Source organism: Microbispora bryophytorum (genome assembly GCF_043197435.1).
In the GTDB taxonomy this organism is placed as follows: Bacteria; Actinomycetota; Actinomycetes; order Streptosporangiales; family Streptosporangiaceae; genus Microbispora; species Microbispora bryophytorum.
Window position 1 is genome coordinate 1 of record NZ_JBICTF010000017.1, and the last position, 55,547, is coordinate 55,547.

A 55,547-nucleotide genomic window follows, 5' to 3' on the forward strand; every position below is an offset into this window, starting at 1 on the left:
TGCTGGTCGACACGCGGCGGTTGGCCGACAGTTTCCCCGCGGTGGACTACTTCGAGGAGGCGCGTCTGCCCTTCGTCGTCGGCGTCAACGGCTTCAACGGGGAGTACACCCACGGTGAGGGCGAACTGCGCGAGGCCCTGACGCTGTCGCCCCAGGTCCCGATCGTCCGCACCGACGCCCGCGACCGCGAGTCGGTCAAGAGCGCCCTGATCACCCTCGTCGAACACGCGCTGACCTCCCACGTGAGCGCGGTCCGGTGAGGACCGAACGGGCCGGACCGGCGATCTCGCCCCGTCGGCACGGGCGTGAAGGGCGTGCGGGCGGATAGTCTGGGGAGACTGATGGTTCACCGACCCGTCCACTCGCTTCGAGGCTGGCCAAACACGTGTTCGAGACGCTTTCCGACCGGCTGACTTCGGTCTTCTCCTCCCTTCGGTCCAAAGGCAGGCTTTCCGACGCCGACATCGACGCGACCTGCCGCGAGATCCGCATCGCGCTGCTTGAGGCGGATGTCGCGCTGCCGGTCGTGAAGGAATTCGTGGCCCGGGTCAAGGAGCGGGCCCGCGGCGTCGAGGTCTCCCAGGCGCTCAACCCCGCACAGCAGGTCGTGAAGATCGTCAACGACGAGCTCATCGAGGTGCTGGGCGGCGAGACGCGGCGACTGCGCTACGCCAAGACCCCGCCGACCGTGATCATGCTGGCCGGTCTCCAGGGCTCCGGTAAGACGACCCTGGCCGGCAAGCTCGCCAAGTGGCTGCGCGACCAGGGGCACGCTCCGCTGCTCGTCGCCTGCGACCTGCAGCGGCCCAACGCGGTGCAGCAGCTCGCCGTCATGGCCGAGCGGGCCGGGGTGGCGGTGTACGCCCCCGAGCCGGGCAACGGCGTGGGCGACCCCGTCGCGGTGGCCCGGCAGTCGCTGGACCACGCGCGCCGTCAGCAGCACGACGTGGTCGTCGTCGACACCGCCGGCCGCCTCGGCATCGACCAGGAGCTGATGAAGCAGGCCGCCGACATCCGCGACGCGGTCACGCCCGACGAGGTCCTGTTCGTGCTCGACGCCATGATCGGTCAGGACGCGGTGAGCACGGCTCGCGCGTTCATGGACGGCGTCGGCTTTGACGGCGTGGTGCTGACCAAGCTCGACGGCGACGCCCGAGGCGGCGCCGCCCTGTCGGTGCGGCACGTCACCGGCCGGCCGATCATGTTCGCCAGCACCGGTGAGAAGCTCGAGGACTTCGACGCCTTCCACCCCGACCGCATGGCGGGCCGGATCCTCGACATGGGTGACATCCTCACCCTGATCGAGCAGGCGCAGAAGACGTTCGACGAGCAGGAAGCCGCCAAGATGGCGGGCAAGCTCGTCTCCGGGGACGGCTTCACGCTGGAGGACTTCCTCGAGCAGATGATGATGGTCCGTCGCATGGGACCCATCAAGAACCTGCTCGGCATGATGCCGGGCATGGGGCAGATGCGCGATCAGCTCAACCAGGTCGACGACCGCGACCTGGACCGCATCGCGGCGATCATCCGCTCCATGACGCCCGGCGAGCGGCAGGAGCCGAAAATCATCAACGGCTCGCGCCGGGCCCGCATCGCCAAGGGCTCGGGCGTGACGGTCACCGAGGTGAACAACCTGGTGGTCCGCTTCTTCGAGGCGCAGAAGATGATGAAGCGGATGACCCAGGGCATGGGCATCCCGGGCATGCCCGGCGGGCGCAAGCAGAAGGCGCAGAAGCCCAAGAAGGGCCGCCGCGTCAGCGGCGACCCGCGCAAGGCCGCGCTCGGCAAGACCGGCGCGAACGCGTCGTCCTCGGACACTCCGAAGCCGCCCAAGGGCCTGCTCGGCAACCTCGGCGGCGGCCAGCTGCCTCCCGGCCTGGAGCTGCCGCCCGGCTTCGACCCGTCGAAGCTGAAGCTGCCCGGCCAGAACTGACGACCGGACCGCGCGCCCGCCGGTTGTCGGCGGGCGGCGCCGCGGTCGCGTCGTGTCCTGGGCCCCTCCGAGGCTGGCGTGGTGCCGTCAGAGGCTGGCGCCGTGCCCGTGGGCTCGCGCGGTGCCCGTCAGGGGCTCGCGCGGTGCCGTCAGAGGCTGGCGCCTGGGGCCATCGGCCTGGCGTCGATCCTGCCGTCGTCGCACACCGTCGCGGGGAACGGAACCTCCAGGTGCGCCACCTCGTCCGGCGGAATGATCATCAGCCGGGCCGAGGAGGGGCACCGGGTCTCGTGCCCGCTCGGCACCACGGTCCAGTGGAGCCGGGCATGGGCGCTCGCCCCGGGGCGCAGCGACACCCGATGCGGGGTGACGCTCTCGCGACGGGTGCGCGTGCGCAGCACGTCGCCCCGGCCGTCGATGAGGACGAGCCCGACGAAGCCGTACACCCAGCAGGTCTTGCCCGACGTGTTGGTAAGCACGAGCGGCGCGTAGCGGTTGCCCGCGCCCGGGTCCTGCCGTCCCACCCGGGCCCGCAGGCCCGTCGTACGGCACCGCTGGGAGGCGGCGCCCGTGCGTCGTGTGGCTGTGCTTTGTGTGGTCGTGCTTCCTGTGGCCGTGGTTCGCGCCGCGGCGCCGTACCGGGCGGACGCCGCGCTCGCGGCGGTGGCCCGTCCCGGGTCCGCGGCGGGCGGGGTCGCCGTGTGCGGGATCGTCGTGTGCGGGGTCGTCGTCCTGGCCGGGGGAGCGGCGGCCGCGGAGGGCGTGGTGCCCGTGCCGCAGCCGGCGGCCAGCAGGGCGAGGGCCGCCGCTGCGGCCGTGAGGGTACTGTTCGCAACTCGCATGACAAGTTTGACGGCCCGTACGCGCGATCAGTTCGCAGGCGCATTCCGGAGCCATGGGCGGATCCGTGCCGAAATCAGGGCGGGGTCGGGACCGTTCTTTGCGGAGCATGGGGAATCATCTGGCAGAATGTCAGGCTGGAACATCGTGACTACGCGGGTGCCCTCTCACCCCCGCCGGTCGCGCCTGTCCCTCGGGCGGGCTCCCATCGTGCCCCACTCGATGAGACACCGCTCACCCACGCTCTAATGCAGGAGAGACCACACCCGTGGCAGTCAAGATCAAGCTCAAGCGGCTCGGTATGATCCGCAACCCGCAGTACCGCATCGTCGTCGCCGACGCCCGGAACAAGCGGGACGGCCGCGCCATCGAGGAGATCGGCCTGTACCACCCGAAGGAGAACCCCTCGCGCATCGAGGTGAACTCCGAGCGGGTGCAGTACTGGCTGGGCGTCGGCGCGCAGCCGACCGACCCGGTCCTGAAGATCTTCAAGCTGACCGGCGACTGGCAGCAGTTCAAGGGCGAGCCCGCCCCCGCCACGCCGCTCCTGGTCGCCGAGCCCAAGCCGGACCGGCACGCGGCGTACGAGGCCGCGGCCAAGGAGTCGCTGTCGGGCGACGCCGCCGCCGCGGCCACCACGCCGAAGAAGGCCAAGAAGACCGTGAAGGCCGAAGAGACCACCGAGGCCCCGGCCGCGGAGGAGAAGTCGGAAGGCGAGGCCTGAGGTGCTCGAGGAGGTCCTCGAGCACTTGGTCAAGGGCATCGTCGAGCATCCGGATGACGTCCGGGTCCGCGCACGGCGCATTCGCACCGGGCGCGTTCTCGAGGTCCGGGTGCATCCCGACGACCTCGGCAAGGTCATCGGCCGCGGCGGCCGTACGGCGAAGGCGTTGCGCACCGTCGTGAACGCGTTGTCGAACGGCAAGTACGTGCGGATCGACCTGGTCGACCTGGAAGAGGCGCGCTGAGCCGAACGACGTGTCCGGGGGACCCCGCACCGGGGTCCCCCGGACGTGTTTTCCGGCTTCGAACCGACCTCTTCTGGGCGGTTCACGGTGAAAGACCGGTCTGGGCGGTGGCGTCCGGACCGTCGGGTAGAAGTCGCGGTGAAGCGGCAGCGGAGGTAGGCGACAAGTGCAGCTAGTCGTGGGCAGGATCGGCCGCCCGCACGGCGTGCGGGGCGAGGTCACGGTCGAGGTGCGCACCGACGAGCCCGATCTGCGCTTCGCTCCGGGGGTGACGCTGGTCACCGACCCGGCGCCGGCCGGTCCGCTGACGGTGGAGCGGGCCCGGTGGCACAAGGGCATCCTGCTGCTGACCCTGGCCGGTGTGGAGGGCAGGGAGGCGGCGGAGGCGCTGCGCGACACGCTGCTCGTCGTGGACTCCACGGACCTGCCGCCGATCGAGGACCCCGACGAGTTCCACGACCACGAACTGATCGGCCTGACGGTGGTCACCACCGAGGGCGAGCGCGTCGGCGAGGTCAGCGACGTCCTCCATCACGGACAGGACCTGCTCGTGGTGGCCCGTCCCTCCCGCGACGAGGCGTACGTCCCGTTCGTCAAGGCACTCGTGCCCGAGATCGACCTCGGCAAGGGAATCCTCGTCGTCGACGCACCGCCCGGCCTGCTCGACGCCGCAGAGGTGGAGTAGAGGCCGCAGATGCGCGTCGACATCATCTCGATCTTCCCGGAGTATTTCGCTCCGCTCGACGTCTCCCTCATGGGCAAGGCCCGCGAGCGCGGCATCCTCGACATCCACCTCCACCAGCTCCGCGACTGGACGCACGACGTCCATAACACCGTGGACGACACGCCGTACGGCGGGGGCCCCGGCATGGTGATGAAGCCGGAGGTCTGGGGTGAGGCCGTCGACGCGGTGATCGAGGACGGACGCGCCGCACGCGGGGAGGACGCGCTGCCCCGGCTGATCGTCCCCACGCCGAGCGGCCGGCCGTTCACCCAGGAAGTGGCGCTGGAGTACGCCGACGAGCCGTGGCTGCTGTTCGCCCCCGCTCGGTACGAGGGCATCGACTCCCGCGTCGTCGCCGAGTACGGCGAGCGTCTGCGCACCGACGAGGTCAGCATCGGCGACTACGTCTTAGCCGGGGGAGAGGCGGCCGTCCTGGTGATGGTCGAGGCCGTGGGGAGGCTGCTGCCGGGGGTCCTCGGCAACGCGCGTTCCGTCGCCGACGACTCCTTCGCGCCGGGGGCCATGGCCAACCTGCTGGAAGGCCCCGTCTACACCAAGCCCCCCGTCTGGCGTGGGCACGAGGTGCCGGAGGTCCTGCTGTCGGGTCATCACGGCAGGATCGCCCGGTGGCGGCGCGACGAGGCGTTGCGCCGCACGCTGGACCGGAGGCCGGAGCTGGTCGCCAGGCTGGACCGGGACGGCCTCGACAAGCACGACCGGCGCGTCATCGAGGAGTTCGAGGAACGTCTCGAGGAGCGCCGTTCCGCCGCCGAGTCTCACGCCGATTCTCACGCCGTGTTCCGCCCCGGGTTTCGCGCAGCGCCCGAAGATGTGGCAGACTGAATCGCTGCTGCCTACTTGGGTATGGCCGGGTGCGCCCGGCTGAATGTGGCAGACAAGACGTATCAAGCCAAGCACGCGTGTCCCCCTCGTCGCCGAGCCTCCAGGCCGGCCGGGTGGACCTCCGTGTGCCCATGTCAATGAGGAACCGCCGCCATGCACACGCAGATCCAGGAGATCGAGAAGGCTGCCCTTCGCAGCGACGTACCGGCCTTCCGCCCGGGTGACACGCTGGAGGTCCACGTCCGCGTCGTCGAGGGCAACCGGTCCCGCATCCAGGTGTTCAAGGGCTTCGTCCTGCGCCGCCAGGGCGGTGGCATCCGTGAGACGTTCACGGTCCGCAAGGTCAGCTACGGCGTCGGAGTCGAGCGCACCTTCCCGGTTCACAGCCCCGTAATCGAGAAGATCACCTTGGTGACCCGCGGCGACGTCCGCCGGGCCAAGCTGTACTACATGCGCGACCTGCGAGGAAAGGCCGCGCGCATTCGCGAGAAGCGCGAGGCGCAGCCGGCCGCCAAGTAAGGCTTTGGAGATCGTGGTCCGTGCCTCAGGCGCGGGCCACTTTCTTTTTGCCGGTGATGCGGTGTCCCCGGCGCTCGCCGTCACGGACATCATCTAGGCTCAGCAGCGATGACTAGCGAGGGACAGGGGCCGGGCACGCGTCGCCCTGCCGAGGACGGGGTGGACGTGGTCGCCGAAGACGTCAAGCAGAACGCCGAGGACGGAAAGAAGAAAGGCTCGTTCTGGCGGGAGTTGCCCGTCCTGATCGTGGTCGCCCTCGCTCTGGCCCTGCTGATCAAGTCCTTCGTGGTCCAGGCGTTCTACATCCCGTCCGAGTCGATGGAGGACACGCTTCTCATCAACGACCGGGTGCTGGTCAACAAGCTGGTCTACCACGTACGCGACATCGAGCGCGGCGACGTCGTCGTGTTCTCCGGCGTGGATTCCTGGGACCCCGAGGTGAAGCTCGAGGCGCCGTCCAACCCCATCGCGGCCGGGCTGCGCTGGCTCGGCACCGCGTTCGGGGTCGTGCCGGGGGAGAAGGACTACATCAAGCGGGTCATCGGCGTGCCGGGCGACAAGGTCAAATGCTGTGACGAGCAGGGCCGGGTCACGGTGAACGGCGTGCCGCTGAACGAGAAGTCGTACCTGTATCCCGGCGATGAGCCGTCCGGACGCGAGTTCGAGGTCACCGTCCCGCCGGACCGCCTGTGGGTGATGGGCGACCACCGCTCGGTTTCCTGGGATTCCCGCTTGCACATGGGCGACCCGGGCGGCGGCACCATTCCCGCCGACAAGGTGATCGGCCGCGCCTTCGTCATCGTCTGGCCGTTCAACCGGGCCAAGATCTTGCCGATTCCGGAGACGTTCGCGCAGCCGGCGCTCCAGGCGGCCCTGGGGACCGCTCCGTTCGTCGCGGGCTTCGCGGGGGCGCTGCCGCTGGTGGCCCTGCGCCGGCGCCTGGTGAGGCGACGGTAGGACGTGACAGAGCCGGAGGAGGCAGCCGTGGGAGAGTCCGACGAGAGTCGCTTAGGCACCGCCCGGCCGGTCGGCTCCGCCGGCGTTCCGGAGGAACCTGCTGAGCAGGTGGCCGTGAGTGAGGCGGGCGTGAGTGAGGCGGCCGCGGGCGGGGCAGGCGAGGGCGAGCGGGCCACCGCCGGGAAGAAGGCCCGGCCCGCGAAGAGGAAGGGCTCCGGCCTTCTTGAGACCCTCCTGTACGTGCTCGGCGGAGTCGTCGTCGCCCTGCTGGTTCACACCTTCCTGCTGCAGTCGTTCTACATCCCGTCGGAGTCGATGCAGAACACGCTGCTGGTCGACGACTACGTGGTGGTCAACAAGCTCGCGTACAAGCTCGGGCCGGTGGAGCGCGGCGACATCGTGGTCTTCAAGGGCTGGAACGGCGAGGACACGATCAAGCGAGTGATCGGGGTGGGCGGCGACCACGTGAAGTGCTGCGACGCCAAGCACCGCATCACCGTGAACGGGACCCCGCTGGATGAGGAGGGCAAGTACCTCTACCCCGGAGCCAAGCCCTCCGACCGAGAGTTCGACGTCAAGGTCCCCATGGGGCGGTTGTGGCTGATGGGCGACCACCGGAACAACTCGGCGGACTCGCGCTTCTACCCGGACGACGGGCACTACGGCACGATCTCCGAGGACGACGTCACCGGGCGGGCGTTCGTGCGCTACTGGCCGCTGAACCGGATCTCGTTGCTCTCCCGGCCCGACACTTTCTCCGCCGTACGCTGATCTCACCTGTGCCTTTGCCGTCGGCGGTGGTTCCGGCCGTATCGCTGGTCCCGAATGGGGCGTAATCTGCTTGTCGTCATGACAGCTGCCTATCGCCCGCGCCCGAGTGTCGTACGACGGGACTCCGGACTCTACGGCTACGAGCGGGCCCTGGCCCGGCGGGGGTTCACGCCGGTCGCCGGGGTGGACGAGGCCGGTCGCGGCGCCTGCGCCGGGCCGCTGGTCGTCGCCGCGGTCGTGCTGGGACGGGAGATCGACGGGCTGAACGACTCCAAGCTTCTGACCGAGGCCGTCCGCGAGCGCCTCTACGAGCGGATCACGGCGACGGCCCGGGCCGTGAGCGTGGTCGTGATTCCTCCCGAGGAGATCGACTCGCGCGGCCTGCACAAGTGCAACGTCGCGGGGATGCGGCGGGCCGTCGCCGGCCTGGGGCTCGTCCCCGGTTACGTCCTCGTGGACGGTTTCCCGGTGGCCGGGCTGCCCGCGCCGTCGCTGGCCGTGTGGAAGGGGGACCAGGTCGCCGCGTGCGTGGCGGCGGCCTCGATTGTGGCGAAGGTGTCGAGGGACCGGTTGATGCACGGGCTCGACGAGGTCTATCCGCAGTACGGCTTCGCCCTGCACAAGGGCTACGTCACCCTGGGCCATCGCAGGGCCCTGGCGCGGCATGGGCCGAGTCCCCACCATCGGTTCTCGTTCGTGACGGTGGCCAGGGTGACTCGTGGGACAAGGATCCCGGCGGGGAGCCTGTGGACGGGGCAGGATGAGGACATGCGCGAGAATGAGGTTGGGACCGGTGTCGTCTGAACGGGACGGCCTCGACAGTGGGATCCCGACGGGGAGCGGCAGAGGAGGACCGGGATGAGCGCGGAAGATCTCGAAAAGTATGAGACCGAGATGGAGCTGCAGCTCTACCGGGAGTACCGCGACGTGGTCGGCCTGTTCACCTACGTGGTCGAGACCGAGCGGCGCTTCTATCTCACCAACTCCGTCGATCTGGACGTCCGCACGGCCGAGAACGGCGATGTCTTCTTCGACGTCAAGATGCAGGACGCCTGGGTCTGGGACATGTATCGCCCGGCCCGCTTCGTGAAGAACGTGCGGGTTGTGACCTTCAAGGACGTCAACGTCGAGGAACTGGCCAAGCCCGACCTCGAGATGCCCAAGGAGGGCTTCTCGAGCTGATCGTGCGCGGCCTTGTCCCCAGAACGGCGTTCGGCCGCTCTGCGTGAGCCTCGGGGGCGCATCGTCGTGGCATGCGTCTCATTGCCTACGTGCTCGTACTGGTCCTGGTGACCATGGCTCTCGCCCGGTGGCCATCCGGCGCCGTCCGGCTCGTGGCCGCCACAGGCACCGTGGCACCGTACGCGGCCACGAGCACGAGGGCGCCCCGGGCTGTGCGGGTCTTGGCCCACCGGCCCACCGATCCGTTGCCGTCGGGCGCGTCCCGGCCCGCGAACGCATTGCCGGTCGCGGCGCCCCGAATCGCGGACGCATTGTCGGCGGGGGAGACCCGGTTCGAGGGCGCCAGGACGTTCGGATCGGCTCGGTCCATCGAACCGATAGACGGATCACCGGCCGGCCCGGACCTGGCTGAGGAGGCCGTTCCGTACCGGGTTGAGCAGGCCGTGCCGGTGGGAATGGCCCGCGCTCGCGGGAACGCGCAGCGGGTGGGGCCGGACGGGTCGACCGCGCCGGTCGCGCCGGACGGGTCGGATGGGTCGGTCGCGCCGGACATGACGGGGCCGCGTGGAGACGCGTCCGGCTGGCGGTGGCCGCTTGCCATGCCCGCACGTCCGATCAGGGGCTTCGATCCGCCCCCACAGCGGTGGCTCGCCGGCCACAGAGGCGTGGACCTGGCCGTGCGGCCCGGAGAGAAGGTCATGGCCACAGGACCGGGAGTCGTCGGCCTGGCGGAGCGGGTCGCAGGCCGGGGTGTCGTGACCATCTCCCACTCCGAAGGCCTGCGCACCACCTACCTGCCGGTCCGCGCCCTGGTCCGGCCGGGCGACGTCGTCGCGGCCGGTCAGGTCATCGGCATCGTCGAGGAGGACGCCGTCGCTCACTGCACCACTGTCTGCCTGCACTGGGGACTCTTGCGCGGACGTCTCTACCTTGACCCGCTCCTCCTGTTCGGCCGAGGGCAGGTCCGCCTTCTGCCCCGCTGGCGCGTCGGCGAGGCCCGCCGGCCGTCGTGACGACCGAGAGGCGTCACAGCAGGCTCCTGACAGCAGGGTCGTGACAGCAGGCCGTGACAGCAGGGTCGTCAGTGCTGAGGCGGCGTGACAGGCGGGCCCTCCTGGTCCGGGCGGGGCCTGATGATGGCGCCGCCTGGCTGTGTCGCTCACGTGTGGTGCTCAGCCGCTTGGACACGATGCTCAGGCGTCGCGCTCCACCGCTTAGGCACGGTGCTCAGGCGTTGCGCCCCGCTGCTAGGGCGCCGGGCTCAGGCGTGGCGGCGCTCCACCGCTCCGGCATGGTGCTTACCCGTCGCGTTCAGCCGCTTGGGCACCGTGCTCAGGCATGCCGCTCAGGCGCGGTGCTCGGAGGCGGTTCTCAGCCGTTTTCCGTCAGGCGCGGGGATGCGCCTGACGGTAGGCGGCCCGCAACCGCTCGATGGACACGTGCGTGTAGATCTGTGTGGTGGCCAGAGAGGCGTGCCCGAGCATCTCCTGCACAGATCGCAGGTCGGCCCCGCCTTCGAGCAGATGGGTGGCGGCGGTATGGCGCAGCCCGTGCGGGCCCATGTCGGGCGTCCCCTCGACATGGGCCAGACGGGCATGCACGACACGCCGGACAGTGCCCTGGTCGATCCGGCCTCCGCGAACGCCGAGGAAGAGCGCGGGGCCGCTTCCTTCGCGGATCCACAGGGGCCTGCCCCGCACGCACCAGGCGTCCAGGGCCTGAAGGGCGGGCAGTCCGAAGGGAACCGTCCGCTCCTTGCGTCCCTTGCCCAGCACGCGGACCGTCCGGCGGTCTCGGTCCACGTCGTCCACGTCGAGGCCGCACAACTCGCCCACCCGCATGCCGGTCGCGTACAGCAGCTCCAGCATCGCCCGATCACGCAGGTCCCTCGCGTCGCCCGGCCCCTGCGTGGACAGGACGGCCTCGGCCTCAGTCTGGTCCAGCACCTTCGGCAGCCGGCGTTCGGCCTTCGCCGTGCCGAGGAGCAGCCCGGGGTCACTCGTCAGCCATCCCCGTCGGTGGCAGAAGGCGGTGAAGACCCGGGCGCAGGCGGAACGGCGGGCCAGTGTCGCCCTCGATCGTCCGGCCTGGTGCTGGTCCCCCAGCCAGTCACGCAGGAGGGTGACGTCAAGAGCGGATACGTCGTCGTGCCCGGCGGCCTTCATGTGCGCGAACAGCGAGGAGATGTCTCCGAGATAGGCCCTCAGCGTGTGCGGCGACAGGTCCCGTTCGAGACGCAGATGTCGCTCGAACTGCTCGATGACGGTGTCGAACTCCCCGAGTCCCTGCCCTTCGCCCGCTGCCACGACGTCGTCCTTCCCTCTCGCCTCCGGCTCGATGCGGGCGGCGCCGACGTCGCCCGCGGGTGAGCCTGAGCCTGGTGGCTCTCGTTGTCGCGATCGCGCGACGACGAGGATCCTCCGTGCCCCGTTGGGCCGTGCCTTACCGCGCCCTGTCTTATCGCGCCTTGCCTGACTGCACCCTGCCTGATTGCACCCTGTCTTATCGCGTCCTGCCCTGATTGCACCCTGCCTGATTGCGCCGTGTCCCGCTGCGCGCTGGCTCATTGCGTGTCGTCCATGGCACCCTGTCCCACGCCATGATGACGCGCGCTGCCCTCAGCGGCGCGCGGCGGGCCGCAGCCGCCACCCTCGGTCCACGTTCTCGACGAACCCCGCTGCGGCCAGAGCGCCGAGGCAGGCGAGCGCCGTCCCGATGTCCACACCGGCGGCGACGGCGATCACGGCGGGACCTGTGGCGCCCCGTGCGGGGATCGCTTCGAGCACACGCCTGGTCTCGTCGTTGAGCCCGTCCCGAGGTTGCACGGGCCCGCGTTGCTCAGGCGCGAGGTCGTCACCGATGGAACCGACCAACTCGATGATCTCCTCGGCCGAGGTGACGCAGACGGCCTTGCCCTGACGGATCAGGACGTGGCAGCCCGCGGAGACCTCTGTGGTGATGGGACCGGGCACGGCCATCAGCTGCCGGTTCAGGCTCCAGGCATGAGTGGCCGTGTTGAGCGCACCGCTGCGGGCGGCGGCCTGCACGACGACGGTCCCTCGGGACAAAGCGGCGATCACCCGATTGCGGATGAGGAACCGCAGCCGGGTGGGGTGCGCGCCCGGCGGCCACTCACTGATCACCACGCCCTGCCGGCGCACGGCATGGAACAGGTCCTCGTGCGCGCTGGGGTAGCACACGTCCGTCCCGCAGGCGAGCACGACGACCGTCGGCGTTCCGGACGCCAGCGCGCCCCGGTGGGCGGCGCCGTCGATCCCGTAGGCGCCACCGCTGATCACCGTCCACCCGCGCCCGCCGAGACTCATGGCGAACTCGGCCGCCACGGTCGTGCCGTACGCGGTCGCGGCCCTGGCCCCGACCACGGAGACCGAGCGCAGGCAGGAGAAACGCAGGTTCGCCTGCCCGTCCGCCCACAGTCCGAAGGGCCTTCCGTCCCCGAGGTCGTCGAGCTGGGTGGGCCATTCGACGTCATTTGGAACAACGAGCCGCGCTCCTCGCCGCATGCCCTGCGCCAGGTCGCCTGCCGGGTCGGTGTAGCGGGCCGCCCAGGCGGCCGCATGGCGGCCGAGATCCAAGTGGCGCCTGGAAGCCTCGGCGCGGTCCTTCTCATCACGCGCGAAGCCCGGGTCGAGCACGCCGCGTCTCGCCTGCTCCATCGCGTCCACCGGACCATAGCGGGCGATCAACCGGCCCATCACCGCGTCGCCTGCCTCGGCCATTCGCATGATCGCCACGCGGGCCAGCCGGTCCGCCCTTCCGGGACCGGTCGCCTCATCGGCGTCCCCAGCCGGGCCGCAGGGGCCTGCCGTTTGCGAGATACCGGTCGGCGCGTCGCCGGTGGTGGAGAACTCAGTCGCTTCCATCAATCCACTCCGAGCCACAGTGCGAGGGCCGCCGACGTCTCGGCCTGGCCCGGACGGTCCTTGCAGGTGAGATCCGCGATCGTCCAAGAGATGCGGAGCACGCGATCCAGACCGCGTGCGCTGAGCGTGCCCACGTCGAGACCTCGATGGAGCGGGGCCATCGCGGCGTCGGGCAGGCGGAAATCACGGTGCAGCGCGGATGACGACACCTCCGCGTTGGTACGCCAGGGAGTGCCGGCCAACCGCCGGGCGGCCCGCTCGCGCGCAAGCCTCACCCGCTCGGCCACGGTCGCACTGGTCTCCACGAAGTGGCGGTCTGCGAGCAACTCGGCGCGGGTGGCCCGGCCGATCTTCACCTTCACGTCGACGCGGTCCAGCAGCGGCCCGGAGAGCCGGTCGAGATAGCGGCGCCGTCCCGCAGGGGTGCACTTGCAGGGGTGTCCAACCGTTCCCTGCAGGCCGCACGGACACGGATTGGCCGCCAGGACGAGCATGAACCGCGCGGGAAACGTGACCGCACCGACAGCTCGCGCGATGGTCACCGTGCCCGACTCGAGGGGTTGTCGCAGGGAGTCGAGCACGGTCGTCGCGAACTCCGGCGCCTCGTCGAGGAAGAGCACGCCCCGGTGCGCGAGCGACACCGTTCCGGGCCGTACGACGCCTCCGCTGCCACCGCCCACGACGGCCGCCATCGTGGCGCTGTGATGCGGTGCCATGAAAGGGGGCCGGGTGAGCAGCGGACGCCCCGGCGGCAGCGTTCCCACCACCGAATGGATGGCCGACACCTCCAGGGCCGACTTCTGGTCGAGCGGCGGCAGCAGGGTCGGCAGGCGCTCGGCGAGCATTGTCTTGCCGCTCCCCGGTGGTCCCAGCATCCAGAGGTTGTGCCCTCCGGCGGCGCACACCTCCAGCGCCTTCCGGCCCATCGGCTGCCCGGCCACGTCGCACAGGTCGGGCCCCGGCGTGGCCCGGCCGCCGCCGTGCGGTCCGAATGGACGCGACGCGTCTTCGACGCGCCGACCGTGCTCGCCGTGTCCGGCGTGCCCCGGGTGTCCGGGGCGCTCTCCGTGCTCGGCGTGTTCACCGTGCTCGGTGTGTTCAAAGTGCTCGGCTCGCTCGGTGTGGTCATCGTGCTCGGCGTGCTCGGCGTCCTGCGACAGCGAGGCGGCGTCCGCCACCACCGGAAGCCGATGCAGGTCGCCCGAGCGCAGCCATCCCACCAGTTCGGCGAGAGTGGCGACGGGAACCACGGTGAGGTCGGGTACGAGAGCGGCCTCGGCGGCGTTGAGCGCGGGAACCACGACTGTGCGCACCCCCGCCTCAGCGGCGGCGAGCGCGGCGGGCAGCACGCCTCTGATCGGCCGGACCCGCCCGTCGAGACCGAGCTCGCCGAGGAACGTCGGCGCCGCGATCCGCTGCGCGGGCACGGCGCCGGCCGCGCCGAGCACCGCGATCGCGATGGCCAAGTCGAAGATCGAGCCTCGCTTGGGCAAGGTGGCCGGGAACAGGCTCACGGTGACGCGTGCGTCGGGCCAGGCGAACCTGCTGTTGATCAGCGCGGACCTCACTCGTCCCCGGGCTTCGCTGATCGCGGTGTCGAGAAGCCCGATGAAGTGTGTTCCGGCGATGCCGGGGCCCACATCGGCTTCGACCTCCACGAGGCGTCCGGTGACGCCCACGAGGCCGACGCAATGGGTCCGGGCGACGGGCATCTCACACCACCCCGCGTTCGTGCCTGAGCGAGAAGTCGCCGGCGAATCGCTCGAGCGCGATCACGTCGATTCGTATGGTGTCGAAACGCTCCGCGTGCAGGGCCAGCCATCTGACGGCCAGCGTCCGCAGGCGCAGCAGTTTCTCGCCGGTCACCGCCTCGAACGCGGTGCCGTGGCTCCGCCCGGAGCGGGTCTTCACCTCCACGATCACCAGCGTGTTGCCGTCACGGGCGACGATGTCGATCTCGCCCTCCGCGCAGCGCCAGTTGCGGTCGAGTATGTGCATGCCCTTCGCCGTGAGAAAGGTCACTGCGAGTTGTTCGCCCTGCTTGCCCAGCCGATCCTTGGCCGCCATGGGACCACCTCCGCCGCAGACACTCGCCGAAGCGGCCCCCGGCCCGTGCCACCGAACCTGTTTCTGTGGAAAAGCCCGCCGCACGATTCGCCGGCTGTGGACGGGCGGGGGAAATCGCAGGTGGGCCCGGCGAGAAGGCTCTTGTCGTCCACAGCCGAGGCCGGGAGAGGAAGCGGGAGACCGGTCTGGGGGCAGACTGCGACCGGCATGGATACTTGCCCCGGTTCCCAGGAGGCGGCTGCGCCGTCATGGAGCACGCCGCCGGGCATCGGGCGCCGCAGGGCATCTGCAGTGAGGAGCCGGCAGTGACCGTGAAACTGATCAGACAATTGGGTGCGGGGGCCGGCGTCGCCCTGCCCGAGGTCCGGGTCATCGGCGAGGACCCCGTCCTGCCGTCCGTCTTCCCCCTCGGCACGATGGCCGCGGCCTCGGCAGGCGCCCTGGCCGCCGCCGTCGCGGCGTACGCCGCCCGTGCTGGGCAGGGCGGTGTGGAAGGGCCCGGCGGTGGGCCGCACACGCACGGCGATCTCGGCGCTCCGGATGTGACGATCGACGTCCGGCACGCCGCCGTGGCCTTCCAGAGCGAGAGGCATTTCCGCGCCGACGGGAAGGCCATGGACGTCTGGGCCGCGCTGTCGGGGGACTATCGCGCCTCGGACGGCTGGATCCGGCTCCACTGCAACTTCGATCATCACCGTGATGCCGCCGTGCGCGCGCTCGGACTGCCGCCCGGCTCGGGCAGGCAGGACGTCGGCAGGGCGTGCGCCGGTCGCAGGGCGGTGGAGATCGAGGAGGCGGTGATTCGCGAGGGCGGCTGCGCGGCGGCCATGCGGAGCAGGGCCGAATGGCTCGCACACCCCCAGGCGCGGGCGCTGGCCGGTGTTCCTCCCGTCGGCGTCTTCCGGCTGCCCGGCGGAGACGGCCGGGCGAGCGGGACCGGACGCGGCGGGACCGGGCGCGGCGAAACCCGCGGCGGGGCCGACAGCGGCGAGAACTGCCGCGGGGACGGCCGCGCGCGGGCAGGTCAGATGTTCGGCGGCCCCGGCGGCGGGCTTCCGGCAGGGGCGGAGCGGCCACTCGGCGGCGTGCGGGTGCTCGACCTGACCCGCGTGATCGCCGGGCCGGTGGCCGCACGGGCGCTCGCGGCGTACGGGGCGGACGTGCTGCGCGTGGGCGCCGCACATCTGCCCGAGGTGCCGGGGCTCGTGGTGGAGACGGCGTTCGGCAAGCGATCGTGCCACATCGACCTGCGTTCCGAGGCGGACAAGCTGCGGGAGCTGGTCCGTCAGGCCGACGTGGTCATCCAGGCGTACCGGCCCGGGGCCCTGCGGGCCAGGGGCTTCGGACCGGACGACCTCGCCGTCCTGCGGCCCGGCATCGTCTGCGTCGACATCTCCGCGTACGGCACCAGCGGGCCATGGGCCTCAAGGAGGGGATTCGACAGCCTCGTCCAGATGGCATGCGGGATCGCCCACGAGAACGGCGACGGCCTGCGGCCGAGCCCGTTGCCCGCGCAGGCTCTCGATCACGGCACCGGCTACCTGGCCGCGTTCGGCGCGGTCGCGGCGCTGCTCCGGCGGGCGGCCGAAGGCGGCTCGTGGCGCGTCGAGGTGTCGTTGGCGAGGACCGCGGCGTGGCTCGACGATCTCGGCAGGATCGACGGGGCGGGGGTGCGGCAGCCGCGGGTGGAGGATCTGCTGGCGACGATGGACAGCCCCTTCGGCACGCTCACCTATGTGACCCCGCCCGGTGCCATCGACGGGAGGCGGCCACACTGGACGAGCCCGCCGCCCCGCCAGGGGGAGCACCCCGCGGCATGGGCTCCGCCCTCCTGATGACAACGGTCCCCTTTGACACAACCGCCGCCCGCCGCCTGCCGGGTCCGGCCGTCGCGATGCCTGGAAGGCACGCGCGGTAGAGCACGGGGAGGTGGTGGGACGGTGGCCGGCGGGGTCGGCGGCGCGGTGGCCGGCGGGGTGACTGGCGGGGTCGGCGGCGCGGTGGTCGGCGGGGTCGGCGGCGGTGTGACGCGGCGGTGTGACGGCGTGCTGATCCGGCAAGGGTCAACTGAAGGGGCGGATCCGGGTAGACTGTTCGACGGCCTGCTAGGCGGGCCGAATTCGCACGCCCACTCACGAGCCGCTTCTCGGTCCGGACCGTGTCCGGTGAAAGCGGCCCGGGGCGTCAGGGCGCGGGCAAGACGCCCGCGTGACCAACCGAGACCGTGCCCGAGGGCACACGACCATGGAGGACCATGACCATGGCCCCAGTCGTCACGATGCGGCAGCTGCTGGAGAGCGGCGTCCACTTCGGCCACCAGACACGCCGGTGGAACCCGAAGATGAAGCGCTTCATCTTCACGGAGCGCAACGGCATCTACATCATCGACCTGCAGAAGTCGCTGTCGTTCATCGACCGTGCCTACGACTTCGTGAAGGAGACCGTCGCGCACGGCGGCACCATCATGTTCATCGGCACGAAGAAGCAGGCGCAGGAGTCGATCGTCGAGCAGGCGTCGCGCGTCGGCATGCCGTACGTGAACCAGCGCTGGCTGGGCGGCATGCTCACCAACTTCTCGACCGTGCACAAGAGGCTCCAGCGGCTGAAGGAGCTCGAGGAGCTCGACTTCGACAACGTGGCCGGCTCCGGGCTCACCAAGAAGGAGCTCCTGATGCGCCGCCGCGAGAAGGAGAAGCTGGAGCGCACCCTCGGCGGTATCCGTGACATGGCCCGTGTCCCGAGCGCGGTCTGGGTCGTGGACACCAAGAAGGAGCACATCGCGATCAACGAGGCCAAGAAGCTCGGCATCCCGGTCGTCGCGATCCTGGACACCAACTGTGACCCGGACGAGGTCGACTACCCGATCCCGGGTAACGACGACGCCATCCGCGCCGTCAGCCTCCTCACCCGCGTGATCGCCGACGCCGTCGCCGACGGCCTCATGACCCGTGCGGGCGCCGGTCGCGGTGACGAGAAGCCCGCGGGTGTCGCCGCCGCCGAGCCGCTGGCCGAGTGGGAGCGTGAGCTCCTGGAGGGTGGCGAGGCCGCTCCGGCCGCCGAGGCCCCCGCCGCCGAGGTCGCGGAGGCTCCGGCTGCTGAGGCTCCGGCCGCCGAGGTCGAGGAGGCTCCGGCCGCCGAGACCGCCGAGGCTCCGGCCACCGACGCTCCGGCTGCTGAGGCTCCGGCCGCCGAGCAGGGCGAGCAGGCCTGACGAACGGCCACGGATCCCCGCCGGGCGCGGCGCCTCAGGCCGGCCGCGACGGCGGGGAATCTCCCAGGCAGCGACCTGGTTCCGGTGCGGTAGGGCGACGCCCGCCGCGCTGAGGGCTTCACCGGGTGGGCACTCGGCACGGGTGCCCACCCCCCAGACGATTCGCATCCGGGTCCCGAAGAGGAATTGGACAATGGCTTCCGTAAACATGGCCGACGTCAAGCGGCTTCGCGAGCTGACCGCCGCCGGCATGATGGACTGCAAGAAGGCGCTCGAGGAGTCCGAGGGCGACTTGGACAAGGCCGTCGACATCCTGCGCCTGAAGGGCGCCAAGGACGTCGGCAAGCGCGAGGCCCGCACCGCGTCGAACGGCCTGGTCGCCGTCAAGCACGAGGGCGACTCCCTCGCGGCGCTGCTTGAGCTCAACTGCGAGACCGACTTCGTCGCCAAGAACGAGCGGTTCCAGGAGCTCGCCGCCGACATCGTCGGGCACATCGTCGCGACCAAGCCCGCGGACGTGCCGACCCTGCTCGAGTCCGAGCTGAACGGCAAGAGCGTCAAGGAGCTGCTCGACATGGCCAACGCGGCGCTCGGCGAGAAGGTCGAGATCCGCCGGTTCGCGCTGCTGGAGGGTGGCTTCATCACCTCCTACATGCACAAGACCGACCCGCAGCTCCCGCCGGCCGTGGGCGTGCTCGTGCAGCTCGACACGCCGAACGCCGAGGTCGCCAAGGACATCGCCCAGCACGCCGCCGCGATGGCGCCCAAGTACCTCAGCCCCGCCGAGGTGCCCGCCGAGGTCATCGAGAAGGAGCGGTCGCTGTTCGAGCAGATGACCCGCGAGGAGGGCAAGCCCGAGGCCGCCATCCCGAAGATCGTCGACGGTCGGGTCAACGGCTGGTACAAGGACTTCACCCTGCTGGAGCAGGCGTTCGTGAAGGACAACAAGAAGACGATCGCGAAGGTCGCGGACGAGGCCGGCGTCAAGGTCCTGGCCTTCACCCGCTACAAGGTCGGCCAGGCTTAGGCTTACAGCCAGGAGCTTTTCGACCAGCGCTACATCGAGGAGGCCGCCGCCGTGCAGGAGAACACCAGACCCGCCACGCCGGCGGCTTCGTCGTACGACGGGCCGCTGCGCTGGAAGCGGGTGATGCTGAAGCTGTCGGGGGAGGCGTTCGCGGGCGGCGAGTCCCTCGGGATCGACCCGCGTGTCGTCGCCCAGCTGGCGGACTCGGTCGCCGAAGCGGTCCGTGAGGGCGTGCAGGTGGCGGTCGTCGTCGGCGGCGGCAACATGTTCCGCGGCGCCGCCCTGTCGCAGGGCGGCATGGACCGCGCCCGGGCCGACTACATGGGCATGCTCGGCACCGTCATCAACTGTCTCGCCCTGCAGGACTTCCTGGAGAAGCGCGGCATCGACACACGTGTGCAGACCGCGATCACGATGCAGCAGGTGGCCGAGCCGTTCCTGCCGCGCCGCGCGATCCGCCACCTGGAGAAGGGCCGCGTGGTCATCTTCGGCGCCGGGCTCGGCTCGCCGTTCTTCTCGACCGACACCTGCGCCGCGCAGCGCGCGCTGGAGATCGGCGCCGAGGCGTTGCTCAAGGGCACCCAGGTCGACGGCGTGTACGACTCGGACCCGCGCAAGAACCCCGACGCGGTCCGATTCGACCAGCTTGATTACGGTGAGGTGCTGACGCGGGGTCTCGGGGTCATGGACGCCACCGCGATCAGCCTGTGCATGGACAACGGCCTGCCCATCGTGGTCTTCGATCTCATGGGCGAGGGCAACATCCTCCGGGCGGTTCGTGGTGAGAAGATCGGCACGCTGGTGAGTCCGGCAGGGAAGTAGGGAGCCGCAGTGATCGACGAAACCCTCCTCGAGGCCGAGGAGAAGATGGACAAGGCGGTAACGGTCGCCAAGGACGACTTCGCGAGCATCCGCACCGGCCGTGTGACGCCATCGATGTTCAACAAGATCAATGTTGACTACTACGGGTCGCTGACGCCGATCCAGCAGCTCGCGTCGTTCCACGTCCCCGAGGCGCGCATGGTGCTCGTGCAGCCGTACGACAAGGGCTCGCTGAACGCGGTCGAGAGGGCCATCCGCGACAGCGACCTCGGCGTGAACCCGAGCAACGACGGCACCGTGATCCGCGTGGTGTTCCCCGAGCTGTCGGAGGAGCGCCGCAAGGAGTACATCAAGGTCGCCCGCAACAAGGCGGAGCACGGCCGGGTGTCCGTACGGAACATCCGCCGGCACGCCAAGGAGACCCTCGACCGGCTCGTCAAGGACGGCGAGGCCGGCGAGGACGAGGTCCATCGTGCGGTCAAGGAGCTCGACGACCTCACCCAGAAGCACGTCGCGAAGATCGACGAGCTGCTGAAACACAAGGAAGCCGAGCTGCTCGAGGTCTGACGTCGCGGCCCGGAAAAGCGGGCCGTACGGCACGACCGTGATCCTTGTGCCGCACCGCGAGAGGCGGGGCGGCGCAAGGATCACGCGCATATAGAGAGTGGGACGCTGTGGACGGAACTGCTGCCGCCGGCGACCGGAACCCGGCGGGACCCTCCGATGCGGATCCGGCGGGCACCGGCGCTCAGGGCGGCACGCCCGGCGACGCCGCCAGGCCCCCGGGCCGTACGGGCCGGACGGGTCGCAACCTCCCGGCGGCGGTGGGGGTCGGCGTCGCGCTCGGCGCGGCGGTCATCGGCTCGCTCTACTTTGTAAAGGTCGCCTTCCTTGTCGTGGTCCTGCTGGCCGTCGGCGTCGGCATCCACGAGATCGTCAAGGCGTTCGGCGGGTTCGGCATCCGGGTGCCGCTGGCGCCCCTGCTGGTCGGCATGGCGGCCATGGTGGTCGGACCCTACTGGGGCGGCACGTCGTTCCTGGTCGGCGCGTTCGGCGTGACCGTGATGGTGCTGCTGACCTGGCGCATGTTCCAGGGAGCCGAGGGCTTCGTCCGGGACGCGACCGCCGCGATGTTCGTCGCGGTCTATCCGGCGCTGCTCGCGGGGTTCGTGCCGCTGCTGCTGGCTCCCGAGGACGGGCCGGATCGCGTGATCGTCTTCATCGCGGTCACCGTCTGCAGCGACGTCGGGGGATACTTCGCAGGGATCTTCTTCGGCAAGCATCGGATGTCGCCGCTCATCAGCCCGAAGAAGACCTGGGAGGGCTTCGCCGGGTCCACCCTCGCCTGCGTGGTGGGCGGTGGATTACTGGTCCACTTCCTGCTGCAGGGAGAGTACTGGGAAGGCGCCGTCGTCGGCCTGGCGGGAGTCGTGTGCGCGACGCTCGGCGACCTCGTCGAGTCGGTGATCAAGCGTGACATCGGCATCAAGGACATGGGCACGCTGCTGCCGGGGCACGGCGGGGCCATGGACCGCCTCGACTCGCTGCTGTTCACGCTCGTTCCCGTGTGGCTGCTGCTCACGCTCCTGGTCCCGGTCGCCTGACCGGCCGGCCCGGGCCTCGGCCGGGCGCCCGGCGCGTCAGATCCGGCTGGTCATCGCCAACCGCTCGCTGATCGCGCGATGTCCGTGATCGGCCACGAGGCGGAGCTCGGACTCGGTGAGCGGAAGCAGCCACAGCCACCGTACGGCGTCACCGCCGAACGTGAATCCCGACATGTCCGGCAGTCCGGGCGGGTCCGTCAGCATGAGCACCCCCTGGTGCCCGCCGTCCAACGGGAACGTGACCGGGTTCTGGAACCAGCGGGCCGTGTGCCCGTGCCCCAGCCATGTCACCGACCGCCACGGATACTGCCCGAGCCAGGCGAACAGCCGTGCGGCGACCCTCGGATCCTGCCTGGTCGCCAGCGCCAGTTCCACCCGGCACGCCGTGTCGTACATCTCCGCGGCGGGCATCCGCTGGCAGCTCATGCCGACCGTGGACAGCACCGTGTAGTCCCGCGTGAACGTGGGCGGGCGCTCGCTGACGCCCACCAGGGGGAACCGGTCGCCGCTGACGTCCCAGTAACGGCCGGGCGTCCCGAGCCTGCTGTCCAGGTGGCCGAGTACGAACTGCTGATAGGTGGCCCAGCTGCCCTCCGCCTGCCGCCACTGCCAGTACGCGCGGGCCTTGGCCACCCGGGGGGACAGGCCCTCCAGCGCCTCGCCGAGCGGCCAGGCGAACGGCGACTCCCCGACGGCGTCCCGCGCGTACCCGGGCATGCCGCGCTCCAGGTCGGCCCACGCCGGAATGACCGCCAGGAGGGTGTCGTTCTCGTACAGGGCGACGCCGTCGCCCTCCTCGAACCAGAGCACCGACAGCGACTCCGCGTCCAGGGGCGGCCTGCCGGAGGGGTGCGCGGTGTGCGCCTCGGGCATCACCGGCGGCAGCCCGGCGTCTGCCCGGCCGGCGTCGGCCCCGGCGGGCGCGGGGACGTGGTTGGCCAGCCAGACCGCTCCGTGGACGATCCCCTTCGCGTCACGAAGGTAAGCTACGGAAGAGGTCCGGTCGGCTTCGATCGTCAGTGTGCGGCTCCCGTAGGGGTTGGTGCTGCTGAGCACGACAGTGGTGTCCACACCTCACCTCTCGTACGCCTCCGGGATTCGACCGCCAGACAGAATGTAAAGCCGCATGCGCCCGTCGTTAAGACCATGGCCGCGGATGATGGAAAGGGTTTTGCGTGAGCGAGCAGCCGAAGACCGGGCAGCTGACCTTCGTGGCGCCTCGCCGGGCCAAGCCGCAGCGCCACCTTGCCGACCTGACCATGGCCGAACGCAGGGCGGCGGTGGCGGAGCTGGGGGAGAAGCCGTTCCGCGCCGACCAGCTCTCCCGCCACTACTTCACCCGGCTGACCGGCTCTCCCGAGCAGATGACCGACCTGCCGGGCCCGCTGCGCGAGCGGTTGGTCGAGCAGCTCATGCCCCCGCTGCTGACCTCCGTACGCGAGATCACCTGCGACGACGGCATGACGCGCAAGACGCTGTGGAAGCTGTTCGACGGCTCGCTGGTCGAGTCGGTCCTGATGCGTTACCCCGACCGCGTCACCATGTGCGTCTCCTCCCAGGCCGGATGCGGCATGAACTGCCCGTTCTGCGCGACGGGCCAGGCCGGGCTCACCCGCAACATGTCCACCGCCGAGATCGTCGAGCAGGTCGTCGCGGGTGCGCGGGAGCTGGCCCGCGGCGAGGTCCCGGGCGGGCCCGGACGGGTGACCAACGTGGTCTTCATGGGCATGGGCGAGCCGATGGCCAACTACAAGGCCGTCATCGGGGCCGTCCGCCGCCTGGTCGACCCCGCGCCGGAGGGCCTGGGCATCTCGGCGCGCGGCGTGACGGTGTCGACGGTCGGCCTGGTGCCGGCGATCGGCAAGCTCGCCGACGAGGGCCTGCCGGTGACGCTCGCCGTCTCCCTGCACGCCCCGGACGACGAGCTCAGGGACACGCTCGTGCCGATCAACACCCGGTGGAAGGTCGCCGAGGTGCTCGACGCGGCCTGGAGCTACGCGGCCAAGACCAAGCGTCGCGTGTCCATCGAGTACGCCCTGATCAAGGACATCAACGACCAGGAGTGGCGGGCCGACCTGCTCGGCCGCCTGCTCAAGGGCAAGCTCGTGCACGTCAATCTGATCCCGCTCAACCCCACGCCCGGCTCGAAGTGGACCGCGTCACGTCCCGAGGACGAGCGGGCGTTCGTCCGCCGTCTGGAGTTCCACGGCGTCGCCGTCACCGTCCGGGACACCCGGGGGCGGGAGATCGACGGGGCGTGCGGGCAGCTCGCCGCGGCGCCCCAGTAACCGGCAGCGATCTAGGGCCGCGTGCGACGCAGCCACGTGTAGGCCGCCAGGCCGATCGCGGGCCACAGCAGCGACTGCACCGTGAGCAGGGGGAGCCCGGACAGCAGCGCATCGTGATGGGCGTCCCGCATCCAAGCCATGACCGGCACGGTGAGCCAGCGCGCCCCGGCCATGCTGAGCACCAGCATGGACAGGTAGCCCAGGATCAGGGCGATCGTGGAGACCGCGGGAGAGGGCAGGATCGGGCGGCTGGTCAGCGCGCCGAGCGTGAGCCCCGCCGTCGCGGACAGCAGGTGCAGCCACACCCCGGTCAGGAGCACGGTGAGGGTGGGGGAGCCGGCGAGGCGGAAGAGCAGCGCGGTCTCGGCGATCGCGGCCAGGACGAGCAGCGACGCGAACGCCGCCAGGAGGCCGCTCACCAGCTCCCTCGGCCCCAGCGCGGACAGGGCGACGCTGCGCTGCTCGTCGGGTTCGGTGTCGAGCAGGCCACGCGCGGCCCAGGCGAGCACCGGCACGAGCATGGCCGCCGAGTCCGCGGTGGCCCCGATCTCCTGACCGGCGGGAATGGCGCCGGCGTAGAGGACCGCCAGCAGCGCCAGCAGCGCCAGCAGCGGTTGCAGCGCCCGGTGCGACGCGACGTACCCGGTCAGGCGGAACCTCGCCAGCGCGATCACCGGTGTCATTCGGCGGCCTCCCCGGCGACGCGGGCCGTGGTGCGCCCGGCGGTATGCCCCGTGGTGTGCCCGGTGATATGCCCCGTGGTGTGGCCGGTGATATTCACCGCGCAGCCCTCGGCGCGCAGGCGATCGGCCAGGTCAGAGGCCCTCGACGCGGCCACCGCCACCTCCAGCACGGTCAGGGCCGTCTCGCCGGCCTCCTCGACCGGTTCGAGTTCCCGTACGGCACCGTCGCGGACCTCGCAGCGGCGCAGGCCGGGAAAGGCGCGCAGATCACCCTGGTGGTCGCTGACCACGACGATCCCGCCGCGCGCGCCGACCTCCCCGATGATCCTGGGCAGTTCGGCCCGGGTGGCGGCGTCGAGACCGGCGAAGGGCTCGTCGAGCACGAGCAGCCCCGGCTCGGCGAGCAGCGCCTGCGCGAGCCCCACCTTGTGCGCGCTGCCCTTGGACAGATCGGGCAGGCGCTGCCCGAGCAGGTGGTCCATGCCGAGCCGCTCGCTCCACCTGCCGATCGACTCCGTGCTCACCCTCCGGACCGCCGCCATGTGCCGCAGGTAGGACGCCACGGTGAACGGCTGGTCGGAGGGGAACCGTTCGGGGGCGTACCCGACGACCCTGGGACGCTCCTCGATGCTTCCGCGTACGGGCCTGAGCAGCCCGGCGACCAGTCGCAGGAGGGTCGACTTGCCGGTGCCGTTGGGCCCGGTGACCTCGACCACGTCCCCCGCGTCGAGGACCAGGCCGGCGTCGGACAGGATCCAGGGGTCGTGCCGTCCATATCGGAAGGAGAGACTGGCGATCCGCATAGTTTTTTGAGCTTATCGGGATGTTCCTCCCCGTCGTACGAATATCGAACGATCTTTGGGTCTCGCCTTTCTGACGGGACTCCCATCAAAATGGACGGGCGTCGGGAACAGGCAGGGAGGTGGGAGGTGAACCGCTTTCCCCGTGTCATGGCCGTGCGCCTGGGCTATGACCCCGGACAGGTCGACGACTTCGTGCGCAGGATCGAGCGGACACTCGGGCTCGGCCCGCTCGACGGGCCACCGGTGACCGGCGACGAGATAAGGAACGCGAAATTCGCCGTCAAACTCGGGGGGTACAACGAGACGGCGGTGGACTTCGCGCTCGACGCGTTCATCGTGGCGGTCGAGGCGCCCGCCGCCCGGACCGCGGCGGCTCCGTCCCTCCGTACGCGTGCCGAGGAGCGGACGCGTCAGGACCCGGCCCCCGCGAAGGCCGCCGGCGCCGCGGAGCCCTGGCTGGAGACGCAGGCGGCCCGGGTGGAGCGCGTGGCCTTCCGCCCGGGGCGGCTCGGCATGGGCTACCGCGAGGAGGAGGTCGACGCGTTCCTCGACCGGGTGGTGGCGACGCTGCGCGGGACCGCGGCCGAGCCGTTGACGGCGGAGCAGGTCAGGAGGGCCACGTTCGCGACCGTCGTGTTCCGGCCCGGCTACGCGATCCAGGAGGTGGACGGCTTCCTGGCCGAGATGGCGAATGTGCTGGAGCGCCGTCCCTGACCTCGGCGCCTGCGCCGATTGTCCTGATGCGGGGGAATCGGGCACACTCAAGCGATCTCGCGCTCCCGTGGAGGAACGTATGACACTGACGCGGGTCGCCGTGGCCCAGCTTCCGCTGCGCGTGGGCGAGCCGAAGGCGAACCGCGCCGCCGCCGCGGAGGCCGTCGCCGAGGCCGCCGCGGCCGGGGCCCGCCTGGTCGTGCTGCCCGAGCTGGTCAACAGCGGATACGTCTTCACCGGCGCCGAGGAGGCCGGGGACCTGGCGGAGCCCGCCGACGGCCCGACCGTCACGGAGTGGGGGCGGCTGGCCAAGGACCACGACCTGGTCATCGTGGGCGGGTTCTGCGAGATGGCGGACGGCGTCCTGCGCAACAGCCAGGTCATGGTCGACTCCACCGGGACCAGGGCCGTCTACCGCAAGGTCCACCTGTGGCACGACGAGCAGGACGTGTTCGCGCCCGGCGACGCCGCCGCTCCCGTGGTGGACACCGCACTCGGCCGGATCGCCATGATGGTGTGCTACGACCTGGAGTTCCCCGAATGGGTGCGGGCGGTGGGCCTGGCCGGGGCCGACCTGCTCGCCGTCTCCACCAACTGGCCGGTCTCGCCCGTCCCGGCCGGGGAACGCTCGGTGCTGCTCGCGCACGCCCAGGTGGCCGCCGCCGCCAACCGCATGTTCGTCGCCGTGGCCGACCGCTGCGCCGCCGAGCGCGGTGTGGGCTGGGTGTGCGGCACCTCGGTCTTCGGGCCGGACGGTTACCCGCTGGCGGGGCCCGTGCTCAGGGACGGCCCCGCCGTGCTGGTGGCCGACTGCGACCTGGTCGCGGCCAGGGACAAGGCCACCGGCCCGCGCAACGACGTCCATGGCGACCGACGAACGGATCTGTACGGGATGTCGCGGACGCGCTGACCCTCCTCAACCGACCCGGGGGCTCGACCGACCCGCGGGCTTGACCGGCCGGGGCCTCGACCGGCCGGGGAGCTCTTGGCAGGCTGGGCTCTCGGCGGGCTGGGCTCGTCCCCGGTGTGGCCTACGATCTGATCGGCCTGCTCGCGCTCGGAAAGGCCCGGTGAAGCGCATGATCGTCGACCTGTCGGTGCCGGTGGTGAGCGGCATGCCCGTCTATCCGGGAGATCCGGAGGTGCGGATCGCTCCGGCTCTCACGGTGGCGGCCGACGGCGTGAACGTCCTCGGCCTGCACCTCGGGTCGCAGTCCGGCACGCACGTGGACGCGCCCTGTCACATCGACGACGCGCTGCCCACGCTCGACGCCCTGCCGCTGGAGCGGTTCCTCGGCCCGGCGGCGGTCCTCGACGTCCGGGGCCTGCCGCCGCGCGCGCCGATCACCCCTGCGATGCTCGGCACGGTGGCCGCGCGGCTGGGCCCGGGGACCGTCCTGCTGGTCGCGACGGGCTGGGACGAGCACTGGGACACGCCCGATTACCTGGCCCACCCCTTCATGGAGGCGGAGACCGCGCGCCGGATCGTCGCCTCGGGCGTGCGGACCGTGGGCGTCGACGCGCTCAGCGTCGACCCCACCCCGGCTCCCGCCGATCTGCCGGCGCATCGCGTGCTGTGCGGGGCGCACGCCGTCATCGCGGAGAACCTGCGCGGCCTCGGCCCGCTCCTGGAGGCCCAGGCCGCCGGCCGTCCGATCGAGGTCTCCCTGCTGCCGCTGCGTCTCCACGCCGCCGACGGGTCTCCCGTACGCGCCGTCGCCCGGATCGGCTGATCGGCGCGGACGGGCCGGACGGCTGGGCGCGGCGGGTCAGATCAGTGGGTGCCCCAGGAGTAGGTCTGCTTGTGCAGCTTGAGGTAGACGAACGTCTCGGTCGCGCGCACGCTGGAGATCGCCCTGATCTTCCCCAGGATCTCGAGCAGATGGGTGTCGCCCTCGCAGACCACCTCGACCATGATGTCGACCGAGCCGGCCGTGAGCACCACGTAGTCGATCTCGGGGATCTGCGACAGTTCGTCGGCGACCCGCTCCAGGTCGCCCTCACACTTGATGCCGATCATGGCCTGGCGGGGGAAGCCCAGGGTGAGCGGGTCGGTGACGGCGACGATCTGCATGACACCGAGGTCGAGAAGGCGCTGCACGCGCTGGCGCACGGCGGCCTCCGACAGCCCCACCGCCTTCCCGATGGCGGCGTACGGCTTTCGCCCGTCCATCTGAAGCTGCTCGATGATCTGCTTGGAGATCTCGTCGAGCACCACCGGCCCACCCTTCACGGCAGCCGCGCGAGCCTTAGGCGGAGTCGTCATCCTCGGGGGGTGTCCTCTCTTGGCGGGCTTCGATCGCCGTAGCGACCTGGCGTTACGGCAGCGTTTTTGACATGTTGCGATTGTGGTCTGACATGTTGTCAGCTCCATGGCTTGCGTCAAGCGATTCCGTAGCAATTTGGTATCTTAGCGACGAAATCCCTTGTCGTTGGCTCTTTCCTCTGCCAGAGTCGCGACAACTCAGCCACCAACAGGAGGTCAACGGTGACCACCCGTTTCCAGAACTTCGTGAACGGGAAGTTCGTCGACGCTGCGAGCGGCCGTTTCTCCGACGTCGTAGACCCTACGACGGGGAAGGCCTACGCCCAGGCGCCGGTGTCGGGCCAGGAGGACGTCGACGCCGCGTACGCCGCCGCGACGGCCGCCTTCGAGACGTGGGGCCAGACGACGCCTGGCGAGCGCGCGGCGCTGCTGCTGAAGGTCGCCGACGCGATCGATGCCCGCGCTGACGAGATCAACGAGGCCGAGTGCCGTAACACCGGAAAGCCCCGTGCCCGCATGGCCGAGGACGAGACCCCGGTGGCCGCCGACCACTTCCGGTTCTTCGCCGGTGCGGCCCGCACCCTGGAGGGCCCAACCGCCGGTGAGTTCCTCGCCGACCACACTTCGATGATCCGGCATGAGCCTATCGGTGTCATCGGTCAGGTCACGCCGTGGAACTACCCGATGATGATGGCGGTGTGGAAGATCGCCCCCGCTCTCGCGGCGGGCAACACGATCGTGCTCAAGCCGTCCGACAGCACCCCGGCCTCCACGCTGAAGCTGGCCGAGATCCTCGGTGACGTCCTGCCGGCCGGTGTCTTCAACGTCGTGACCGGCGACCGGGAGACCGGCTCGCTGGTCGTCGGCCACCCCGCCGCGAGCATGGTCGCGATCACCGGCTCGATCGGCGCGGGCATGTCGGTCGCCAGGACCGCCGCCGAGGACCTCAAGCGCGTCCACCTGGAGCTGGGCGGCAAGGCGCCGGTCGTGGTCTTCGAGGACGTCAAGGACATCAAGGCCGTCGCCGGGGCGATCGCCGAGGCGGGCCTCTACAACGCCGGCCAGGACTGCACCGCCGCCTGCCGCGTGCTCGTGCAGGAGAGCATCCACGACGAGTTCGCCGCGGCGCTGACCGAGGCCGCCGCCGCCACCAAGCTGGGCGGCCACGACGTGGAGGACGCCTACTTCGGGCCGGTGAACAACCCCGATCAGCTCGCCCGGGTCGAGGGCTTCTTCCAGCGGCTCCCCGAGCACGCGAAGGTCCTCACCGGCGGATCCCGCGTCGGCGACGAGGGCTTCTTCTTCGCCCCGACCGTCGTGGACGGGCTGAAGCAGGACGACGAGATGGTTCAGGACGAGATCTTCGGTCCCGTCATGACCATTCAGACGTTCACCGACGAGGCCGACGCGCTGGCCAAGGCCAACGGCGTCCGCTACGGGCTGTCCGGCTCGGTGTGGACCTCCGACCACGGCCGCGCGATGCGGATGTCCAAGCGGCTCGACTTCGGCATCGTCTGGGTCAACACCCACATCCCGTTCGTGTCCGAGATGCCGCACGGCGGCTTCAAGCATTCGGGCTACGGCAAGGACCTGTCCGTCTTCGGCCTGCACGACTACACCCGCGTCAAGCACGTCATGCACTACATCGGCGAATAGGTACGGCCGGCCCCGGCCGGACACCTATCGAAAAAGAGGGATAAGCCTGGAATGACAGAGATCCAGGCGGGCCCGGGGGCAGCCGTCACGGCTGCCCCCGTATCAGGAGCCGTGCCCGCCATCGAGCTCGACAACGTGGTCAAGGAGTACGTCTCACACGGCGAGGTCGTACGAGCGGTCAAGGGCGTGAGCCTCGCCATCACGGAGGGGGAGTTCTTCTCCCTCCTCGGCCCCTCGGGCTGCGGCAAGACCACCAGCATGCGGATGATCGCCGGGTTCGAGGACCCCACCCAGGGGATCGTCAGGCTCCACGGGGAGGACGTCACGAACGTCCCGCCGAACAAGCGTGACATCAACATGGTGTTCCAGTCCTACGCGCTGTTCCCGCACATGAACGTCTGGGACAACGTCGCGTTCGGGCTCAAGCGGAAGAAGGTCGCCGACGCGGAGATCAAACGCCGCGTCGGCGAGATCCTTGAGGTCGTGGACCTCGTCGGCCGGGAGAAGCGCCGGCCGAAGGAGATGTCGGGAGGCCAGCAGCAGCGCGTCGCGCTCGCCCGCGCCCTGGTCAACCGGCCCCGCGCGCTCCTGCTCGACGAGCCGCTCGGCGCGCTCGACCTCAAACTCCGGCAGGCCATGCAGATCGAGCTCAAGCGCATCCAGCGCGAGGTCGGCATCACGTTCGTCTACGTGACGCACGACCAGAGCGAGGCGCTGACGATGAGCGACCGCATCGCGGTCATGAACGACGGCCTCGTGGAGCAGCTCGCCGAACCCCGGGAGATCTACGAGCGGCCCGCCGGCAAGTTCGTGGCCGGGTTCATCGGCACCTCCAACCTGCTGAGCGGCACTGTGCAGCAGGTCGTCGGCGACACGGCCGTGCTCGCGCTCGGTGCGAACGACCGGATCCTCGTCCCCGCGGGCGGCGAACTGGCGGCCGGTGCCACGGTCGACCTCACGGTCCGCCCGGAGAAGATCAAGATCGCCAAGGACCGGCCGGAAGGCGACCTCAGCGTGGTGCGGGGGACGGTCTCCGAGGTCGTCTACCTCGGCACCTCCAACAGCTACGTCGTGGCGCTCGGCGACGGCGCCGAGATCACGGTGTTCGAGCAGAACGCCCACGACAGCACGATCACCGCCGAGCGCGGCGACACCGTCTGGCTCTCCTGGCAGTCCTGGCACTCCTACGCGCTGCGGTAGCTCGCCGCGTGAACTCCTCCCGTCGAATCCCCGCGACGAATCCCCGAACCCGGTACAGCGAACCCGGTACAGCGAACCCGGAGCACGATCTCGTATGAACGACCCATACAGGCAGGACGCCGCCCTCCTCCGCGGCATGACCCAGCGCCGCCTCGGCAGGCGCGACGCCTTCCGGCTCGCGGGCCTGTCGGCCACCGGGCTCGCCCTCGCGGCCTGCGGCGTGCAGGGCAAGGGCACGGCCAGGCCGTCCTCCTCCGCCCAGGTGGAGTCCGAGGTGGAGAAGTACTGGTCGGGCAAGGCGAAGAACGGCCACGTCGACTTCGCCAACTGGCCGCTCTACATGGACCCCAAGCAGCCCGAGCTCAAGGAGTTCACCAAGCGCACGGGGATCTCGGTGACCTACAAGGAGGTCATCCAGGAGACCACGAGCTGGTACGCCAAGATCCAGCCGCAGCTCGCCGCGGGGCAGTCGATTGACTACGACCTGATGGTCGTCACCAACAGCATCCAGCTCACCCAGCTCATCAAGCTCGGCTACCTGGTGCCGCTCGACCACGGCCGGCTGCCCAACTTCACGAAGAACGTCGGGCCGCGGTACACGCAGGAGGCGTTCGACCCGGGCAACGTCTACACCGTTCCGTGGGCGTCAGGCATGACGGGCATCGCCTACAACCCGAAGTACGTCGACACGCCGCCGACGAGCTACTCGGCGCTGTGGGATCCGAAGTACAAGGGCAAGGTCGGCATGTTCTCCGACTCCCAGGAGATCGCGAACTTCGGGCTGTTCGCGATCGGCGTCGACCCGGACACGTCCACACCGGCCGACTGGGAGAAGGCTGCCGCGAAGCTCACGGAGCAGCGTGACTCCGGAATCGTCCGTAAATATTACGACCAGTCGTACATTGACCCGCTGGCCAAGGGCGACATCTGGATCTGCCAGGCGTGGTCCGGCGACATCTTCCAGAAGAACATCTCCGACGGCACGGACCTGAAGTTCGTGATCCCGGAGGAGGGCGCCACGATCTGGACCGACAACTTCATGATCCCGAAGACCGCCGCCAACCCGGTCGACGCGATCACGCTGATCGACTTCTTCTACGAGCCCGCGATCGCGGGAAGCCTGGCAGAGTACATCAACTACGTCACCCCGGTCCCGGCGGCGAAGGACGCCATCGTCGCCGACGCGGCCAAGGCGTCCGGGGCCGACAGGAAGACCCTCGAAACGATCGCCGAGAGCCCGCTGGTGTTCCCCAGCGATGAGGACTACGCCAAGCTGCGCACCTACGTGACCCTCGGAAACAGCGAGGAGCACAAGAAGTTCGAGAGCGTCTTCCAGCCGATCACCACCTCATGAGCAGGCTCAGGGCGGCGCTCACGCCGTACGCGCTGATCTTCCCGGGCGGTCTCTGGCTCGCGATCTTCTTCGTGGTCCCGATGATCGTCATGCTGTCCCTGTCGCTGCAGTCGGGCAGCGTCGAGGACGGCTACGCCTTCACCTTCAACTGGCACTCGTACGCCGACGGGCTGGCGAACTACCACGACCAGATCATCCGGTCGCTGCTCTACGGCCTGGCCTCGACCGCGCTGCAGATCGCCATCGGGTTCCCGGTGGCGTACTGGATCGCGTTCAAGGGCGGCAGCCGCAAGTCGGTCTACCTGTTCCTGCTGCTGCTGCCGTTCCTGGTGTCGTTCGTGCTGCGGACGATCTCCTGGCAGTTCCTGCTGTCGGACAACGGCATCCTGCTCGGCCCGCTCAAGGACATCGGGCTGCTGCCGGACGGCTTCCGCGTCCTCGCCACGCCGTTCGCCGTGATCGCCGGCCTCGCGTACAACTTCCTGCCGTTCATGGTGCTGCCGATGTACGTGGCGCTGGAGCGGATCGACCCGCGCGTCCTGGAGGCGGCGCAGGACCTTTACGCGAGCCGGTTCCAGACGTTCCTGCGCGTGGTGCTCCCGCTGTCGCTGCCCGGCGTCTTCGCCGGCGTGCTGATGACGTTCGTGCCGGCGACGTCGGACTACGTCAACGCGTCCGTGCTCGGCGGCACGAACACCACCATGATCGGCAACGTCATCCAGAACCAGTACCTGGTCACGCAGGACTACCCGACGGCCTCGGCGCTGTCGTTCACGCTGATGGCGCTGCTGCTCGTCGGCATCTTCGTCTACGCCAGGGCGCTGGGCACCGAGGACGTGCTGGAGGTGGCGGCCCGATGAGGCAGGGTCTGCTGAGGGGGCGCGGCCTCCAGATCTACACCTGGCTGGTGATCGCCTGGCTGGTCGTGCCGATCGCGGTCATGATCCTGTTCGGGTTCAACGACACGCACGGCCGGTACAACACCGCCTGGCAGGGCTTCACCTTCAAGTGGTACGGCAAGCTGTTCGAGATCGGCGACCTCACCCAGGCGTTGGTGAACTCGCTGCTCATCGCCGTGCTGACGATGATCATCGCGGGGGTGCTCGGCTCGCTCATCGGCCTGGCGCTGGGCCGCTACCGGTTCCGCGGGTCGGCGACGACGAACCTCGTCATGTTCGCGGCCATCTCCTGCGCCGAGATCGTCATGGGCGCCTCGCTGCTTTCGCTGTTCGTCACCCTCGCCGTGCCGCTGGGCTTCTGGACGATCGTGATCTCGCACGTCATGTTCTCGATCTCGTTCGTGGCCGTGACCGTGCGGGCCCGGGTGATGACGCTGGACCGCTCGCTCGAGGAGGCCGCCAGAGACCTCGGAGCCGGCACCTGGACCACGTTCCGCCTGGTCACCCTTCCGATGATCTTCCCGGGTGTGCTGGCCGGGTCGATGCTGGCGTTCGCGCTGTCCATCGACGACTTCGTGATCACCAACTTCAACGCGGGCGGGACGGTGACGTTCCCGCTGTGGATCTGGGGAGCCACCCGCGTGGGCATCCCGCCCCAGGTCAACGTGATGGGCACGCTGATCTTCGCGGCCGGCGTGCTGATCGCCGTGGCCAACGCCCTCGTGGCCCGACGCCGGACCTGACGTAGGACCCATTGAGAACCTGTGAGATCCCCGGGATCTCGAGGGGAAGTGAAATGTGTGAGTCCGCAGAAAGCTCTCGCTGACGCGGAGCGCAAGCCGTACTGGCTGGACCGGTCGATCGCGCCCGAGCCGCTGCCCCCGCTCACGGGAGACGTCACGGCGGACCTGGCCGTGGTCGGCGGCGGCTTCACCGGCCTGTGGACGGCCCTGATGGCCAAGGAGCGCGACCCCTCGCTCGACGTGGTCCTCCTGGAGGGCCGCGCGGTCGGATGGGCCGCCTCCGGCCGCAACGGTGGGTTCTGCGCGGCGAGCCTGACCCACGGGCTCGGCAACGGCCAGGACCGCTGGCCCGCGGAGATCGCGACGCTGGAACGGCTCGGCCGGGAGAACCTCGACGAGATCGAGAGCACTCTTGCCCGATATGGCGTCGACTGCTCCTACGAACGGACCGGCGAGCTGCGGGTCGCCACCGAGGAGTGGCAGCTCCCGGGGCTCGACGAGGAGGTGAGCGGTGCGGCCTCGCTCGGCGTGCGGCTGGAGCGGCTCGACCGTGAGCAGGTGCGGGCCGAGGTGGACTCTCCGACCTACCTCGGCGGCGTGTGGGACCGGCAGGGCGTCGCCATGGTCGACCCGGCGCGGCTGGCGTGGGGGCTGCGCGACGTCTGCGTGCGGCTCGGCGTGCGCGTCTTCGAGCACACGCCGGTGCGCTCCCTGCACGACGACGGCCTGGTGCTGGAGCTGGACACCCCGAAGGGGCGGGTCAGGGCCGGGCGGGTGGCGCTCGGCACCGGCGCCTTCCCGCCGCTGCTGCGCCGCCTCAGGCACTTCCTCGTGCCGGTGTACGACTACGTGCTGATGACCGAGCCGGTGCCGGACGACCTGCTGGCGGAGATCGGCTGGCGGGGCCGCCAGGGCGTCGGCGACTCGGCCAACCGGTTCCACTACTACCGGCTGACCGACGACAACCGGATCCTGTGGGGCGGCTACGACGCCGTCTACCACAACGGCGGCCTGGTCCGGCAGGAGTACGACCAGCGCGACGCCACCTTCGAGAAGCTCGCCACGCACTTCTTCGAGACGTTCCCGCAGTTCCACGGCCTGCGCTTCACGCACAGGTGGGGCGGGATCATCGACACCTGCAGCCGGTTCAGCGCCTTCTTCGGCACCGCGTACGGCTCGCGCCTCGCCTACGCCGCCGGATACACCGGCCTCGGCGTGGGGGCCACCCGGTTCGGCGCGAACGTGATGCTCGACCTGCTGCAGGGCCGGGTGACCGAGCGTACGGACCTGCACATGGTGCGGCACAAGCCGGTGCCCTTCCCGCCGGAGCCGGTGCGGTCGGGCGTCATCCAGCTCACCCGCTGGGCCATCGCCCGGGCCGACGAGCACGAGGGCCGCCGCAACGCCTGGCTGCGCACCCTCGACGCCTTCGGCGTCGGCTTCGACTCCTGACGGGGAAGGGCCGTCTCGCCGCCCCGCCGCCCGGGTTCCGTTCACACCAGGTTTGCGGGGTGCTCCCTACGTTTCCCGCATGCGTAGATTCTTGGCCGGAACGACCCTCATCGCCCTGCTCACGGCGGCGTGCGCCGCCGGGCCCGCGCGGCCGGCGCGTACGTCCGGGGCGCCCGCGTGCGACCCCGCGCTGGACACCGCGTTCACGGCCTGGGCCGCGGCCGGGTTCAGCGGGTCGATCGCGATACTCAAAGACGGCGCGTTCGAGTGCCGTGCCGCCTACGGCATGGCCGATGCCGCCGCTCGCCGGCCGAACACGCCCGAAACGGTGTTCAGCATCGGGTCGGTGACCAAGGCGGTCACCGCGGCCGCGATCCTCCGGCTCGCCGACGAGGGGAGACTGTCGCTCGACGACCGGGTGGGGAGGATTCTGCCGCGGCTGCGCGGGCCGGTGGCCGAGGCGACGGTCGGGCAGCTCCTGCTGCACACCAGCGGGCTCAACGGCACGCACGGAGACGACTACGAACGGCTGTCGCCGGACGCGGCGATGGCGGCGATCGGCACGCTGAAGCTCGCCTTCCCCCCGGGGACCGGATACGTCTACTCCAACTCCGGATACACGCTGCTGGCCCTTGTCGTCGAGCGCCTGTCGGACCGGGGTTACCGGGACTACCTGGGTTCGGCCGTCCTGCGGCTCCCCGGCGGGCGGGTGGCGGGCGGGTTCTGGGACGGGCGCCCGGCCGCCGGCCGGCCTCACCCTGCGCCGTACGCGCGCGGGCGCCGGCGGATGAGGCGGCCCGTGGTCAGGCGGTGAGCCAGCGAAGGGGGTTGTCGTGGGTGATGAGACGCAGCGTGTCGTCGTCCACGCCGGCCTCCCGCAGGACCGGGAGGACCGATGAGAACAGCCGGCCGTAGCCCTGCCCGCCGTAGCCGGACAGGTGCTCCCGCAGTCGCACGCCGTTGCTGAGCAGGATGCGCTCGGCGTGCCCGCCGTCGAGGAGGGTGAGGACGTCCTCGGCGTCGTCCACGCTCACGTACGCTCCGGTCTCGGCGATCTTGCGCTGGACCAGCGGGTCGCCGGCGCGGGCGGACAGACGCCGGGCGGGGACGTTCTGCGAGAGCAGGAGTTCCAGCAGCTCCAGGCCGCCCGTCGCCACCGGGAGGTCGGTGCGCAGCGAGGCGCGGGCGACGGCGGTGACGGCCCGTTCCTCGGCGGGGGTGGGCGTCTCGTCCCACGCGGCGGCGACGATGACGCCCGGCCGCGCGCCCGTCCCGTCGAGTCCGGCGCCGATCTCGTGCAGCAGGTCGGCGGTGAGGTCCTCCACGTCGTAGCGGGTGATGGCCTCACCCGCGAACGGCTGCGCGGCGAACCCGGTGGCGGCCACGATCGGGACCCGGGCGGCCATCGAGATCCGGGCGAGCGCCGCGGGGTCGCGCGCCATCCCGATGCAGCTGTGCTCCACGACGAGGCCCAGCGCCTGCTCCCTGCCGAGGTCCTTGACCTCGGCCAGCACGTATCGCTCCTCGTCCAGCCAGCGATGGGGATCGGAGTCCACGCCGATCCCCCAGCGGGTGTCGGTGCGCAGGTGCTCGTACGGCAGCACCGGCCCGTCGATCTCGGAGACGGGGACGGCGCCCGTGACGGTCTGGATTCGGGGAAAATACGCGCCGGACATGAACGGACATTAACCGATTTTGTGCCGAAACCGCTCGTGAATCGCAGGATTGTCGATGTTCAGCGGCGTGGGCCGGGTCAGCTCATCGTCCTGCCGCCGTTGACGGCGAGCCGCTGGCCGGTGACGAACCGGGCGCCGGGGGAGGCGAGGAACGCCACCGTCTCGGCCACGTCCGCCGGCACGCCCATGTGCCCCAGCGGGACGTCGCGCAGGTAGCCGGTGTAGTCGTCCGGGGGGACGTCCGCGTGGCGCTCCACCGGGATCCAGCCCGGCTCGACGGTGTTCACCGTGATCCCGTACGGCCCCAGCTCCTGGGCCCACGACCGGGTGAGCCCGTGCATCGCGGCCTTGGCGGCGACGTAGTGCCCGAACTCCGGGTTGCCGAGATCGGCGACCTCGCTGCCCACGTTGACGATCCGGCCGGAACCGGCCTCGCGCATGCCGGGCAGCACGGCCTGCAGGATCAGCAGCGGGGCCTTGACGAAGAAGCGGAGCTGGCCGAGGTGGTCCTCCCAGGTCTGCTTCTCGACCGGTATCAGCGGCTGGGGTCCGGTGGCGTTGTTGACGACGACCTCGACACGCCCGAGCGCGGCCACGCCCTCCCGTACGGACTCCTCGTCGGTGACGTCGAACCGGGCCAGGCGGGCCGAGCCGCCGGCGGCCGTGATGCGGTCGACGACGGCGCGCGCCCCGGCCGTGTCGTTGGCGTAGTTGACGGCGACGTGCCGGCCGTCCGCGGCGAGCCGTTCGGCGATGACGGCGCCCAGACCTCGCGAGGCGCCCGTGACCAGTGCGGTACTCATGGGAACCGTGCCTATCACAGATCGCGTAGGGCAGGATGGTGGCCATGGATGAGATCGCCGCACTGGTGGACCGGGCCGAGATCGTGGACGTCGTCACCGCCGTCTTCGACACGGTGGACGCCAAGAACTGGCCGGTGTGCCTGGAGCTGTTCGACGACGAGGTGGACGCGGACTTCAGCAGCCTCAACGGCGGGGGACCGGCCCGGATCAGCGCCGAGGCCCTCGTGGACGGGTGGCGCACCGGCCTGCACGCCCGCAAGCAGAGCTTCCACAGCGTGAGCAACTTCGCGGTGACGGTGGACGGCGCCGAGGCGCACGTGACCACCAAGGGGTATTCCTACAACCTGCTCGACGCCGCGCTGGGCGGCGGCATGTTCGAGGTGTGGGGCGTCTACCGGCTCGGGCTCGTACGGCAGGCCGAGGGATGGAAGGTCACGGCGCTGGCGTTCCACGCCTGGCACTCCCGCGGCGACGAGGCGGTGCGCACGCACAGGCTGGAGGACTAGGTCGTGTCTGACAAATCATGGCCCTGCTGCGCGCGGCCCAGGCGGCGCCTCGCTGCGTTCTCGTCGTCGCCCATAGCTCCGCTATGGGCTCCTCCTCGGCCTTGCGATGCATCCACCTGGATCCACGCTCGCGACGGGCAGCATTTGTCAGACACTCCCTAACGCGTGATCGCCGGGGCCTCGGCGTGCAGCCGCCGCAGGACCCGGCGGAACGCCCAGACGGACGCCACGAAGGCCAGGCCGGTGACGACGGCGACGGCGGCGGTGCGGATGATCAGGTAGTCGCCGATCGACTCGTGCAGCAGCAGCCAGATGCTCATGGCCGAGTTGCCCAGGAGCACGAACGCCCACAGCAGGGTGATCCGGGCGAAGAAGATGCGGACGCGTTCGTGCCGCAGCACGAACGACGGCAGGTGGATGTAGTCGAGGGTGAGCCGCTGCACCAGCGGGCGGCGCATCCGCACCGACGCCAGGAGCACCATGCTGATGCAGATCGTGCCGAGCTCCGGCTGGATGAAATAGAGGACGGGGCTGCCGGTCCACAGGCCGATCACGGTGCGGAAAGTGATCGCGATCGCCGCCATGATCATCGTTCCGGGGACGGGCTGACGCCGGATGATCCGCCACAGGACGCCCAGGTAGACCCAGGACACCGCGGCCATCAGCGCGCCGCGCAGGCCGAGCACCGCGAGGGCCGTGTAGAAGACCACGAGGGGAGCCACCACGCCTTCGAGGAGCCGGGGCACCGCCTGCTTGATCAGCGCGGTGAGCCGTGGCAATGCGAAGGGTGTGTGGTTCATGGTGACTCCAACGGGCCGGTGGAGGAGACCGACGCTGTAGTTGGGCAACGCGCCTACCCGGACATAGCGGATGGAAACACCCGAGTGAGGCGGCCTCGTCGGTGGCTTACCGTACCTGACCGTCAGGCTTGCGGAGGCCGAATGCGCGAACCGTCCTCGCGCTCCACAACGGTACGACACACGTCTCGCGGACGTCATGGTAGATGGGAAATCCCTGGTCAGCGCTTTACCCGGGGCCGCTGGGCGCTTTCCCCGGCGGCCGGTGGGCGCGGGTTACGTTGACGGCATGGACTCAGGTTTCGGCTACTTCGCAACGGATGATGCGGTTCGTCCTGATGTCTTGGCCCGGCTCGTCGAGCAGCGCGGCCACACGGCGCTGCTGTTCACCGAGCACACGCACATCCCGGTGCCGCCCGACGGCCAGACGCCGAAGGACGAATGGGGCGGTGACCTGCCGCGGCGCTACTGGCACACGTACGACCCGTTCGTCGCCTCGATGGCCGCGGGCGCGGCGACGACCCGGCTGCGCGTGGGCACGGGCATCTGCCTGGTGCCCGAGCACGAGCCCCTCGGCCTGGCGAAGATGGTCGCGAGCGTGGACAACCTGACCGGCGGGCGGTTCGAGTTCGGCATCGGCGCCGGATGGAACCGCGAGGAGTTGCGCCACCACGGCGTCGACCCGGCCCGCCGCTTCGCCGTGCTGCGGGAGCGCGTGCAGGCGATGCAGGAGATCTGGACCCGTGACGAGGCCGAGTTCCACGGCGACTTCGTGTCCTTCGACCCGGTCTGGTCATGGCCCAAACCGGCACAGAGGCCCTACCCGCCGATCCTGGTGGGCGGCGCCGGGCCGCGCGTCTTCGACCGCGTGCTCGCCTACGGCGACGCGTGGCTGCCGAACTACGGCCCCGGGATCCTGGACCGCGTCCCCGAGCTGTTCCGGAGGGCCGAGGAGGCGGGCAGGGACATCGCGGTCGTGATGCTGTCCACGCCGGCCGACCCCGGCGCGCTTGAGCAGTGCGAGAAGGCCGGGGTCGCCCGGGTGATGGCGTGGCTGCCGTCGGCCGGATACGACTGGGTCCAGCGGGCGATGGACGCCTTCGAGAACGCCCTCGCCGACCTGCACGGCGAATGAGCGCGGCCGGCCGGGGAGCGGCGTCAGCTCAGTGTCGCGGTGGCCAGCTTGGCGCCGAAGCCGAGGAAGAGCGCGCCGACCCCCGAGGTGAGCCCGGCGGCCAGCCTGCGACGACGCCGGAAATGGCCCGCGAGGAACGTGCCGCCGAAGATGAGCGTGCTCAGGTAGGTCACGCTGAAGACCTGCACGATCAGCGCCAGGATCAGGAACGACAGCGCCGGCGCGCCGTACGACGGGTCCACGAACTGCACGAAGAACGCCACGAAGAACAAGATGGCCTTGGGGTTGAGCAGGCTGATCGTGAACGCCTTGCGGATCGGGCTGCCCACCGGCGCCGGGACGGCCTCCTGGGCCGCCTCCGCGACCTGCGGCGCCTCCGTGACCTGGGCCGCTCCGCTCCGGGAGGCCCGCAGGGAGCGCCAGGCGCCGCGGAGCATGCCGAAGCCGATCCACGCCAGATAGATCGCGCCTGAGTACTTCACGATCGAGAACAGGACGGGTGTGGACTTCAGTAGCGAGGCGACCCCCGCGGCCGACAGGAACATGAGGACCGAGTCGCCGGCGAAGACCCCGGCCGCCGCCCGATAGCCCTGCCGCACACCGCGCTGGGCGGCGGTGGACAGCACGAACAGCGAGTTCGGCCCGGGCAGCAGGATGATCAGGAACGATCCTGCGATGTAGGTCCAGATATTGGTGATCCCGAAGAACATGCCCGCTCCCGTCACGAAACTGCATGTCCTGTTATAGCCCTATCCACGCGTCGGTCACAGCCGGTAGATTCCTATTGACTTGGTAGGGAACTCGGGAGAATTCTGGGATGCATGACGCTGTGGAAGCCTGACCCCACCTTCTACCCCTCGCCCAGGGACGCCGCCGAGGCGCCGCCGGAGAAACTGGCCTACGTGGCCGCCTTCGACCGGTCGGCCCAGCGGCCCGACGCGCTCGCCGTGCTCGACACCGACCCCGGCTCCCCGTCGTACGGGACCGTGGTCGGCTGGACCGACCTGCCGTACACGGGCGACGAGCTGCACCACTTCGGCTGGAACGCCTGCAGCAGCGCGCTGTGCCCGTACGCGCCGCATCCGCACGTCGAGCGGCGTTACCTGATCGTCCCCGGCCTGCGGTCGTCGCGAATCTACGTCTACGACACCAAGGACCGGGTCAGCCCGCAGCTCGTGAAGATCGTCGAGGCCGAGGAGCTGGGCAAGCGGGCCGGCTACTCCCGCCCGCACACCGTGCACTGCGGCCCGGAGGGGCTCTACGTCAGCGCGCTCGGCGGCTACGGCGACGACGGCCCCGGCGGCATCGCGATCCTCGACCACAACTCGTTCGACGTGCTCGGCCGGTGGGAGGTGGACCGCGGCCCGCAGTATCTGGCGTACGACTTCTGGTGGCACATCAACCACGACGTGATGGTCACCTCCGAGTGGGGCACGCCCTCCATGATCGAGGACGGCGTTGTCGGCGAGCTGCTGCTCGGCCGTAAATACGGCCACAAGCTGCACTTCTGGGACCTGCGCAAGCGCCGGCACGTCCAGGAGGTGGACCTCGGCGACCAGCACCAGATGACGCTGGAGCTGCGCCCCGCCCACGATCCGACCAAGACGTACGGATTCGCCGGGGTCGTGGTCAGCGTCGAGGACCTGTCGGCCTCCGTATGGCTGTGGCACAGGGATGTCAGGCACGGGGACGGCTCCCGCTGGGCGGCGCAGAAGGTGATCACCATCCCGGCCGAGCCCGCCTCGCCCGACGACCTGCCCGACGTGCTCAAGCCGTTCGGCGCGGTGCCGCCGCTGGTGACCGACATCGACCTGTCGGTGGACGACCAGCGCCTGTACGTGTCGTGCTGGGGCACCGGCGAGCTCAAGCAGTATGACGTGTCCGACCCGTTCAAGCCGGTCGAGATCGGCTCGGTCCGCCTCGGCGGCATCGTGCGGCGGGACGCGCACCCGGCCGCGCCGGACGAGCGGCTCGCGGGCGGGCCGCAGATGGTCGAGGTGAGCCGCGACGGCCGCCGGGTCTACGTCACCAACTCCCTGTACGGCGCCTGGGACGACCAGTTCTACCCCGACGGCGTGGGCGCCTGGATGGCGAAGATCGACGCCGAGCCGTTCACACTGGACGAGCGGTTCTTCCCGCACGGCGACGACTTCCGGGGCCTGCGCCCGCACCAGGTCCGGCTGCAGGGCGGCGACGCGTCCTCCGACTCCTACTGCTATCCGTGACGCTGACCGCGGTCATCCTGCTCGGCGCCTTCCACGGGATCAACCCCGCGATGGGCTGGCTGTTCGCCGTCGCCCGTGGGTTGCAGGAGCGCAGCCGCGACCTGCTGCTGCAGTCGCTGCCGGTCATCGCGCTGGGCCACCTCGCGTCGGTGGCCCTCGTGGTGCTCGCCGTGTCGGCGACCGGGTCGATCGTGACGGCCACGGCCCTCTCGATCGGGGCCGGCGTCGTGCTCGTCGGGTTCGGCCTGTGGCACCTGCTCGCCCGGCGGCACTTCCGCTGGGTCGGCATGCGGCTGTCGCTGCCGCAACTGGCCGCCTGGTCGTTCCTGATGTCGTCGGTGCACGGCGCGGGCCTGATGCTGCTGCCCGTGCTGACCCGCATGCCGGCGAGTCACCATGGGCATGCCCTGTCGGGCGGGATGCTCGTCGCCGGCGTGCACACGCTCGCGATGTTCCTGACGGCGACCGTCGTCGCCGTCGTGGTGTACGAGTTCCTCGGCGTGGCCGTCCTGCGGCGGGCCTGGTTCAACCTTGACAGGATGTGGGCGTTCGCCCTGGTGGGGGCGGGCGTCGTCACCCTCGTGGGCGCCATCTGAACGTGACCGGGGGACAGGCCGGTGACCGCGGGGTCCCGGGTGCCTGGCAGCATTGACCGGCGTGCGGGTTCGTCTCCTCGGCGCGCTCGAGGTTCTCGACGACGACGGGGCTCCGGTCGCCGTCGCGGGCACGCGCGTGCGCGCGTTGCTCGCCCTGCTGGCCCTGCGGCCCAGCCGTCTCGTCCCCGCCGACCGGCTCGTGGACGCGCTGTGGGAGGACGACCCGCCGGCCAATGCCGCGAACGCGCTGCAGACGCTGGTGAAACGCCTGCGCGCGGCGCTCGGGCGGCCCGGCGCGGTGGTCTGGCGCGACGGCGGTTACGTGCTCGACGTCGAGCCGGGGCAGGTCGACGCCCACGTGTTCACTGCCCTGACCCTGCCGTACGCGACGGGCGCGCTGCCGGACCGGATGGCGGACGGCGAGGTTCCCGGCGCGGAGCTGGATGACGCGTGCGCGGAGCTGGACGAGGCGCTGGCGCTGTGGCGCGGGCCCGCCCTGGCCGACCTGCGCGCGGTGGCCTACCTGGCGGGCGCGGCAGCGCGGCTGGAGGAGCGGCGGCTGGCCGTGGTCGAGGCCCGCGCCGCCGCCTACCTCGCGCTCGGACGTGAGGTGGACCTGTCGGCCGAGGTGGCCGCCCATCCGCTGCGCGAGCGGCTGTCCGCCCTGGCGATGCGCTCGCTGGCCCGCTCGGGCAGGCAGGCGGCGGCGCTGGCCCTGTACGAGCGGGTTCGCAGGGTGCTCGCGGACGAACTCGGCGTCGATCCTGGCCCGGAGCTGCGGGCCGCCCATCTCGACGTGCTGCGTGGACGGGAGACCCCGCCCGCGCATGAGCGGCCGGCCCGCACCCCCGATGCCCCAGGCACTTCCGGCACGGGCACTTCCGACACGGGCACCTCCGGCGCTGGCACTTCCGGCACGGGCACCTCCGGCACCCCCGGTGGCAGCGTCGACGGCGCGGGCCGGCGTGCTGGCCAGTGTGCGGGCAGGCGTGCGGGCAGGCGTGCGGGCAGGCGTGGGGGCAGGGTGTGGGCGCCGCCGACGACGTTCGTGGGCCGGGAGGAGGAGGTCACGCACCTCGCGGCCCTGCTGCGCGAGTCCCGGCTGGTCACGATCGTCGGGGCGGGAGGGGCGGGCAAGACGCGCCTTGCGGTCGAGACCGCCCTGCGCGCCTCCGGCGACGCCGCCGCCGCGAATCGGGTCGCCGGAGACAGCGCCGCCGGAGACAGCGCCGCCCGAGACAGCGCCGCCCGAGACAGCGCCGCCCGAGACAGCGCCGCCCGCGAAAGCGCCACCGGGGAGGGCGCCGCCGCGGAGGACGGCGACGATGCGGGCGGGTCCCGCAGCTACGGCGAGAGCGGGCACGGCGAAGGCGCGTGGCTCGCCGAGCTGGCCCCCCTGACGGACCCCGCGGACGTCGTGCGGTCCGTGCTCGACGCGCTCGGCGCCGACGCCGAGCCGCGGGTGGGCGGGGACTGGCGGCGCGACCCGCCGGACCCGGCCGAGCTCCTGGTCGCCTCCCTCGCCGGGCGCGAGCTGCTGCTCATCCTCGACAACTGCGAGCACGTCATCGACGCCGCGGCCGGTCTGGCCGAGCTGGTGCTGCGCCGCTGCCCGGGGGTGCGTGTGCTGGCGACCAGCCGCGAGCCGCTCGGCGTGCCGGGGGAGATGCTCGCCCCGATCCCGCCGCTCGGCCTGCCTCCGGAGGGCGTCACCGGCGTCACCCCCCGCGAGGCGGGCGAGTATCCCGCCGTACGCCTCCTGGTGGACCGCGCTCGCGCGGTGAGCCCCGGCTTCGCCCTGGACGACCACACGACCCCGCACGTCGTCACGATCTGCCGCCGCCTCGACGGGATGCCGCTGGCCATCGAGCTCGCCGCGGCGCGGATCAGGGCGCTCGGCCCCGAGCGGCTCGCGGCCCGCCTCGACGACCGGTTCCGCCTGCTGACCGGCGGGAGCCGTACGGCACTGCCGCGGCACCGGACGCTGAGCGCCGTGGTCGAGTGGAGCTGGGACCTGCTCACGCCCGAGGAGAGGACGCTGGCGGAGCGGCTCGCGGTGTTCGCCGGCGGCGCCACGCTGGACGACGCGGAGCCGGTCTGCGGGGGCGACGGCCTCGACGTGGTGGCGGTGCTGCCGTCCCTGGTCGACAAGTCCCTGCTGGAGACGCCGGGCGACGGCCGGTTCCGGATGCTGGAGACGATCCGCGCGTACGCGCTGCGGCGGCTGACGGACAGCGGTGAGCTCGACCGCTACCGGCGGCGGCATGCGGCGCACTTCCTGCGGCTCGCCGAGGAGGCCGAGCCGCGCCTGCGCGGAGCCGGGCAGTTGGAGGTGCTGGCCAGGCTGACCGCCGAGCAGGACAACCTGAACGCCGCCCTGCGCTGGGCCGTCGATTTCCGGGAGGCGGAGACCGCGCTGCGCCTTTGCGGCACGCTGAGCTGGTATTGGTGGCTGCGCGGACATCGCGGACAGGCGGCCGCCTGGGCCGGCCAGGTCCTCGAACTCGTCCCCGAGGGCCCGCCGGCCGGGCTGGTGCGCGCCTACGCCGGGTGCCGGTTCGCGGTCACGGTCACCCGGCTCGGCGCGATCTGGACGGAGCCCGCCTGGGTCGAGGAGATCCGCCGGGAGCTCGGCGACCTCATCGACGAGGCCCTCCGCGAGGGCCCGGTGCATCCGATGCTGCCGATCCTGCGGGCGGTCGTGACGGCGATGGCCGGACGCAGGGAGGAGGCGGCCGCGATGCTCGACGCCTATGCCGGCTCCGGCGATCCCTGGCTGGCCGGCTCGGCGCTGATGATCAGGGGCGGGTCCCTCGGCATGCCGGGCGGCAGTGAACAGGACGTCGCGGAGGCGGTGCGCAGGTTCCGGACGCTGGGAGAGCGCTGGGGGCTGAGCGAGGCCCTGCTCACCTTGGCCACACTCCGCGCCCGCCGGGGCGCGCCGACGGCGGACCTGATCGACGAGATCGCCGGGCTGACCGCCGGATGGGTCAGCCCGGACGACACGATCTCCACACTGACCCGCCTGGCCGAGCTGCGCCTTCTGGCGGGCGACGACGAGGGCGCGGCGGCGGACGTGGCGGCCGCCCGCTCCCACGTGGCCGCCGGCGTCTCGCCGTACGCGCTCGTGCAGGTGAGCATGGGCGAGGCGAAGGTGGCGCGGAGCCGGGGCGATCTCGACGCCGCGGCGGCGGCGTACGAGGAGGTCCTGGCCGTGCTGGAGGCGCACCCCGCCGTCCCGCAGCAACTCGCGTCGGCCTACGCGGAGTACGGCAGGACGCTGCTGGCCAGGGGCGACCTCGACGGCGCGCTCGCGCGGCACCACCAGGCGCTGCGCGCCCTCGGCGCCGCCCCCGACCCGCCGGTCCTCGCGACCGTGCTGGCCGGGCTGGCCATGATCGCCCTGACAGGGGGCGACGCGACGCGCTCCGCGACGCTCTTCGGCGCGGCCGACGCCGAGCACCAGGGCTGGCGGGCGGACGCTGAGGCCGCCGAGGCGGTCACGACGGCGCGTGAGGCGGCGGGCCCGGACTTCGACGCCGCCTACGAGCGAGGCCGCGCGTCGCCGCGCGAGGACCTCGGCCTGCCCGCCACCGGCAGCAGCAGGTAGGACGGCGCGCCGATCGTGATCCGCGCCGTGCCGGCTCGTTCCGGCGGGAGACAGGGAGCGGTTCACCGGGGGTTCACCGGATCCTCCGGGTGTAGGCGCGCACGGCGAGCGGGACGAAACACGCGGTGACGGCGGCGGCCCACGCCAGCGTGACCCAGACGTGCGTTCCCACGGGAGCGCCGGTGAGCAGCGCGCGGACGGCGCCGGCCAGGTGCGAGACCGGATTGACCGACGACCACCAGCGCAGCACGCCCGGCAGGTTGGCCGGGGGGATGAACGCGCTGCTGCCGAACGTCAGCGGCAGCAGGACGGCGGTCGCCATGCCCTGCATCGAGGCGACGGACTTGGCCTTCAGCCCGAGCCATGCCGACACCCAGCTCAGCGCCAGCGTGAACAGCAGCAGGAGGGCCAGGCCGGCCAGCGCGCCCAGGGGCGAGGCCGTGATCCGGAACCCGGCCGCGATCCCGGCGAGCAGGGCCACAGCGATGGTGACCGCCGTCGTCAGCGCGTCCGCGGTCACCCGCCCGACCAGTGGGGCGGAGCGGGCGATCGGCATGCTCCGGAACCGGTCGAACACGCCGTTCACGATGTCCTCGGCGAGGTTCATGCCCGTGGCGTTCGTCGAGATGAGGGCCACCTGCACGAGCACGCCGGGCAGCAGAAAGCGCGCGGCGTGCTCGGTGTCGCCGGACATGGCCCCGAACATCAGGACGAAGACCACGACCATGAAGACCGGCTGAAGCAGGAACTGGACGAGCCGGCCGGGCTCGTTCCGCAGCGGCACCAGGCTCCGCCAGGCGAGGGTCATGCCCTGCGCGAGCGCGCCCCGGTGCCCGGTCGTGGACGGTACGGCGGTCATCGCGTTCTCCCTACGCTTGTCGTCGGTCGGTCCTACTCGTGTCGCGGATGCAGCCGTCATCGCGTCCTTCCCGAGGTCGTAGTGCCGGTGAGGGCGAGGAACGCCTCGTCGAGCGTGGGCCGGCGCACGGCGTGCTCGGCGAGGGAGACCCCGGCCTCCTCCAGCCGTCGGAACACGGCCGGGCTCACCGCCGAGTCCAGAAGCGGCACGCTGAGCAGCCCGTTCTCGCCGCGGTGAGGGGTCAGCCCGGTGACCTCGGCGAGGATCAGCTCCGCCTTCTCCGCGTCGTGCTCCGGCCGTATCTCCAGCCGCCGGTCGCCCGCCCTGGCCTTCAGCTCGCGAGGCGTGCCCCGCGCGGCCACCACGCCGTGGTCGATGAGCACGATCTCGTCGGCGAGTTGGTCGGCCTCCTCCAGGTACTGCGTCGTGAGCAGCACGGTCGCCCCGCTCGCCACCTGCTCACGCACGATCCGCCACAGGTCCGCCCTGGCGCGCGGGTCGAGCCCGGTCGTCGGCTCGTCCATGAAGACGATCGACGGCCGGCCGACCAGGCTGACGGCCAGGTCGAGCCGCCGCCGCATGCCGCCCGAGTAGGAGCCCGCCGCCCGGTCCGCGGCGTCCTCCAGCACGAACTCCGCGAGCAGCGCCGCCGCCCTGCCCCGGGCCTCGGCCCGGCGCATGCCGAGGAGCCGCCCGATCATCACGAGGTTCTGCCGCCCGGTCAGCTTCTCGTCCACCGACGCGTACTGACCGGTCAGCCCGATCAGCTTCCGCACCTTGGCCGGTGCCTTCACCACGTCGTGCCCGCCGACCGCCGCCCGGCCGCCATCGGGGGAGACGAGTGTGGCGAGGATGCGGACCGCGGTGGTCTTGCCCGCGCCGTTCGGGCCGAGCACGCCGAGCACCGAGCCTGGCGGCGCGGCGAGGTCGATCCCGGCCAGCGCGGCCTTGTCGCCGTATCTCTTCACGAGGCCGTGAGTCTCTATCGCGTACGTCATGCTCCGACGGTCGCCGCCCGCGCTGGCATGAGCCTGGCATGGAGCTGGCAGGGCTGGCACGGGGCTGGCAGGGCTGGCACCGTACTGACACTGGGTCGGCGCTGGGCCGGCAGGGTCGCCGGCAGGGCTCCGGCCGCCTCGCCAAGGGCAGCGGCGAGGGGTGAAACGTGCAGACAAGTGAGGCATCATGGATCACCGCAGGTGGCGCCACTGGAACGTGCCCGCCTGCGACATGAGCCGCGCATAACCCGGGCTTAAGACTGCGCTCCTTGTCCGCCCGACGGCGCCGCCACTACGCTCCCGCGACATTCCTCTTCTCTCCTCCGCGTCCGTCGCGGAGGCTCGTCCCTGTTCGGAGCCCACCATGGGAGCGATCACGCGTGGCACCTTCGCCGTCGTGGTCCTGAGCGCCGTGCTGTCCTCGCTGTTCGTCGCCTGGTTCGGCCCGGCCCGCGCCACCGAGTCCGCCACCGAGTCCACCGGGGCCGCCGCCGGGACCGCCGCCACGGCCCTCAGCCAGACGCAGGCCAGGTCACGTGTCGTGGTGCGGCCGGCCGTCGCCGCACCGGCGCGGGCCACGGTCGCTCCCGCGCAGGCCGCCGCCCCCATGCAGACAGCACCGGCGCAGGCAGCACCGGCGCAGGCCGCTGCTCCCGTGCCCTTGGTGACCGTCACCGTGACCGTCACGCCGTCGCCGTCCCCCTCGCCGGGCCGCATCAGGGTGGGTTACGTCCCCCAGCGCGGCGCGTACGGCGCCACGTCCACCGTGCGCGACCTCGACACCAGCGGGCTGGCGGGCAGGCTGACCCACGTCCTCTACGCCTTCGCGAACATCGACCCCGGCTCGCTGACCTGTCTCACCGGGGTCACCCGACCGCTCGCGCCCGACCCGAACGACCCCGACCAGGGTGACGGCGCGGGCGACGCTTGGGCCGACTACCAGCGCGGTTTCACGGCCGCCGAGTCGCTGGACGGCGTGGCCGACCCACCGGACGCCCCGCTCGCCGGAAACTTCAACCAGCTGAAAAAGCTCAAGGCCCGCCACCCCGGCCTGAAGGCACTGATCTCGATCGGCGGCTGGACCTACTCCAAATACTTCTCGGATGTCGCGCGGACCGCCGCCACCCGGCAGAGGTTCGTGAAGTCGTGCCTCGACGCGTACATCAGGGGCGAGCTGCCGGGTGCCGGGGGCAGGGGTGGTCCGGGCAGCGCGGCGGGCGTCTTCGACGGCGTCGACGTCGACTGGGAATGGCCCGGTGGAGAGGGGCACCTGGGCAACCACACGGGCATCGGCGACAGGCGGAACCTGACGGCCCTGCTGGCCGAGTTCCGTGCGCAACTCGATGCGCTCGGTGCGGCCACCGGCCGCCACTATCCGCTGTCGGTCTACCTTCCCGCCGACCCCGATCGCATCGACGCCGGCTTCGACCTGCAGAAGCTGGTCGGCCTCGTCGACTTCGTCAATGTGCAGAGCGACGGTCGGCACGCCGTCCGCGAGGGTGCGATCCTGCGCTGACCTCGCTCGCCTTGACCGTACTCACCCCAACGGACGAGTAGCGGGCCCCAACGCGCGCATAACCCGGCTCAGCACGTAGACCGGCGATGACAAGGTTCGTTAGGAACGCTGTCAGATTGGGTCTTGTGAACCAGCGACCGCGAAGCTACGATCCGTACAACTGTTAGGAAACTTTCCTAAGAGAAAGATCGGGAGCCGGAAATGGCCCTTCCTCACCCCTAGCGTCTTCCTCTCGCATCCCGCCACCAGACGCCCTTCAGCGCAGTAGGGCCGGTGCTGTTCCGATTGGCCGCATCCGTCAGGCGCCGGCCGTACGGACTCCCATGACCTCCCCGTTCACCCCCACAGAGGTTGTGTCCATGCGAACCAGGCACCTCTGGCGTGCGCTCGCCGCGATGGCCGGGGTCGCACCGAGGCTCGGCCCGAACCCGGTGTGCCGCCCGCGCCGTACGCCGGCGACGGCTGCACGAGCACGGCCGAGGTGCACAGCGCCTTCGGCTGCTTCGGCTGCCGGGCGAAGGCGACGGGCTGCGGTTCCCACCGGCCGCACGGCGTCTTCCCCGGACTGCGCGGCCTCATGGCGTGGTCCGTCGACTGGGACAGCCACACGGGCTCCGAGTTCTCCCGCTCCCACAGGGCGTATCTCGACGCCCTGAAGCGATCCGCCACTCAACCCCCCATCCAACCCCCCACCCACCCCCCAACCACCATTGCGAGGAAGAATGCAGCTTCGCTTCGGTACGGGCCGGCCCGCCAGGGCGGCCCTCGCCCTGCTCGCCTCCCTCCTCCTGGCCGTCGCAGGACTGGTCGCGGGAACGGCCGCGTCCGCCTCGGCGGCCCCGAACAGCGTGGTCATGCTGGCCTATCCGGCCTGGGCCCCGAACACCTGGTACGCCATCGGCGCCCGGGTGACCTACAACGGCGCCGACTACGAGTGCATCCAGGCGCACACATCCCTGACCGGCTGGGAGCCGCCGATCGTCCCGGCGCTGTGGAAGAAGGTCAGCGGCGGAGGCAACCCGTCCCCGAGCCCGTCCCCGAGCCCGACGCCTCCGTCCGGCGCGCCGGGCAAGCCGGGCAACCCGTCCGTCACCGGCACCACGAACTCGTCGATCTCGCTGTCGTGGTCGGCGTCGAGTGGCACGGTGACCGGCTACCGCGTCTACGAGGGCACCTCGGTCAAGGCGACCGTCGGCGGCACCGGTGCCACGATCTCCGGCCTCGGCACCTGCACCACCCACACGTACACGGTCAAGGCGTACAACTCGAACGGCGAGTCCGCGGCGAGCGGTTCGGTGACCGGGGCCACCACGGGCTGCCCCACGAGCGGCGGGAAGCTCCCCGGCGCGCCCTACCTGTATGAGGGCTGGGGCAACCCGCCGAACCCGGCCACGGTCATGAACGCCACCGGGGTCAAGCAGTTCACGATGGCCTTCATGCTCTCCGGCGGCGGCTGCACCCCGGCGTGGGACGGCTCCCGCCCGCTGTCCGGCAGCGCCGACGCCTCCGCGATCTCGCAGATCAAGGCCGCGGGCGGCAACGTCCAGATCTCCTTCGGCGGCTGGTCGGGCAACAAGCTCGGCCCCAACTGCTCCAGCTCGTCCGCCTTCGCCTCGGCCGTCCAGCAGGTCGTCAACGCCTACAACCCGGCCGCGGTCGACTTCGACATCGAGAACAGCGACGAGTTCGAGAACGAGGCCGTCCAGGACCGCATCCTCGGCGGACTGAAGATCGTCAAGCAGAACAACCCGAACGTCAAGGTCGTCGTCACCTTCGGCACCAGCACGACCGGCCCGAGCTGGTGGGGCACCCGGCTGATCAACCAGTCCAAGGCGCTCGGCGTCAACATCGACAACTACACGATCATGCCGTTCGACTTCGGCGGCGGCGCGAACATGTACCAGAACACGGTCAACGCGTCCGAGGGCCTGAAGAACGCGCTTAAGGCGGCCTGGGGCTGGAGCGACGCCCAGGCGTACGCGCACATGGGCATCTCCGGCATGAACGGCCTGTCCGACCAGCAGGAGCTCACCTCTGTGAGCACCTGGACGCAGATCCGCGACTGGGCCAAGTCCAAGGGCCTGGGCCGGCTCGCCTTCTGGGCGGTCAACCGCGACCGCGGCTGCGCGGGCGGCGGCGTGGTGTCGAACTGCAGCGGCATCGCGCAGAACGACTGGGACTTCACCAGGATCACCGCGGGCTTCTGACCCGTCCACCTGCCGACGGCCATAGGGAGGCCAGAGGGATCCGGGCACGGCCCGCCGGACCGGATCCCTCGCCGTCCCAGGCGATGTAAGCGCGGACCGACGCGAGTCGGGCGCCCATGATCAGGCGACCGGTCCGGCGGGGACGACCCCCCTACCCGCCGCGCCGGTCGCCCCCATGCGTGGGGGCGAGCAGGCCGATCAGCATCCCGACGATCACGGCCACGGCGAGGGTGGTCCACAGGCGAATTTTCATGAAGTCTCCTGGATGTAACGCTCCGTGGTCACACTACCCCGAATCGTGACGGATCGCGACGGCCGGATGGCCGAATCGGGGATCGAGTCGCCTGTTCGCCGTTCGTCGGGCAGGCTTGGCTCGTCATGGAATACGCGATCCCCACCAGCATCGTCCTCGTCGCCGGCGTCGTGCTCGCGCTCGCCGCCCAATGGAAGGGCTGGCGGCCGTCCCTGGCCGTCACGCTCACGCTCGGCATCGCCGTACGCGTGCTGATCATGGTCCTGTCGGCCAGGGACACTCACTGGCAGCCGGTCGACTACGTCAACAGCTTCCAGCCCGCCGGCGTGGCGATCCTCGACCACCGTGATCCGGTGCTGGAGAGCAACGGCGGATGGCACTTCCTCCCGACGATCCCGTACATGTACGGCCTGCTGCTGTGGCTGGGCATCCCGTGGGAGTACGCCGGCCGCATCGTCACCGTCGTCGCCGACGTCGTGCTGATCCCGCTCGTGGGCAAACTGGCGGGTGCACGGACCGAGAAACTGCGCGCCTTCCAGTACGCCTGCAACCCCCTCGCGATCCTCGTCGCCTCCGTGCACGGCCAGGTCGAGCCGGTCTCTCTGGTCTTCGGGGTCGCGGCGTACGTCGTGGCGCGCGGCCCAGGCGGTTGGCGGCGCCCCGAGCCTCTGCCCTGGGCCCGCATACGGCTCGCGAACCGTGACCTGCCGCTGCCCTGGATCTCGCCGGGCGAGATCGTGCGGCGCATCGTCCACCCGTCGCAGGAGGATCGCGCGGCGACGGGCCGGGCCGTGTGGGCGGGGCTGCTCATGGGGCTCGCGCTCTGCGCGAAGAGCTGGCCGGTGATCCTCGTGCCGGCCCTGCTGATGTTCCTGCCCGGACTGCGCAGCCGCCTGGTCTCGCTGGTCGCGACCGGTGTCCCGCCGGTGTTCTTCCTGCTGACGCTCCCGATCGGCGGCTGGACGGACTGGCGGCAGTTGCCCGAGGTGCTCAACACCATCGGGCTGCGGCCCAGCGACGTCCGCCCGATCACGGGGGACTGGGGCTGGACCACCCTGGTCAGCGGCGGCAACTGGAACCTCGATCCGCTCCCGGCCAGGATCGGCCAGTACATGATCTACGCCGCGATCGTCGCCTGCCTCGTCTGGTGGCGTAAGGCCGACCCCGTCGACGTCACGATCGCGATCCTGCTGTCCTTCATGATCTTCACACCGCGCCTCGGCGCGCAGTACCTGCTGTGGTTCATGCCGTTCCTGGTCGCCCGGCCCACCCGCTGGGCCTGGCCGACGATCATCGGCAGCACGTTGTGGGCCGCGATCGGCTACATCGTGCTCACCCAGTTCCACGGGGCCAAGTGGGGGGAGCTGCACGCGCCTTGGGCGATCAGTTCGCTCGTGCTGTTCCCGGTGCTGATCGCGGCCATCCCTTGGCGGCGCAGGCATATGGAGACCCCGCCGGTGCCGGTCCCGGGGGAGGAGAACGCCGTCCCCGCCGCCTGAGACGACGGTGCCGCCCGTCTCAGGTCACGATGAGGCGGACCATGTGGCCGTGGCTCTTGAAGCCGGGCGGGTCACCGTCGAGCACTCCGGTCACGCACTCGAACACGCCCGGCGCGGCCTGCCGTACGAAGAAGACGGCCTCGGCGATTGCCGACAGCAGCCGGATCACGTCGCGTTGCACGTGGACGCCTTCCCTGTCGCCGGCCAGCGAGACCGTCACCTCGTACACGCCGTCGTCGAGCAGGCGCTCACCGGTCAGCAGCCACTCCGACCCGCACGCACGGCGCAGGTGGGGGAGCAGATGAGCCTCGGGTTCCTCCGCCACCCAGCCGTCCCGTGCCATCGCGTCCAGCAGGGCGGACACCTGTGGCTCCATCGCCGAGGCGTCCGCGATCCCGGTGAGGAGCTCGTCGCCGTCCCAACGCCGCATGATCAGACCTTAAGCCGGAGCACGGCGGCGCTGCCCGCAGACGCTCCGTGTCGTCGCCCGCCTCACGGCCCTGGCCATGACTCCGCCCCGAAATGTCGCCCACGGCCACTAGCGTCTCCACCCACAGGCGTGATCAATAGGGAGGGGTCGCAATGGCTCAACCGCTCCGCAGCGTCGAGGACGAGGTGCCGATCTCCTACGGCCGCTTCGACCTCCTGGACGCGTGCGGTCTCGGCGTCGAGGCCGGAGCGGAAGAGGCGGCGGCGGGGGCGCTGCTCGCCGAGCCCGGTCGGGTCGCCCTCGGCCAGGTCGGCGTGAGCAGCCATGCGTGGGCGTGGAGTGCGCACGTACGGATGGAGGCGTGGGACGCCGAACCTCCCCCACCCGAGGAGCCCTGGACCGAGGCCGGGCAGATCCTCTATCTGAGTCCGGGCGGCATCGTCGAGCTGTGTGGCCTCATGCTCGCCCCGTCGGGGCAGCGGCTGCTGCTTGGTCCGCCGTTCTTCGCCTATGGCCTGCGGGCCTATGCCGGACCGGTCCGTGCGGAGCCCGCCGAAACCGGGCCGGCCGAAGCAGGGCCGGCAGAAACCGGGCCGGTCGACGGCGACGAGGCCGTGACCGAAGCCGTCGAGGAGGCATGGCTGCTGCGGTTCTGGCCGCTTGCCGACGCCGCCGGTCCGGCGCTACGCACGGAATCCGAGGCGGCCGGCCTGGCGGCGGGGAGGATGCGTGAGGCCCTTCCGCTCGACCCCGGCTCCGCCGCGCCGCGGCCGGAGGAGTGGCCCGCGCTGCGGTCATCGCAGCGACCCGCACCCGCGCCTGCGCCGGTGATCCGCCGGTCCCACCCGGCCGAGAACGCCCCGGACAGCGATGCTGAGCGCCGCTTCACCGTGCCGCAGGAGACGCGCGACTCCTGGCGGCGGCTCGACGAGACGCTGGGCGACCTGCGCATCGACATGCTCGGCAACCTGCCCGCGGGCGTCGCTTCCTGGTCGCAGGAGCAGCTTGAGCGATACGCGACTCAGTT

At 70.9% G+C, this 55,547-nt stretch carries 54 protein-coding genes and 1 pseudogene (1 of these 55 running past the window's edge); 39 read left to right on the top strand and 16 right to left on the bottom strand.

What is annotated here, in order from left to right:
* Together ACGFIB_RS36040 and ffh are read left to right on the top strand one after the other, a co-directional pair.
* A pseudogene (locus ACGFIB_RS36040) lies at positions 1 to 260 on the top strand (ATP-binding protein); the annotation flags it as partial.
* Between the two features lie 125 nt (positions 261 to 385).
* On the top strand, positions 386 to 1,933 hold the full coding sequence (ffh, locus tag ACGFIB_RS36045) for a signal recognition particle protein (protein ID WP_142575765.1): 1,548 nt from the start codon (positions 386 to 388) through the stop codon (positions 1,931 to 1,933).
* A 149-nt stretch (positions 1,934 to 2,082) separates the two neighbouring features.
* Here the strand turns inward: ffh and ACGFIB_RS36050 are convergent, their stop codons facing one another.
* Positions 2,083 to 2,775 (bottom strand): DUF4232 domain-containing protein, encoded by a 693-nt coding sequence (locus tag ACGFIB_RS36050; protein ID WP_393377915.1) that lies wholly within the window; start codon positions 2,773 to 2,775, stop codon positions 2,083 to 2,085.
* 266 nt (positions 2,776 to 3,041) lie between these two features.
* Here ACGFIB_RS36050 and rpsP point away from each other — a divergent pair, with 266 nt between their 5' ends.
* From rpsP to ACGFIB_RS36100, 10 genes are all read left to right on the top strand, one after another.
* A complete protein-coding gene (gene rpsP, locus ACGFIB_RS36055; protein ID WP_142575767.1) occupies positions 3,042 to 3,497 on the top strand; it encodes a 30S ribosomal protein S16 in 456 nt (151 codons plus the stop codon).
* 1 nt (position 3,498) lies between these two features.
* Positions 3,499 to 3,741 carry an RNA-binding protein gene (locus tag ACGFIB_RS36060; protein WP_142575768.1) on the top strand — a complete coding sequence of 81 codons (243 nt, stop codon included), beginning with the start codon at positions 3,499 to 3,501 and terminating at the stop codon, positions 3,739 to 3,741.
* 166 nt (positions 3,742 to 3,907) lie between these two features.
* Positions 3,908 to 4,426, top strand: coding sequence for a ribosome maturation factor RimM (gene rimM / locus ACGFIB_RS36065; protein WP_142575769.1), 519 nt, complete (start codon positions 3,908 to 3,910; stop codon positions 4,424 to 4,426).
* 9 nt (positions 4,427 to 4,435) lie between these two features.
* A complete protein-coding gene (trmD, locus tag ACGFIB_RS36070) occupies positions 4,436 to 5,308 on the top strand; it encodes a tRNA (guanosine(37)-N1)-methyltransferase TrmD (protein ID WP_393377918.1) in 873 nt (290 codons plus the stop codon).
* Between the two features lie 153 nt (positions 5,309 to 5,461).
* Positions 5,462 to 5,827 (top strand): 50S ribosomal protein L19, encoded by a 366-nt coding sequence (rplS, locus tag ACGFIB_RS36075; protein ID WP_142575771.1) that lies wholly within the window; start codon positions 5,462 to 5,464, stop codon positions 5,825 to 5,827.
* A gap of 108 nt (positions 5,828 to 5,935) precedes the next feature.
* Positions 5,936 to 6,784 carry a signal peptidase I gene (lepB, locus tag ACGFIB_RS36080; RefSeq protein ID WP_142575772.1) on the top strand — a complete coding sequence of 283 codons (849 nt, stop codon included), beginning with the start codon at positions 5,936 to 5,938 and terminating at the stop codon, positions 6,782 to 6,784.
* A 27-nt stretch (positions 6,785 to 6,811) separates the two neighbouring features.
* A complete protein-coding gene (gene lepB, locus ACGFIB_RS36085; RefSeq protein ID WP_357252729.1) occupies positions 6,812 to 7,555 on the top strand; it encodes a signal peptidase I in 744 nt (247 codons plus the stop codon).
* Between the two features lie 78 nt (positions 7,556 to 7,633).
* The gene (locus tag ACGFIB_RS36090; RefSeq protein ID WP_142575773.1) at positions 7,634 to 8,359 is read left to right on the top strand and encodes a ribonuclease HII; all 726 of its coding nucleotides are present in this window, start codon (positions 7,634 to 7,636) and stop codon (positions 8,357 to 8,359) included.
* A 54-nt stretch (positions 8,360 to 8,413) separates the two neighbouring features.
* Positions 8,414 to 8,737: a DUF2469 domain-containing protein gene (locus tag ACGFIB_RS36095; RefSeq protein ID WP_030511723.1), complete on the top strand. Its 324-nt coding sequence runs from the start codon at positions 8,414 to 8,416 to the stop codon at positions 8,735 to 8,737.
* 71 nt (positions 8,738 to 8,808) lie between these two features.
* Entirely contained in the window at positions 8,809 to 9,750 is a 942-nt protein-coding gene (locus tag ACGFIB_RS36100; protein WP_393377922.1) for a peptidoglycan DD-metalloendopeptidase family protein, read from the top strand.
* A 372-nt stretch (positions 9,751 to 10,122) separates the two neighbouring features.
* On the opposite strand, the gene ACGFIB_RS36105 is transcribed toward ACGFIB_RS36100, so the two are convergent.
* From ACGFIB_RS36105 to ACGFIB_RS36120, 4 genes are all read right to left on the bottom strand, one after another.
* Complete coding sequence (locus ACGFIB_RS36105; RefSeq protein WP_393377925.1) at positions 10,123 to 11,043, bottom strand: tyrosine recombinase XerC; 921 nt, start codon at positions 11,041 to 11,043, stop codon at positions 10,123 to 10,125.
* 312 nt (positions 11,044 to 11,355) lie between these two features.
* Complete coding sequence (gene dprA, locus ACGFIB_RS36110) at positions 11,356 to 12,621, bottom strand: DNA-processing protein DprA (RefSeq protein ID WP_393377927.1); 1,266 nt, start codon at positions 12,619 to 12,621, stop codon at positions 11,356 to 11,358.
* Entirely contained in the window at positions 12,621 to 14,333 is a 1,713-nt protein-coding gene (locus ACGFIB_RS36115) for a YifB family Mg chelatase-like AAA ATPase (protein WP_393377929.1), read from the bottom strand. Before ACGFIB_RS36115 ends, dprA begins: the two co-directional genes overlap by 1 nt.
* Position 14,334: 1 nt before the next feature.
* Positions 14,335 to 14,688, bottom strand: a complete 354-nt coding sequence (locus tag ACGFIB_RS36120) for a YraN family protein (protein ID WP_191055069.1) — start codon at positions 14,686 to 14,688, stop codon at positions 14,335 to 14,337.
* Positions 14,689 to 14,993: 305 nt separating this feature from the next.
* Here ACGFIB_RS36120 and ACGFIB_RS36125 point away from each other — a divergent pair, with 305 nt between their 5' ends.
* The 6 genes from ACGFIB_RS36125 to ACGFIB_RS36150 all read left to right on the top strand — a co-directional run bounded on the left by ACGFIB_RS36125 (position 14,994) and on the right by ACGFIB_RS36150 (position 21,352).
* Entirely contained in the window at positions 14,994 to 16,523 is a 1,530-nt protein-coding gene (locus ACGFIB_RS36125) for a CoA transferase (protein ID WP_393377930.1), read from the top strand.
* A 425-nt stretch (positions 16,524 to 16,948) separates the two neighbouring features.
* Positions 16,949 to 17,899 carry a 30S ribosomal protein S2 gene (gene rpsB / locus ACGFIB_RS36130; RefSeq protein WP_142575813.1) on the top strand — a complete coding sequence of 317 codons (951 nt, stop codon included), beginning with the start codon at positions 16,949 to 16,951 and terminating at the stop codon, positions 17,897 to 17,899.
* Between the two features lie 193 nt (positions 17,900 to 18,092).
* Positions 18,093 to 18,926: a translation elongation factor Ts gene (tsf, locus tag ACGFIB_RS36135; RefSeq protein WP_357252714.1), complete on the top strand. Its 834-nt coding sequence runs from the start codon at positions 18,093 to 18,095 to the stop codon at positions 18,924 to 18,926.
* Between the two features lie 51 nt (positions 18,927 to 18,977).
* Positions 18,978 to 19,748 (top strand): UMP kinase, encoded by a 771-nt coding sequence (gene pyrH, locus ACGFIB_RS36140; protein ID WP_030511713.1) that lies wholly within the window; start codon positions 18,978 to 18,980, stop codon positions 19,746 to 19,748.
* A gap of 9 nt (positions 19,749 to 19,757) precedes the next feature.
* The gene (frr, locus tag ACGFIB_RS36145) at positions 19,758 to 20,315 is read left to right on the top strand and encodes a ribosome recycling factor (RefSeq protein ID WP_191055071.1); all 558 of its coding nucleotides are present in this window, start codon (positions 19,758 to 19,760) and stop codon (positions 20,313 to 20,315) included.
* Positions 20,316 to 20,422: 107 nt separating this feature from the next.
* Positions 20,423 to 21,352 carry a phosphatidate cytidylyltransferase gene (locus tag ACGFIB_RS36150; RefSeq protein WP_393377932.1) on the top strand — a complete coding sequence of 310 codons (930 nt, stop codon included), beginning with the start codon at positions 20,423 to 20,425 and terminating at the stop codon, positions 21,350 to 21,352.
* A 36-nt stretch (positions 21,353 to 21,388) separates the two neighbouring features.
* Here ACGFIB_RS36150 and ACGFIB_RS36155 read toward each other — a convergent pair whose 3' ends face one another.
* The gene (locus ACGFIB_RS36155; protein WP_393377935.1) at positions 21,389 to 22,423 is read right to left on the bottom strand and encodes a suppressor of fused domain protein; all 1,035 of its coding nucleotides are present in this window, start codon (positions 22,421 to 22,423) and stop codon (positions 21,389 to 21,391) included.
* 104 nt (positions 22,424 to 22,527) lie between these two features.
* Here ACGFIB_RS36155 and rlmN point away from each other — a divergent pair, with 104 nt between their 5' ends.
* Positions 22,528 to 23,640 (top strand): 23S rRNA (adenine(2503)-C(2))-methyltransferase RlmN, encoded by a 1,113-nt coding sequence (gene rlmN / locus ACGFIB_RS36160; protein ID WP_142575780.1) that lies wholly within the window; start codon positions 22,528 to 22,530, stop codon positions 23,638 to 23,640.
* Positions 23,641 to 23,651: 11 nt separating this feature from the next.
* Here the strand turns inward: rlmN and ACGFIB_RS36165 are convergent, their stop codons facing one another.
* Entirely contained in the window at positions 23,652 to 24,323 is a 672-nt protein-coding gene (locus tag ACGFIB_RS36165) for a hypothetical protein (RefSeq protein WP_191055073.1), read from the bottom strand.
* Complete coding sequence (locus ACGFIB_RS36170; RefSeq protein ID WP_357266130.1) at positions 24,320 to 25,126, bottom strand: ABC transporter ATP-binding protein; 807 nt, start codon at positions 25,124 to 25,126, stop codon at positions 24,320 to 24,322. Before ACGFIB_RS36170 ends, ACGFIB_RS36165 begins: the two co-directional genes overlap by 4 nt.
* A 126-nt stretch (positions 25,127 to 25,252) precedes the next feature.
* Between ACGFIB_RS36170 and ACGFIB_RS36175 the strand changes: the two genes are divergently transcribed.
* The 3 genes from ACGFIB_RS36175 to ACGFIB_RS36185 all read left to right on the top strand — a co-directional run bounded on the left by ACGFIB_RS36175 (position 25,253) and on the right by ACGFIB_RS36185 (position 27,573).
* The gene (locus ACGFIB_RS36175) at positions 25,253 to 25,840 is read left to right on the top strand and encodes a DivIVA domain-containing protein (protein WP_357252703.1); all 588 of its coding nucleotides are present in this window, start codon (positions 25,253 to 25,255) and stop codon (positions 25,838 to 25,840) included.
* Positions 25,841 to 25,919: 79 nt separating this feature from the next.
* Complete coding sequence (locus ACGFIB_RS36180; protein WP_393377938.1) at positions 25,920 to 26,750, top strand: nitrilase-related carbon-nitrogen hydrolase; 831 nt, start codon at positions 25,920 to 25,922, stop codon at positions 26,748 to 26,750.
* A gap of 169 nt (positions 26,751 to 26,919) precedes the next feature.
* Complete coding sequence (locus ACGFIB_RS36185) at positions 26,920 to 27,573, top strand: cyclase family protein (protein WP_393377976.1); 654 nt, start codon at positions 26,920 to 26,922, stop codon at positions 27,571 to 27,573.
* A 41-nt stretch (positions 27,574 to 27,614) separates the two neighbouring features.
* Here ACGFIB_RS36185 and ACGFIB_RS36190 read toward each other — a convergent pair whose 3' ends face one another.
* On the bottom strand, positions 27,615 to 28,106 hold the full coding sequence (locus ACGFIB_RS36190) for an Lrp/AsnC family transcriptional regulator (RefSeq protein WP_142575785.1): 492 nt from the start codon (positions 28,104 to 28,106) through the stop codon (positions 27,615 to 27,617).
* A 222-nt stretch (positions 28,107 to 28,328) separates the two neighbouring features.
* Here ACGFIB_RS36190 and ACGFIB_RS36195 point away from each other — a divergent pair, with 222 nt between their 5' ends.
* The 7 genes from ACGFIB_RS36195 to ACGFIB_RS36225 all read left to right on the top strand — a co-directional run bounded on the left by ACGFIB_RS36195 (position 28,329) and on the right by ACGFIB_RS36225 (position 36,224).
* Complete coding sequence (locus tag ACGFIB_RS36195) at positions 28,329 to 29,762, top strand: gamma-aminobutyraldehyde dehydrogenase (protein WP_357252698.1); 1,434 nt, start codon at positions 28,329 to 28,331, stop codon at positions 29,760 to 29,762.
* Between the two features lie 51 nt (positions 29,763 to 29,813).
* Positions 29,814 to 30,962: an ABC transporter ATP-binding protein gene (locus ACGFIB_RS36200; protein WP_142575787.1), complete on the top strand. Its 1,149-nt coding sequence runs from the start codon at positions 29,814 to 29,816 to the stop codon at positions 30,960 to 30,962.
* Positions 30,963 to 31,056: 94 nt separating this feature from the next.
* The gene (locus ACGFIB_RS36205; RefSeq protein WP_357252695.1) at positions 31,057 to 32,316 is read left to right on the top strand and encodes a polyamine ABC transporter substrate-binding protein; all 1,260 of its coding nucleotides are present in this window, start codon (positions 31,057 to 31,059) and stop codon (positions 32,314 to 32,316) included.
* Positions 32,313 to 33,176, top strand: coding sequence for an ABC transporter permease (locus ACGFIB_RS36210; RefSeq protein ID WP_142575788.1), 864 nt, complete (start codon positions 32,313 to 32,315; stop codon positions 33,174 to 33,176). Before ACGFIB_RS36205 ends, ACGFIB_RS36210 begins: the two co-directional genes overlap by 4 nt.
* Positions 33,173 to 33,958: an ABC transporter permease gene (locus ACGFIB_RS36215; protein WP_357252692.1), complete on the top strand. Its 786-nt coding sequence runs from the start codon at positions 33,173 to 33,175 to the stop codon at positions 33,956 to 33,958. The genes ACGFIB_RS36210 and ACGFIB_RS36215 overlap by 4 nt, the downstream gene beginning before the upstream one ends.
* Positions 33,959 to 34,015: 57 nt before the next feature.
* Entirely contained in the window at positions 34,016 to 35,410 is a 1,395-nt protein-coding gene (locus ACGFIB_RS36220) for an NAD(P)/FAD-dependent oxidoreductase (RefSeq protein WP_393377942.1), read from the top strand.
* Between the two features lie 79 nt (positions 35,411 to 35,489).
* Entirely contained in the window at positions 35,490 to 36,224 is a 735-nt protein-coding gene (locus ACGFIB_RS36225; RefSeq protein ID WP_393377945.1) for a serine hydrolase domain-containing protein, read from the top strand.
* Here ACGFIB_RS36225 and ACGFIB_RS36230 read toward each other — a convergent pair.
* Together ACGFIB_RS36230 and ACGFIB_RS36235 are read right to left on the bottom strand one after the other, a co-directional pair.
* The gene (locus ACGFIB_RS36230; protein WP_393377947.1) at positions 36,214 to 37,086 is read right to left on the bottom strand and encodes a phosphotriesterase family protein; all 873 of its coding nucleotides are present in this window, start codon (positions 37,084 to 37,086) and stop codon (positions 36,214 to 36,216) included. The two genes, ACGFIB_RS36225 and ACGFIB_RS36230, sit on opposite strands and share 11 nt — an antisense overlap.
* A 77-nt stretch (positions 37,087 to 37,163) precedes the next feature.
* Entirely contained in the window at positions 37,164 to 37,889 is a 726-nt protein-coding gene (locus tag ACGFIB_RS36235) for an SDR family oxidoreductase (RefSeq protein WP_191055082.1), read from the bottom strand.
* A gap of 44 nt (positions 37,890 to 37,933) precedes the next feature.
* Here ACGFIB_RS36235 and ACGFIB_RS36240 point away from each other — a divergent pair, with 44 nt between their 5' ends.
* The gene (locus ACGFIB_RS36240) at positions 37,934 to 38,395 is read left to right on the top strand and encodes a nuclear transport factor 2 family protein (RefSeq protein ID WP_167748494.1); all 462 of its coding nucleotides are present in this window, start codon (positions 37,934 to 37,936) and stop codon (positions 38,393 to 38,395) included.
* 158 nt (positions 38,396 to 38,553) lie between these two features.
* On the opposite strand, the gene ACGFIB_RS36245 is transcribed toward ACGFIB_RS36240, so the two are convergent.
* On the bottom strand, positions 38,554 to 39,195 hold the full coding sequence (locus tag ACGFIB_RS36245) for a VC0807 family protein (RefSeq protein ID WP_393377949.1): 642 nt from the start codon (positions 39,193 to 39,195) through the stop codon (positions 38,554 to 38,556).
* A 340-nt stretch (positions 39,196 to 39,535) separates the two neighbouring features.
* Here ACGFIB_RS36245 and ACGFIB_RS36250 point away from each other — a divergent pair, with 340 nt between their 5' ends.
* On the top strand, positions 39,536 to 40,327 hold the full coding sequence (locus tag ACGFIB_RS36250) for an LLM class F420-dependent oxidoreductase (RefSeq protein WP_357249503.1): 792 nt from the start codon (positions 39,536 to 39,538) through the stop codon (positions 40,325 to 40,327).
* Between the two features lie 23 nt (positions 40,328 to 40,350).
* On the opposite strand, the gene leuE is transcribed toward ACGFIB_RS36250, so the two are convergent.
* Positions 40,351 to 41,037 (bottom strand): leucine efflux protein LeuE, encoded by a 687-nt coding sequence (gene leuE, locus ACGFIB_RS36255; protein ID WP_357266117.1) that lies wholly within the window; start codon positions 41,035 to 41,037, stop codon positions 40,351 to 40,353.
* A 111-nt stretch (positions 41,038 to 41,148) separates the two neighbouring features.
* On the opposite strand from leuE, the gene ACGFIB_RS36260 reads away from it, so the two are divergent.
* The 3 genes from ACGFIB_RS36260 to ACGFIB_RS36270 all read left to right on the top strand — a co-directional run bounded on the left by ACGFIB_RS36260 (position 41,149) and on the right by ACGFIB_RS36270 (position 46,758).
* Positions 41,149 to 42,552 (top strand): selenium-binding protein SBP56-related protein, encoded by a 1,404-nt coding sequence (locus ACGFIB_RS36260; RefSeq protein WP_393377952.1) that lies wholly within the window; start codon positions 41,149 to 41,151, stop codon positions 42,550 to 42,552.
* Positions 42,540 to 43,148, top strand: coding sequence for a hypothetical protein (locus ACGFIB_RS36265; protein ID WP_223868495.1), 609 nt, complete (start codon positions 42,540 to 42,542; stop codon positions 43,146 to 43,148). Before ACGFIB_RS36260 ends, ACGFIB_RS36265 begins: the two co-directional genes overlap by 13 nt.
* Positions 43,149 to 43,209: 61 nt before the next feature.
* Positions 43,210 to 46,758 carry an AfsR/SARP family transcriptional regulator gene (locus ACGFIB_RS36270; RefSeq protein WP_393377954.1) on the top strand — a complete coding sequence of 1,183 codons (3,549 nt, stop codon included), beginning with the start codon at positions 43,210 to 43,212 and terminating at the stop codon, positions 46,756 to 46,758.
* Between the two features lie 73 nt (positions 46,759 to 46,831).
* Here ACGFIB_RS36270 and ACGFIB_RS36275 read toward each other — a convergent pair whose 3' ends face one another.
* Together ACGFIB_RS36275 and ACGFIB_RS36280 are read right to left on the bottom strand one after the other, a co-directional pair.
* The gene (locus tag ACGFIB_RS36275) at positions 46,832 to 47,617 is read right to left on the bottom strand and encodes an ABC transporter permease (protein WP_393377956.1); all 786 of its coding nucleotides are present in this window, start codon (positions 47,615 to 47,617) and stop codon (positions 46,832 to 46,834) included.
* A 56-nt stretch (positions 47,618 to 47,673) separates the two neighbouring features.
* Positions 47,674 to 48,615 carry an ATP-binding cassette domain-containing protein gene (locus tag ACGFIB_RS36280; RefSeq protein ID WP_393377958.1) on the bottom strand — a complete coding sequence of 314 codons (942 nt, stop codon included), beginning with the start codon at positions 48,613 to 48,615 and terminating at the stop codon, positions 47,674 to 47,676.
* 38 nt (positions 48,616 to 48,653) lie between these two features.
* On the opposite strand from ACGFIB_RS36280, the gene ACGFIB_RS36285 reads away from it, so the two are divergent.
* The 4 genes from ACGFIB_RS36285 (at position 48,654) to ACGFIB_RS36300 (ending at position 54,090) form a co-directional block, all read left to right on the top strand.
* On the top strand, positions 48,654 to 48,779 hold the full coding sequence (locus ACGFIB_RS36285; RefSeq protein WP_393377961.1) for a hypothetical protein: 126 nt from the start codon (positions 48,654 to 48,656) through the stop codon (positions 48,777 to 48,779).
* A gap of 200 nt (positions 48,780 to 48,979) precedes the next feature.
* Positions 48,980 to 50,131 carry a glycoside hydrolase family 18 protein gene (locus ACGFIB_RS36290; RefSeq protein WP_393377964.1) on the top strand — a complete coding sequence of 384 codons (1,152 nt, stop codon included), beginning with the start codon at positions 48,980 to 48,982 and terminating at the stop codon, positions 50,129 to 50,131.
* Positions 50,132 to 50,853: 722 nt separating this feature from the next.
* Positions 50,854 to 52,338 (top strand): carbohydrate-binding protein, encoded by a 1,485-nt coding sequence (locus ACGFIB_RS36295; RefSeq protein WP_393377965.1) that lies wholly within the window; start codon positions 50,854 to 50,856, stop codon positions 52,336 to 52,338.
* A 378-nt stretch (positions 52,339 to 52,716) separates the two neighbouring features.
* A complete protein-coding gene (locus ACGFIB_RS36300) occupies positions 52,717 to 54,090 on the top strand; it encodes a hypothetical protein (RefSeq protein WP_393377968.1) in 1,374 nt (457 codons plus the stop codon).
* A gap of 19 nt (positions 54,091 to 54,109) precedes the next feature.
* Here ACGFIB_RS36300 and ACGFIB_RS36305 read toward each other — a convergent pair whose 3' ends face one another.
* Positions 54,110 to 54,520, bottom strand: a complete 411-nt coding sequence (locus ACGFIB_RS36305; RefSeq protein ID WP_142575807.1) for a hypothetical protein — start codon at positions 54,518 to 54,520, stop codon at positions 54,110 to 54,112.
* A 152-nt stretch (positions 54,521 to 54,672) separates the two neighbouring features.
* Between ACGFIB_RS36305 and ACGFIB_RS36310 the strand changes: the two genes are divergently transcribed.
* A protein-coding gene (locus ACGFIB_RS36310; RefSeq protein WP_393377970.1) for a hypothetical protein crosses the window boundary here: on the top strand, positions 54,673 to 55,547 show its 5' portion. The gene runs 325 nt beyond the window's last position; 875 of the gene's 1,200 nt are visible here — the first part of the coding sequence; its start codon is at positions 54,673 to 54,675; the stop codon falls past the right edge of the window.

Excerpts from the sequence above, each read along its gene's own strand:
- ACGFIB_RS36050 (WP_393377915.1), bottom strand. The coding sequence starts at position 2,775 with ATGCGAGTTGCGAACAGTACCCTCACGGCCGCAGCGGCGGCCCTCGCC.
- trmD (WP_393377918.1), top strand. The coding sequence starts at position 4,436 with ATGCGCGTCGACATCATCTCGATCTTCCCGGAGTATTTCGCTCCGCTC.
- rplS (WP_142575771.1), top strand. The coding sequence starts at position 5,462 with ATGCACACGCAGATCCAGGAGATCGAGAAGGCTGCCCTTCGCAGCGAC.
- lepB (WP_142575772.1), top strand. The coding sequence starts at position 5,936 with ATGACTAGCGAGGGACAGGGGCCGGGCACGCGTCGCCCTGCCGAGGAC.
- ACGFIB_RS36090 (WP_142575773.1), top strand. The coding sequence starts at position 7,634 with ATGACAGCTGCCTATCGCCCGCGCCCGAGTGTCGTACGACGGGACTCC.
- ACGFIB_RS36095 (WP_030511723.1), top strand. The coding sequence starts at position 8,414 with ATGAGCGCGGAAGATCTCGAAAAGTATGAGACCGAGATGGAGCTGCAG.
- ACGFIB_RS36100 (WP_393377922.1), top strand. The coding sequence starts at position 8,809 with ATGCGTCTCATTGCCTACGTGCTCGTACTGGTCCTGGTGACCATGGCT.
- dprA (WP_393377927.1), bottom strand. The coding sequence starts at position 12,621 with ATGGAAGCGACTGAGTTCTCCACCACCGGCGACGCGCCGACCGGTATC.
- ACGFIB_RS36115 (WP_393377929.1), bottom strand. The coding sequence starts at position 14,333 with ATGCCCGTCGCCCGGACCCATTGCGTCGGCCTCGTGGGCGTCACCGGA.
- ACGFIB_RS36120 (WP_191055069.1), bottom strand. The coding sequence starts at position 14,688 with ATGGCGGCCAAGGATCGGCTGGGCAAGCAGGGCGAACAACTCGCAGTG.
- rpsB (WP_142575813.1), top strand. The coding sequence starts at position 16,949 with ATGGCCCCAGTCGTCACGATGCGGCAGCTGCTGGAGAGCGGCGTCCAC.
- tsf (WP_357252714.1), top strand. The coding sequence starts at position 18,093 with ATGGCTTCCGTAAACATGGCCGACGTCAAGCGGCTTCGCGAGCTGACC.
- ACGFIB_RS36165 (WP_191055073.1), bottom strand. The coding sequence starts at position 24,323 with ATGACACCGGTGATCGCGCTGGCGAGGTTCCGCCTGACCGGGTACGTC.
- ACGFIB_RS36170 (WP_357266130.1), bottom strand. The coding sequence starts at position 25,126 with ATGCGGATCGCCAGTCTCTCCTTCCGATATGGACGGCACGACCCCTGG.
- ACGFIB_RS36180 (WP_393377938.1), top strand. The coding sequence starts at position 25,920 with ATGACACTGACGCGGGTCGCCGTGGCCCAGCTTCCGCTGCGCGTGGGC.
- ACGFIB_RS36185 (WP_393377976.1), top strand. The coding sequence starts at position 26,920 with ATGATCGTCGACCTGTCGGTGCCGGTGGTGAGCGGCATGCCCGTCTAT.
- ACGFIB_RS36190 (WP_142575785.1), bottom strand. The coding sequence starts at position 28,106 with ATGACGACTCCGCCTAAGGCTCGCGCGGCTGCCGTGAAGGGTGGGCCG.
- ACGFIB_RS36200 (WP_142575787.1), top strand. The coding sequence starts at position 29,814 with ATGACAGAGATCCAGGCGGGCCCGGGGGCAGCCGTCACGGCTGCCCCC.
- ACGFIB_RS36205 (WP_357252695.1), top strand. The coding sequence starts at position 31,057 with ATGAACGACCCATACAGGCAGGACGCCGCCCTCCTCCGCGGCATGACC.
- ACGFIB_RS36210 (WP_142575788.1), top strand. The coding sequence starts at position 32,313 with ATGAGCAGGCTCAGGGCGGCGCTCACGCCGTACGCGCTGATCTTCCCG.
- ACGFIB_RS36215 (WP_357252692.1), top strand. The coding sequence starts at position 33,173 with ATGAGGCAGGGTCTGCTGAGGGGGCGCGGCCTCCAGATCTACACCTGG.
- ACGFIB_RS36225 (WP_393377945.1), top strand. The coding sequence starts at position 35,490 with ATGCGTAGATTCTTGGCCGGAACGACCCTCATCGCCCTGCTCACGGCG.
- ACGFIB_RS36230 (WP_393377947.1), bottom strand. The coding sequence starts at position 37,086 with ATGTCCGGCGCGTATTTTCCCCGAATCCAGACCGTCACGGGCGCCGTC.
- ACGFIB_RS36235 (WP_191055082.1), bottom strand. The coding sequence starts at position 37,889 with ATGAGTACCGCACTGGTCACGGGCGCCTCGCGAGGTCTGGGCGCCGTC.
- ACGFIB_RS36240 (WP_167748494.1), top strand. The coding sequence starts at position 37,934 with ATGGATGAGATCGCCGCACTGGTGGACCGGGCCGAGATCGTGGACGTC.
- ACGFIB_RS36245 (WP_393377949.1), bottom strand. The coding sequence starts at position 39,195 with ATGAACCACACACCCTTCGCATTGCCACGGCTCACCGCGCTGATCAAG.
- leuE (WP_357266117.1), bottom strand. The coding sequence starts at position 41,037 with ATGTTCTTCGGGATCACCAATATCTGGACCTACATCGCAGGATCGTTC.
- ACGFIB_RS36260 (WP_393377952.1), top strand. The coding sequence starts at position 41,149 with ATGACGCTGTGGAAGCCTGACCCCACCTTCTACCCCTCGCCCAGGGAC.
- ACGFIB_RS36275 (WP_393377956.1), bottom strand. The coding sequence starts at position 47,617 with ATGACCGCCGTACCGTCCACGACCGGGCACCGGGGCGCGCTCGCGCAG.
- ACGFIB_RS36280 (WP_393377958.1), bottom strand. The coding sequence starts at position 48,615 with ATGACGTACGCGATAGAGACTCACGGCCTCGTGAAGAGATACGGCGAC.
- ACGFIB_RS36285 (WP_393377961.1), top strand. The coding sequence starts at position 48,654 with ATGGAGCTGGCAGGGCTGGCACGGGGCTGGCAGGGCTGGCACCGTACT.
- ACGFIB_RS36290 (WP_393377964.1), top strand. The coding sequence starts at position 48,980 with ATGGGAGCGATCACGCGTGGCACCTTCGCCGTCGTGGTCCTGAGCGCC.
- ACGFIB_RS36295 (WP_393377965.1), top strand. The coding sequence starts at position 50,854 with ATGCAGCTTCGCTTCGGTACGGGCCGGCCCGCCAGGGCGGCCCTCGCC.
- ACGFIB_RS36300 (WP_393377968.1), top strand. The coding sequence starts at position 52,717 with ATGGAATACGCGATCCCCACCAGCATCGTCCTCGTCGCCGGCGTCGTG.
- ACGFIB_RS36305 (WP_142575807.1), bottom strand. The coding sequence starts at position 54,520 with ATGCGGCGTTGGGACGGCGACGAGCTCCTCACCGGGATCGCGGACGCC.